This window comes from Snodgrassella communis, assembly GCF_914768045.1.
Taxonomy (GTDB): domain Bacteria; phylum Pseudomonadota; class Gammaproteobacteria; order Burkholderiales; family Neisseriaceae; genus Snodgrassella; species Snodgrassella communis.
The window spans coordinates 1-57671 of the sequence record NZ_CAJZCD010000001.1 but is presented as its reverse complement, the minus strand read 5'-3'; the positions used below and the strand labels follow the sequence as shown (position 1 = coordinate 57671).

The 57671-nt window shown below is 44.9% G+C and carries 41 protein-coding genes and 1 pseudogene; 26 read left to right on the top strand and 16 right to left on the bottom strand.

Annotated features, from left to right (window positions below; translation table 11 throughout):
• Window positions 1-491: 491 nt before the first annotated feature.
• The 9 genes from panB to MJ761_RS00170 all read left to right on the top strand — a co-directional run bounded on the left by panB (window position 492) and on the right by MJ761_RS00170 (window position 10558).
• The gene (panB, locus tag MJ761_RS00210; RefSeq protein WP_093091306.1) at window positions 492-1283 is read left to right on the top strand and encodes a 3-methyl-2-oxobutanoate hydroxymethyltransferase; all 792 of its coding nucleotides are present in this window, start codon (window positions 492-494) and stop codon (window positions 1281-1283) included.
• A gap of 172 nt (window positions 1284-1455) precedes the next feature.
• Entirely contained in the window at window positions 1456-2280 is an 825-nt protein-coding gene (thiD, locus tag MJ761_RS00205; RefSeq protein WP_093090925.1) for a bifunctional hydroxymethylpyrimidine kinase/phosphomethylpyrimidine kinase, read from the top strand.
• A gap of 87 nt (window positions 2281-2367) precedes the next feature.
• Window positions 2368-3027 (top strand): uracil-DNA glycosylase, encoded by a 660-nt coding sequence (gene ung, locus MJ761_RS00200; RefSeq protein ID WP_093090923.1) that lies wholly within the window; start codon window positions 2368-2370, stop codon window positions 3025-3027.
• An 88-nt stretch (window positions 3028-3115) separates the two neighbouring features.
• Window positions 3116-5116, top strand: coding sequence for a DNA helicase Rep (gene rep, locus MJ761_RS00195; RefSeq protein WP_093090921.1), 2001 nt, complete (start codon window positions 3116-3118; stop codon window positions 5114-5116).
• Between the two features lie 96 nt (window positions 5117-5212).
• Window positions 5213-5692, top strand: a complete 480-nt coding sequence (locus MJ761_RS00190; protein WP_037490558.1) for an FKBP-type peptidyl-prolyl cis-trans isomerase — start codon at window positions 5213-5215, stop codon at window positions 5690-5692.
• 208 nt (window positions 5693-5900) lie between these two features.
• Window positions 5901-8594 (top strand): bifunctional [glutamate--ammonia ligase]-adenylyl-L-tyrosine phosphorylase/[glutamate--ammonia-ligase] adenylyltransferase, encoded by a 2694-nt coding sequence (glnE, locus tag MJ761_RS00185; protein ID WP_093090919.1) that lies wholly within the window; start codon window positions 5901-5903, stop codon window positions 8592-8594.
• Window positions 8595-8740: 146 nt separating this feature from the next.
• The gene (hda, locus tag MJ761_RS00180) at window positions 8741-9409 is read left to right on the top strand and encodes a DnaA regulatory inactivator Hda (RefSeq protein ID WP_093090917.1); all 669 of its coding nucleotides are present in this window, start codon (window positions 8741-8743) and stop codon (window positions 9407-9409) included.
• Window positions 9406-10071, top strand: coding sequence for a histidinol-phosphatase (locus MJ761_RS00175; protein WP_093090915.1), 666 nt, complete (start codon window positions 9406-9408; stop codon window positions 10069-10071). The genes hda and MJ761_RS00175 overlap by 4 nt, the downstream gene beginning before the upstream one ends.
• A gap of 10 nt (window positions 10072-10081) precedes the next feature.
• Window positions 10082-10558: a GNAT family N-acetyltransferase gene (locus MJ761_RS00170; RefSeq protein ID WP_176715034.1), complete on the top strand. Its 477-nt coding sequence runs from the start codon at window positions 10082-10084 to the stop codon at window positions 10556-10558.
• A gap of 1096 nt (window positions 10559-11654) precedes the next feature.
• Here the strand turns inward: MJ761_RS00170 and MJ761_RS00165 are convergent.
• Window positions 11655-12923, bottom strand: a complete 1269-nt coding sequence (locus MJ761_RS00165) for a glycerate kinase type-2 family protein (RefSeq protein ID WP_093090911.1) — start codon at window positions 12921-12923, stop codon at window positions 11655-11657.
• Between the two features lie 32 nt (window positions 12924-12955).
• The gene (locus MJ761_RS00160) at window positions 12956-13813 is read right to left on the bottom strand and encodes a LysR family transcriptional regulator (RefSeq protein ID WP_093090909.1); all 858 of its coding nucleotides are present in this window, start codon (window positions 13811-13813) and stop codon (window positions 12956-12958) included.
• A 112-nt stretch (window positions 13814-13925) separates the two neighbouring features.
• On the opposite strand from MJ761_RS00160, the gene MJ761_RS00155 reads away from it, so the two are divergent.
• On the top strand, window positions 13926-14345 hold the full coding sequence (locus MJ761_RS00155) for a DoxX family protein (RefSeq protein ID WP_093090907.1): 420 nt from the start codon (window positions 13926-13928) through the stop codon (window positions 14343-14345).
• A gap of 833 nt (window positions 14346-15178) precedes the next feature.
• Here the strand turns inward: MJ761_RS00155 and MJ761_RS00150 are convergent.
• Entirely contained in the window at window positions 15179-19075 is a 3897-nt protein-coding gene (locus MJ761_RS00150) for a translocation/assembly module TamB domain-containing protein (RefSeq protein ID WP_176715033.1), read from the bottom strand.
• Window positions 19075-20913, bottom strand: coding sequence for an autotransporter assembly complex protein TamA (locus MJ761_RS00145; RefSeq protein ID WP_093091304.1), 1839 nt, complete (start codon window positions 20911-20913; stop codon window positions 19075-19077). Before MJ761_RS00145 ends, MJ761_RS00150 begins: the two co-directional genes overlap by 1 nt.
• Window positions 20914-21268: 355 nt before the next feature.
• Between MJ761_RS00145 and kdsA the strand changes: the two genes are divergently transcribed.
• Window positions 21269-22108, top strand: coding sequence for a 3-deoxy-8-phosphooctulonate synthase (gene kdsA, locus MJ761_RS00140; protein ID WP_239363545.1), 840 nt, complete (start codon window positions 21269-21271; stop codon window positions 22106-22108).
• Window positions 22109-22183: 75 nt separating this feature from the next.
• Here kdsA and MJ761_RS00135 read toward each other — a convergent pair whose 3' ends face one another.
• Window positions 22184-22750, bottom strand: a complete 567-nt coding sequence (locus tag MJ761_RS00135) for an adenine phosphoribosyltransferase (RefSeq protein ID WP_037406508.1) — start codon at window positions 22748-22750, stop codon at window positions 22184-22186.
• 204 nt (window positions 22751-22954) lie between these two features.
• Between MJ761_RS00135 and MJ761_RS00130 the strand changes: the two genes are divergently transcribed.
• Window positions 22955-25156: a RelA/SpoT family protein gene (locus MJ761_RS00130; RefSeq protein ID WP_239362492.1), complete on the top strand. Its 2202-nt coding sequence runs from the start codon at window positions 22955-22957 to the stop codon at window positions 25154-25156.
• Window positions 25157-25746: 590 nt separating this feature from the next.
• Here MJ761_RS00130 and MJ761_RS00125 read toward each other — a convergent pair.
• From MJ761_RS00125 to MJ761_RS00115, 3 genes are all read right to left on the bottom strand, one after another.
• The gene (locus MJ761_RS00125; RefSeq protein WP_093090901.1) at window positions 25747-26241 is read right to left on the bottom strand and encodes a hypothetical protein; all 495 of its coding nucleotides are present in this window, start codon (window positions 26239-26241) and stop codon (window positions 25747-25749) included.
• A 51-nt stretch (window positions 26242-26292) separates the two neighbouring features.
• Window positions 26293-28155, bottom strand: a complete 1863-nt coding sequence (gene uvrC, locus MJ761_RS00120; RefSeq protein ID WP_093090899.1) for an excinuclease ABC subunit UvrC — start codon at window positions 28153-28155, stop codon at window positions 26293-26295.
• Window positions 28156-28257: 102 nt separating this feature from the next.
• The gene (locus tag MJ761_RS00115; RefSeq protein ID WP_093090897.1) at window positions 28258-28704 is read right to left on the bottom strand and encodes a DUF4124 domain-containing protein; all 447 of its coding nucleotides are present in this window, start codon (window positions 28702-28704) and stop codon (window positions 28258-28260) included.
• Between the two features lie 181 nt (window positions 28705-28885).
• Between MJ761_RS00115 and guaB the strand changes: the two genes are divergently transcribed.
• The 8 genes from guaB (at window position 28886) to rfbD (ending at window position 40179) form a co-directional block, all read left to right on the top strand.
• Complete coding sequence (gene guaB, locus MJ761_RS00110; protein ID WP_093090895.1) at window positions 28886-30346, top strand: IMP dehydrogenase; 1461 nt, start codon at window positions 28886-28888, stop codon at window positions 30344-30346.
• A 305-nt stretch (window positions 30347-30651) separates the two neighbouring features.
• Window positions 30652-31785 (top strand): glutamine-hydrolyzing carbamoyl-phosphate synthase small subunit, encoded by a 1134-nt coding sequence (gene carA / locus MJ761_RS00105; protein WP_093090893.1) that lies wholly within the window; start codon window positions 30652-30654, stop codon window positions 31783-31785.
• A gap of 56 nt (window positions 31786-31841) precedes the next feature.
• Window positions 31842-32522, top strand: coding sequence for a leucine efflux protein LeuE (gene leuE, locus MJ761_RS00100; RefSeq protein WP_093090891.1), 681 nt, complete (start codon window positions 31842-31844; stop codon window positions 32520-32522).
• A gap of 74 nt (window positions 32523-32596) precedes the next feature.
• Window positions 32597-35821 carry a carbamoyl-phosphate synthase large subunit gene (carB, locus tag MJ761_RS00095; RefSeq protein WP_093090889.1) on the top strand — a complete coding sequence of 1075 codons (3225 nt, stop codon included), beginning with the start codon at window positions 32597-32599 and terminating at the stop codon, window positions 35819-35821.
• 1040 nt (window positions 35822-36861) lie between these two features.
• Window positions 36862-37317 carry a transcriptional regulator NrdR gene (nrdR, locus tag MJ761_RS00090; RefSeq protein ID WP_093090887.1) on the top strand — a complete coding sequence of 152 codons (456 nt, stop codon included), beginning with the start codon at window positions 36862-36864 and terminating at the stop codon, window positions 37315-37317.
• 107 nt (window positions 37318-37424) lie between these two features.
• Window positions 37425-38006, top strand: a complete 582-nt coding sequence (locus MJ761_RS00085; protein WP_141683398.1) for a cytochrome C — start codon at window positions 37425-37427, stop codon at window positions 38004-38006.
• Between the two features lies 1 nt (window position 38007).
• Window positions 38008-39141, top strand: a complete 1134-nt coding sequence (ribD, locus tag MJ761_RS00080) for a bifunctional diaminohydroxyphosphoribosylaminopyrimidine deaminase/5-amino-6-(5-phosphoribosylamino)uracil reductase RibD (RefSeq protein WP_093090883.1) — start codon at window positions 38008-38010, stop codon at window positions 39139-39141.
• A 177-nt stretch (window positions 39142-39318) separates the two neighbouring features.
• Window positions 39319-40179 carry a dTDP-4-dehydrorhamnose reductase gene (rfbD, locus tag MJ761_RS00075; protein WP_093090881.1) on the top strand — a complete coding sequence of 287 codons (861 nt, stop codon included), beginning with the start codon at window positions 39319-39321 and terminating at the stop codon, window positions 40177-40179.
• Between the two features lie 57 nt (window positions 40180-40236).
• Here rfbD and MJ761_RS00070 read toward each other — a convergent pair whose 3' ends face one another.
• Both MJ761_RS00070 and MJ761_RS00065 read right to left on the bottom strand, forming a co-directional pair.
• A complete protein-coding gene (locus MJ761_RS00070) occupies window positions 40237-40680 on the bottom strand; it encodes a DNA polymerase III subunit chi (protein ID WP_093090879.1) in 444 nt (147 codons plus the stop codon).
• A gap of 12 nt (window positions 40681-40692) precedes the next feature.
• Window positions 40693-42102, bottom strand: a complete 1410-nt coding sequence (locus MJ761_RS00065) for a leucyl aminopeptidase (RefSeq protein ID WP_093090877.1) — start codon at window positions 42100-42102, stop codon at window positions 40693-40695.
• A gap of 130 nt (window positions 42103-42232) precedes the next feature.
• On the opposite strand from MJ761_RS00065, the gene lptF reads away from it, so the two are divergent.
• Both lptF and lptG read left to right on the top strand, forming a co-directional pair.
• Window positions 42233-43342 carry an LPS export ABC transporter permease LptF gene (gene lptF, locus MJ761_RS00060; RefSeq protein ID WP_093090875.1) on the top strand — a complete coding sequence of 370 codons (1110 nt, stop codon included), beginning with the start codon at window positions 42233-42235 and terminating at the stop codon, window positions 43340-43342.
• Window positions 43342-44430: an LPS export ABC transporter permease LptG gene (gene lptG / locus MJ761_RS00055; RefSeq protein WP_093090873.1), complete on the top strand. Its 1089-nt coding sequence runs from the start codon at window positions 43342-43344 to the stop codon at window positions 44428-44430. Before lptF ends, lptG begins: the two co-directional genes overlap by 1 nt.
• Before the next feature lie 681 nt (window positions 44431-45111).
• Here the strand turns inward: lptG and MJ761_RS00050 are convergent.
• The 4 genes from MJ761_RS00050 to MJ761_RS00035 form a co-directional block, all read right to left on the bottom strand.
• On the bottom strand, window positions 45112-46632 hold the full coding sequence (locus tag MJ761_RS00050; protein ID WP_093090871.1) for a catalase: 1521 nt from the start codon (window positions 46630-46632) through the stop codon (window positions 45112-45114).
• 272 nt (window positions 46633-46904) lie between these two features.
• Window positions 46905-47252 (bottom strand): iron-sulfur cluster insertion protein ErpA, encoded by a 348-nt coding sequence (gene erpA / locus MJ761_RS00045; protein ID WP_037406564.1) that lies wholly within the window; start codon window positions 47250-47252, stop codon window positions 46905-46907.
• A gap of 56 nt (window positions 47253-47308) precedes the next feature.
• Window positions 47309-48349 carry an N-acetyl-gamma-glutamyl-phosphate reductase gene (gene argC / locus MJ761_RS00040; RefSeq protein WP_093090869.1) on the bottom strand — a complete coding sequence of 347 codons (1041 nt, stop codon included), beginning with the start codon at window positions 48347-48349 and terminating at the stop codon, window positions 47309-47311.
• 38 nt (window positions 48350-48387) lie between these two features.
• A complete protein-coding gene (locus MJ761_RS00035; protein ID WP_093090867.1) occupies window positions 48388-50259 on the bottom strand; it encodes a potassium transporter Kup in 1872 nt (623 codons plus the stop codon).
• Window positions 50260-50707: 448 nt separating this feature from the next.
• Here MJ761_RS00035 and rimP point away from each other — a divergent pair, with 448 nt between their 5' ends.
• The 4 genes from rimP to rbfA all read left to right on the top strand — a co-directional run bounded on the left by rimP (window position 50708) and on the right by rbfA (window position 56221).
• Window positions 50708-51190 carry a ribosome maturation factor RimP gene (rimP, locus tag MJ761_RS00030; RefSeq protein WP_093090865.1) on the top strand — a complete coding sequence of 161 codons (483 nt, stop codon included), beginning with the start codon at window positions 50708-50710 and terminating at the stop codon, window positions 51188-51190.
• A gap of 47 nt (window positions 51191-51237) precedes the next feature.
• Entirely contained in the window at window positions 51238-52725 is a 1488-nt protein-coding gene (gene nusA / locus MJ761_RS00025; RefSeq protein WP_093090863.1) for a transcription termination factor NusA, read from the top strand.
• Window positions 52726-52735: 10 nt separating this feature from the next.
• Window positions 52736-55768, top strand: a complete 3033-nt coding sequence (gene infB / locus MJ761_RS00020; protein ID WP_093090861.1) for a translation initiation factor IF-2 — start codon at window positions 52736-52738, stop codon at window positions 55766-55768.
• 81 nt (window positions 55769-55849) lie between these two features.
• Window positions 55850-56221: a 30S ribosome-binding factor RbfA gene (gene rbfA / locus MJ761_RS00015; protein WP_037406574.1), complete on the top strand. Its 372-nt coding sequence runs from the start codon at window positions 55850-55852 to the stop codon at window positions 56219-56221.
• 83 nt (window positions 56222-56304) lie between these two features.
• Here rbfA and MJ761_RS00010 read toward each other — a convergent pair whose 3' ends face one another.
• Entirely contained in the window at window positions 56305-56790 is a 486-nt protein-coding gene (locus tag MJ761_RS00010) for a YbhB/YbcL family Raf kinase inhibitor-like protein (protein ID WP_093090859.1), read from the bottom strand.
• 586 nt (window positions 56791-57376) lie between these two features.
• Window positions 57377-57671: pseudogene (locus MJ761_RS00005) on the bottom strand (integrase core domain-containing protein); the annotation flags it as partial.

Genomic DNA, 57671 nt, shown 5'->3' with positions numbered 1-57671 from the left:
TATGCTTTTTTTAATATAAGTAAATAAATATCAATGATTCTATTCTGCTTATTTAGAAATTAGCGGAAATATTTTTCAGCTGATAGCGCTGTTAACTGTACTTTTCTCCCGGAAAGTACAGTTTTTATATGTTGGCTTGCACTATAGTGGGCTTTTAGCTGCAAATTCAGCAGTTAATAATACGGAGGAGGGATTCGGGAGGTCATACAGTGCTGTCGGTATCAGTTGTCAAATCTGATATTTGTGCGCAAATTAAATTAATTGTTAGCAATGATCTCTTGAGCTAAGGGATGGATAGTCGCGAGCAAAATATTTGTTAATCTGCTCTGGTAGAGCGGGCGTCTGTGGTATTTTGCAGGTCATTAATACAGGCTGGATGCTATTTGCTTTAACTGATACCGATGTCTTTTGTTGATATTTTGACGATAGACAAATAAGCAGTAGCTGCCAGCAGTATCTTTCCAATGAACATAATTAACGGATTTAGCTGTATGCATACTATTCATACTTTAAGAAAAATGAAAGCGGCTGGCGAAAAAATTGCTATGCTTACCTGTTATGATGCCAGTTTTGCCCGCCTGATGAGTGATGCAGGTGTTGATGTGCTGCTGATTGGTGACTCGCTTGGCATGGCGGTACAAGGGCAAACTTCTACCATTCCGGTTAGTGTAGAGGATATTTGTTACCACACGGCTGCGGTGGCGCGTGGCAATCAGCAGGCGCTGATTGTGGCCGATTTGCCATTTGGTGCCTACCAGCAAAGTAAGGAACAGGCTTTTGCAGCAGCGGTGCGCCTGATGGTGGCTGGTGCACACATGGTTAAACTTGAAGGTGGCGCTTGGATAGCAGAAACCACGCAGTTTTTGCAGCAGCGCGGTATTCCGGTTTGTGCGCATATTGGGCTTACTCCGCAATCTGTGCATACGCTGGGCGGCTATAAGGTACAGGGTCGTGGTGAGGCCGCGGCACAATTGCTGGCAGATGCTCAGGCACATGCTCAGGCAGGGGCGGATATGGTGCTGATGGAATGTGTACCAGTACAGCTGGCCGCGCAGGTTACTGCTACAGTAAGCTGTCCTACTATCGGTATTGGTGCTGGTGTGGATTGTGATGGGCAGGTACTGGTAATGCACGATATGCTGGGTATTTATCCGGGTAAAACAGCCAAATTTGTTAAAAACTTTATGCAGGGAAATGACACTATTCAGGCTGCAATCAGCACTTATGTAAATCAAGTAAAGGCAAAAGTGTTTCCGGGTATGGAGCACAGTTTTACTGACTGATTATTTTAGTTAAGATTGTGTTTCTGTTTGAAATAATTATCTGTTTGCCCGTCTTTGTCTTTACAAACGGGCAGATTAGATAGTATGCGGATATTTGCATAAACTTGTTTTTTTTGCAGAAAGTATATATAAGTTAATCCGTTGACTAATAGAAATATTTAGAGAGATACCTATGGCACTGGCCAAGCCTTACCCCCGTGCAATGACTATTGCCGGTTCTGATTCCAGTGGTGGTGCTGGTATTCAGGCGGATTTAAAAACTTTTGCTGCGCTTGGTGCATATGGTACCAGTGTCATTACGGCCATTACTGCGCAAAATACTTTTGGTGTACAGCAGGTGATGGTTGTCCCTCCGAATATGATTGAGGCACAATGTGCCGCGGTGATGTCGGATATTCGGATTGATGCGGTTAAAATCGGTATGCTCGCCGATGTTGAGAGTATCCATACTGTGGCGGAAGTCTTACAGCAGTATCATCTGCCTTTTACTGTATTGGATCCGGTGATGGTGGCCACATCTGGTTCTGCGTTGTCAATAGAGAATACTGTACAGGCGCTGAAGCAACGGCTAATGCCACTGGCGGATGTTCTTACCCCCAATCTGTTTGAACTGTCTACATTAACGCATAGGCCGATTGCCACCAGTGATCAGGAAATGCTGGAACAAGGGCAGATATTGCTGGATGAAGGGTGTCAGGCCGTACTGGTAAAGGGAGGACACCGTAATGATTCTGAAGAGGCAACTGACTGGCTGCTGGAAGTAGGCTGCGAACCGGTATGTTTCAAAAGTTTACGAATTAAAACTTCTCATACACATGGTACTGGCTGCACTCTTTCCGCTGCAATAGCTGCTTTACGTCCCAAGCATGAGAATCTGGTTAATGCGGTGGCAGCAGCCAAAAGCTATGTGCATGGTGCGATTGATGCAGGCCAGCACTGGCATCTTGGTCATGGTTATGGTCCGTTAGCCCATTTCTGGCGCATAAAACGTGATTAATGGTTTCATCTGTATGTTAAAATTGGCTACTTGACAACTAATCGGGGTAAGGCAGGAATTGTCCTTATTCAGACAGGGGGAGTGCTAATGCAGACATGGCATCAGGCAATTGGTGCAGAGAAACAGCAACCGTATTTTCAGCGTATTCTTGAGGTAGTACGAGCGGAAAGGTTAGCCGGTAAGATAATCTATCCGCCTGCTCAGGATGTGTTCAACGCATTTAAGGCAACTGAATTTGCTCAGGTTAAGGTGGTGATTCTTGGGCAGGATCCTTATCATGGTCCGCAGCAGGCACATGGTTTATCTTTTTCTGTACGGCAGGGTATTGCCATTCCACCTTCATTAGTGAATATCTATAAAGAGCTGGCGGATGATATCCCCGGTTTTCAGATTCCACAGCATGGCTATTTGCAGTATTGGGCAGAACAGGGTGTATTGTTACTCAATACTGTTTTAACTGTACGTGCGGGACAGGCTCATTCACATGCTGAGCTAGGCTGGGAAACTTTTACCGACCAAGTAATTGCAGTACTGAATGCTCAACGTGAGCATATTGTATTTATGCTGTGGGGCAGTCATGCTCAGAAAAAGGGTGCCATGATTGATCGGCACAAGCATCTGGTGTTATCGGCGCCACATCCATCGCCTTTATCGGCTTATCGGGGCTTTTTTGGCTGCAAACACTTTTCCAAAGCCAATGCATACTTGCAAGAGCACGGTATGAGCCCGATTGACTGGCAGCTATAAAGCATGCTGTTTACCGGCCAGCATATGGCAGCTACGCTTTTCAGGTAAATAACCTTGTTCTGCCTTGCTGGAAAGCATCATTAAAACCATGTTAAATCTAAACCCGCAACAACACGAAGCGATTCATTATCTTGCCGGGCCGCTATTAGTGCTGGCTGGTGCGGGTAGTGGCAAAACGCGCGTCATAACTGAAAAAATTGCCTACCTGATTACTCAGGCAAATTATCCGCCACAGCAGATTGCAGCCATCACTTTCACCAATAAAGCAGCACGGGAAATGCAGGAACGGGTGGGGCATTTACTGCGCAAACCGCAAACTCGAGGTTTGACTATATGTACCTTTCATTCACTGGGTATGCGCTTTCTGCGCGAAGAGGCAGCTGCGGCCGGATATAAGAAACAGTTTTCCATTCTGGATAGTGCCGACGCCGGCAAAATTATCAGCGAGTTACTGGGCAGTAGTGGCCGGGAAATGGTATTCAAAGCGCAACACCAGATTTCACTGTGGAAAAACAGTCTGCTCACACCTGAAGCAGTTATTCGACAGGCAGAAGACCCTTGGACGCATCAGATCGGGCAGTTATACGCTTCCTATCAGGATACTCTAACCAGTTATCAGGCTGTGGATTTTGATGATTTAATTCGTATACCGGTAGAGCTGCTACAAACAGACGCAGATATTCGCTATAAATGGCAATTACGTTTGCGTTATTTACTGGTCGATGAATGTCAGGATACCAATACCTGCCAGTATGCCTTAATGCGTCTGCTTACCGGTGCAGAGGGTAAGTTCACGGCAGTAGGTGATGATGATCAGAGTATCTATGCGTGGCGTGGCGCCAATATGGAAAACCTGCGGCTGTTACAGCAGGATTATCCGGATTTGAAAATTATTAAGCTGGAGCAGAACTACCGTTCTACAGCACGCATATTGCGTGTTGCCAATCAGGTTATTGCGCATAATCCCAAGCTGTTTGCTAAAACCTTGTGGAGTGAATATGGTCTTGGTGACATGATTGATGTGATTGCCTGTAAAAATGAAACCCATGAAGCTGATTTGGTAGTCAGCCGGATTGCCCATCAGAAGCTGGTTGGTGGCGATGCGGTGCGTTACCGGGATTTTGCCATTCTGTACCGTGGTAATCATCAGGCAAGGGTATTTGAAGAGGCCTTGCGCAGCCGGCGCATCCCATACCGGCTTTCCGGCGGACAGAGTTTTTTTGATAAGGCCGAAATCAAGGATGTGCTTGCCTATGTGCGTTTGCTGGCCAATCCCGATGATGATCCGGCATTTTTACGCGCGGTGACAACACCGCGGCGAGGGGTGGGCGAGACCACGCTGGCCAAACTGAATAATTATGCCAAGGTGGCACAATGCAGTCTGTTTGAAGCGGCACGCAGTATGGAGGCAATGGTAGAACTGTCGCCAAAAAGCCGCGAACCTTTACTGCAGTTTATGGCCATGCTGTCTGATTATCAGGCACGAGCCAGCACAGAAGCTGCCGGTAGTCTGCTGCATAATCTGCTGGCTGATATCGCTTATGAGGCGCATCTGCTCAATACCGAAGAAGGGCGCGCAGGAGAAATCAAGTGGTGCAATGTTCGGGATTTACTTGGCTGGATAGGCAAAAAAGGTGAAGAAGACGGCAAAAATATCCTTGAAATAGCCCAGACGATTGCTCTGATGACATTGCTGGAGGGCAAAGAAGATGAAGATGCGGATATGGTAAGCATGTCAACACTGCATGCTTCTAAAGGACTGGAATACCCTCATGTATTTCTGGTGGGTTGTGAAGAAGGTGTTTTTCCTCATGCCGATAGTGTAGAAGAAGGCAATATTGATGAGGAACGCCGACTGATGTATGTGGGTATTACCCGGGCACGGCAAACCCTCACCCTGACCCATTGCCATAAACGCAAACGTGCCGGCTCATGGGAGTTTCATGAACCCAGCCGTTTTATTGATGAGATGCCGGCTGAAGACATTCGTTTACTTGGACGCAAGGGCAGTGAACCTATTGTCAGTCAGTCAGAAGGAAAAAGTATTCTGGCCAGTATGATGGCACGGCTGGATAGTCTGCAATCCTGACGGTGCTTAGCTTACTGCTGTGGCATGTGGTGTTGTCAATTCCATGTTAAACTAGTCACTGTTTGCTGCCTGTGCAGTTTATTATGGAAAAATGTTATGAAAATCGCCAAAAACTCTGTTGTGATGCTGGATTATGAAATGTTTAATGCTGATAACCAGCTGATAGACAAAACTGAAGAACCGATTAGCTATTTGCATGGCGGTTATGACGGTATTTTTCCACTGGTGGAAGAGCAATTACATGACAAAGAAGTAGGCGATGTAGTCGATGTTACACTGGCACCGGATGATGCATTTGGTGAACAGGAAGAAGACCTGATTCGCATTGAGCCGCTGGATGTTTTTCCGGTTGAAGTGGAAGTGGGCATGATGTTTGAAGCTGATGACCCGGAAACTGGTGAGGTAATGGTATACCGCATTACTGATGTGGCTGATGGTAAAGCAGTGGTGGACGGTAATCATCCATTGGCTGGCCAGCGTATTCGCTTTATCGCCACAGTGAAAGATATTCGTCCGGCTACGGCTGAAGAGCTGGAACATGGTCATGCACATGGTGCGCACGACCATCATCACTGATTACTGATATAGCCGTTTTGTGGCTATAACGCAGACATAAAGGGAATATTTGCTCAGAGCTGAATATTCCCTTTATTGTTATCTGTTAACTGGCATTGGCTGTGTTGTGCAGACAGACAGAAAATGATTGTATTTTGGCTGCCAGTTCACAGTACCAGAGACAGACGGTATGATATAACCATGCATTAATTTTCTTATTGATGGCATCATGACTCCCGCACAAATTCTCGCCACTGCCCGCCCATATTCACTGTTTCTAAGTCGTTTACTGGATAATCATCTGCTTGATACAGACAGACTTTATTCATGGCTGCAACGACCTCTAAAGTCAGAAGATTTTTATAGTTTTGCTGATTGGGCGCAATTACAGGTCAGTGAAAATGAAGCCGAACTGGCACGGCAGTTACGTCTGCTGCGCCGTTATGTGATGGCACATATCATGGCGCGTGATTTGGCGCGCGTGAGTGATTTGGCTGAGGTCACCACCACCATTACCCATCTGGCTGATTTTGCCATCAATGTCGCCGAACAGTATGCGCATGCATACTATGCAGACCTGTATGGCGAACCAATTGGCTACCATAGTGCTACACCTCAGCGACTCAGTGTCGTGGGTATGGGCAAAATGGGTGGTTATGAGCTGAATGTTTCTTCTGATATTGATTTGATTTTCGTTTTTCCCGAAGCCGGCGACACCAATGGCAAACGGCAAAAGAGTAATCAGGAGTTTTTTACCAAAGTTGGTCAGAAAATCATCGCTCTGTTAAATGATATTACTGGCGATGGGCAGGTTTTCCGCGTTGATATGCGTTTGCGTCCAGATGGTGATGCCGGCGCACTGGTGATTAATGAAACGGCACTGGAACAGTATCTGATCCAGCACGGGCGGGAATGGGAGCGTTATGCATGGACAAAAGCGCGCCTGATTACGGATCACCCGAATAATATAGCGGCACTGGTACGACCGTTTGTGTATCGTAAATATCTGGATTTTAATGCCTACGATGCCATGCGCAGCCTGCATCAGCAGATTCAGCGAGAAGTTACCCGTAAGGGCATGGCCGATAACATCAAACTTGGCGCTGGGGGCATCCGTGAAGTGGAATTTGTCGCACAGATTTTCCAGTTGATACGTGGCGGGCAAGTACGCAGTCTGCAACTGAAAGGTACACAGGAAACGCTGCATACACTGCTACAGCAGGGTATGCTGCAACGGGATAATGTAGATACATTGTTGCAGGCATACCATTTTCTGCGTGATACCGAGCACCGGTTGCAATACTGGGATGACCAGCAAACTCAGATGCTGCCCACTGGTGCTGAACAACAGCAAATGCTGGCACAGAGTATGGATTATGCCAATTATGCTGATTATCTGGCTGCACTGAATCTGCATAGAGAGGCCGTAAACCAGATTTTTAATGCCATATTTATTGATCCAGACGATAAAGCCAAGCCACAAAATCCGGATATGGTACGCGTATGGCAGGATGAAGGTGACTGCGAAGAAAAAACAGCCCTGCTGGCAACGTATGGATTTGATGCTAAAAATGTATTGCCACGTCTGCGACAGTTACATCATAGTAGCCAGTACCGACAGCTATCACCCGCAGCGCAACAGCGTTTTGATGAAATGATACCAGCCGTGCTTAGTGTGGCAGCCAAATATCCCCAGCCCGACACCACTTTAACCCGCTTACTGGATTTTCTCGAAGCCATAGGACGGCGCAGCTCCTATCTGGCTTTTATGCATGAGCGCCCGGAAGCACTGGAAAAGCTGGCCGGGCTGATGAGCCAGAGTAGCTGGGTGGCTACCTATTTACAACAGCATCCGGTATTGCTGGATGAACTGCTCAGCAATGAATTAATGCGTATAGATACCGACTGGACAGCACATGCACAGGAGCTGGTACGTTTACTTGATGACTGTCATGGGGATGTTGAAACACAAATGGATGTGCTGCGCCGGTTTCAGCATGCGTGGACTTTTCGTCTGGCCGTGCAGGATTTGGCCGGTTTGTGGACTGTGGAAGCATTATCTGACCAGCTTTCTGCTCTGGCCGATTTAATCATTCAAACCGCATTGGCAAGAGTGTGGGCGCAATTGCCGCGCCGGCACACCGATACTCCTCATTTTGCCGTGATTGGCTATGGTAAACTGGGTGGCAAAGAACTGGGCTATACTTCTGATCTGGATCTGGTTTATATTTTTGCCGATGACCATCCGGATGCTATCGATATCTATACCCGTCTGGCACGTCGGTTGACTAGCTGGCTTACCGTCCCCACTGGTGCCGGCATGCTCTACGATATTGATTTACGCCTGCGCCCGAACGGCGATTCAGGTTTTACTGTTACCCATATACAGGCATTTGAACGCTATCAACGTGAAAATGCATGGATATGGGAGCATCAGGCCTTAACCCGTGCACGTTTTATCGGTGGAGACAGCAGTGTGGGTACACGCTTTGATGCTGTGCGGAATGAAATTTTGTGCCGCCAGCGTAATATAGATGAGTTACGCGCCGAAATCATTGCCATGCGTGAAAAAATGTTTCCTACTCATCCTCCCGTAAACAGCAATGTGAAATATGCTCGCGGCGGTGTCGTGGATGTTGAGTTCATCGTGCAGTATCTGATACTGGCCTACGCACATCAGTATCCGCAATTATTACAGAATTACGGCAATATCGCTCTGCTCAGTATTGCAGCCGAACTAGGGCTGGTAGACAGCAGGCTGGCAGAAAGCAGTCGCATTGCCTACCGCTATTATCGTCAGCAGCAACATAATACCCGCCTGCGCGATGCTGTCACGCCCCCTGTAGACGCTACTTTACTGGCACATTATCAGGTAGTGAAGCAGCTATGGACGCAAGTGTTTGCAGCCGCACCGGCCGAATGATTACGTCCAGAAAGCTGCTCAAACCATACCAGCAGAAATAAAATCCTTATTCCTCAGCACAATTACTCCATTGTACTGCTTGAAATAAACAAAGTAGACAGCGTACAATCAAAGACCACACTACCTTTTCAAACTGGTCTATCGTAGTGAACCAACTGATATTTGACTTTGATGATCGCAGCTATCCCGGATTTGATAAATTTCTTGGCCATACCAATGCAGAACTGATTTATGTGCTACAACAACAGGCCGACCCGTTTATCTTTGTCTGGGGCGAGGCCGGCAGCGGTAAAAGCCACTTACTCAAAGCATGGGTGGCACAGGCACAATCGCGCGGGCTGAAAGCTGAATATGTTGATGCCACCAGAGAGGGGCTTGGCTACTGGTTGTTTGACCTTGACTGCGTGGCCGTAGACCAGATTGAATTGCTCAGTGCCACCGAGCAGCAGCAACTGTTTTCTCTCTTCAACCATTTTCGTAACAGCCGCCACGGTAATTTACTTCTGAGCTCAGCTATTCCGCCTCAGCAGCTTATGATTCGTGAAGATTTACGTACGCGCATGGCCTTTTGTCTGGTGTACGAAATCAAGCCATTAAGCGATGAAGAAAAATTCAATGCACTGGTAGGCATGGCACATGCACGGCAGATACCTGTAGATGCCGAAGTTATCCGCTACCTGCTTGCTCACTGGCGACGCGATCTGGATAGCCTGCTGCTGATGCTCAATACCTTAAATGATTATTCACTGGCGCAGGGAAGGCGCATCACCCTCACATTATTGCGCCAGCTACTCAAACAACAGGAGCATGCATGAATCTGGCTATTTTTGACCTTGACCATACTCTGATTAACTGTGATTCGGATAATGAATGGCCGAAATATCTGCTGCAAAAAGGGTTGGTAGACAAAGCCTTTGTTGATATGAAAAACCACAAATTCTATCAGGATTACCTCAATGGCTGTCTGGATATAGATGAATTTCTACAATTTCAGCTCGCTCCTCTGGCACGTTTCAGCCGGGATGAGCTGGATGAGATGCATGCTGAATACATGCGTGATTTTATTGTGCCGCATATTTCTACTATGGCAAAATTGCTGATACGGGGACATCGTGAAGCCGGCGATGAAATGTTACTGTTATCTGCCACCAATGAATTTATTATCGCTCCGATTGCGAAAACATTTGGTATTCAGAATATTATCGGTGTACAGTTGGAAACGGATGCGGCAGGTAATTACACTGGCCGCTATATCGGTACGCCTAGTTTTAAAGAGGGCAAAGTTACCCGTCTGCATCAATGGCTGGCACAGCGCGGGCAGCAACTAAGCGATTTTGCTAAAGTTTATTTCTATAGTGATTCACACAACGATCTGCCTCTGCTGGAAGTGGTAACTGATCCGGTAGCCGTTAATCCTGATGAGAAACTGGCGCAATATGCGCATCTCCACGGCTGGCCGATACTCAATTTCATGTAAAGGATACAGCATGAGCGCAACAGAAAAAATGCAGATTGTCGATTATAGCGACCGCTATCATGCAGCTTTTCGGGATTTAAATGCAGCATGGATAGCCAAATACTTTGAAATGGAAGACAGCGATTATCAGCTACTGGATAATCCCAGACAGGCCATTATTGAAAAGGGTGGTTACATACGGGTTGCACTGGATAATGGAAAGCCCGTAGGTGTATGTGCGCTGGTAAAACTGGATGGTAACCCCTACGATTTTGAACTGGCCAAACTGGCTGTAGCACCAGAAACTCAAGGCAAACACATTGGTACACAATTAATAGAGGATATGATAGCTAAAGCGCGAGAATTGGGAGCAAAAAAGCTGTATATAGAAAGCCATACCAGCCTGAAACCGGCCATTCATCTGTATCAGAAAGCTGGCTTTAAAGAAATCACTGGCCATTCCCCCACATTTAGCAGAGTGAATATCCAGATGGAGCTTATTCTGTAAAATTCGGAATATAACGGCGTATACAGTTGCGTATCATGCCTGTATGTGGCAAAAAAAGCCAGTGTATCTGTCAGCGGATACGCTGGCTGCTTTTTAGACTCAAAGCATTATTATTTTATGTTTTTTGCATGATGTGGGTTGATAGCATGTGCCTGTTGGCTGATTTCGGCTATACAGTAGCACCATATTCCTGTCAGTGTATTTAAACTGCCAGAGAAATTCAGCATTTCTGATCAATTTATTATATTTATATCAATGGGATTATAATTTGTAATTAATAGTTTGTTCACTATCTGTATCTGTACATTGAGCAAAGGATTAGCCATGCCGTCTGTAAATTTTGGCGACTGCGCCAGATTAAAAAATTTTGAAATCCCCACAACCAAAAATATCAACCAACATGGAATAAATATAATTGCGATTCTAATTTTAAAAATAAAAGACAAAATAAGATTATAAAAAGCCACTACTAGAATTTAATAGTAGGTGGTTATGACAAAAAATTGATCTGTAGTACAAACAGACTATGTAAATTTCTATCAGGTTATCAATTATATTTTAATATAGCTGGTTGTGTTAATAAATTTAATTTCTAATTAGGGATATTGCGTATTGGTGTTGATTATTCTTTACTAGCTAATCAGATAAACAGGAGTACCCAGATTTATATTTTTTTCTTCTGCTTTTTTACTTTGAAAGTATAAGTTTTTAGCAACTGGATCTGTATTAAATGTTGTTGGTGTTATTTGACTTTTTTTGAGTGTTTCCCATATACATATATGGGGCTTAACTGCATTATCTAGCCAGTTTATCTCATTTTTCTAACAAATATTTCAAGCTCACATTATAAGGCTATTCTAACAATAACATGGCAAACTATGATGATGAAAAGTAACTTTGGTACATATGCAGTTAGAAGAAATGATATAAATAGGGAAATTATTTTTTCAATAATTATTACGGCATTTCGTCAGTGAATTTCATTTAATTAATATTAATTCTGTATCAGAAAAAATTCAACAAATGCTAAATTGTTTATTTGTAATATTCATACACTAGCCTGAACAGGGTTAATTTTAGGGTAATTTAATTGTTGTTATAGCACCAGTATGGCACGAAAATCGTTGATATTGGTGCGGGTGGGCGTGGTTAGCAGTAGCTGTTCTGTCGTGGCAAAAAAGTCGTAAGCACGGTGTTGCTGGAGCATGGTGGCGGCGCATAATCCGTTTTGTTGTGCTTTGAGCAGGCTGTCTGGGGTAAGCCATGCGCCGGCGTTGTCTTCACTGCCATCAATGCCGTCGGTATCAGCAGCAAGAGCATAGATGTTATCAGCACCATTTAAGGCAATAGCCAGTGCCAGCAGAAATTCGCTGTTACGGCCGCCGCGTCCCTGTTGCTGATTCAAGGTAACGGTGGTTTCACCGCCACTAAGAATTAGCAGTGGCTTGCCGGTCTGGCGCTGATGACGCTGAAACAGGGCAATTCCGGCCATGACCTGAGCAACTTCCCGTGCTTCACCACCAATACGGTCGCCCAGATAAAGTACATCGATGTTTTGATTTTGTGCCCAATTTTGCGCGGCGCTGAAGGCCTGATGCGGGGTAATGATGATATGTGCGCTGCTATTGGGGAGTTTTTTAGGTGTTTCTGCTGCGGCTGTGTGCAGATAGGTGGCGACACTGGCGGGCAGGTTGAGCTGATACTGGTTTACGATACTTTCTATGTCGGCCAGTGTGGTTGGATCAGCTACTGCGGCACCGGAACCGATGGTGCTGATATCGTCGCCGACTACATCGGATATGGCCAGTGTGGTGATGTGTGCTGGCGCAGCTGCTTCTGCCAGCCGGCCGCCCTTAATGCGCGACAGATGTTTGCGCAGGGTATTCATGGCTTCTATGGGAACACCGTGGCTGAGCAGCTGACGGTTGATGTTTTGTTTGTCGGTCAGTGTAATGCCCGCTACCGGCAGGGTGGTCAGGGCTGATGCTCCGCCTGATACCAGATAATATACCTGATCATCTGCATTTAACCCGCTTACAGCATTGAGTAAGGCCTGAGCGGCTGCCTGTCCGGCAGAATCCGGCAGGGGATGGCTGGCTTCCAGTACTTGGATTTGCTTTGTTGGGACACTATGGCCGTAACGGGTAACAACCACGCCGGATAGGGGTGGATAATCCTGTGGCCAGATTCTTTCCCATTCGGCAGCCATGGCTGCTGCTGCTTTGCCTGCGCCCACGACAATTACCCGTCCATGTGGTTTTTGTGCTGGCAGCCATGCGTTCATTTTATTAATCGGGCTGGCTTCTTGGATGGTGTAGTGAAACAGTTGCTGTAAAAAGCTGATGGCATTGGCGTGGTTAAGCATGTGGTTTTCTCCTTTGGCTGTTTAACTGAGTTTTAGCCGGTTCGGTCTGTTGCAAATTTCATGGCCAGAAAGTCGATAAAGCTGCGTACTTTGGCACTGAGAAATTCACGGTTCATATAGGCGGCATACAGAGTAGGGCTTTCCCGATGGGCAATATGACTGATAGTCTGTAAGCGCTGTTGTTCGATATCTTCTTTTATCATCCACTCAGGCAGGTAGGCCAGTCCCATATGGTTGAGTGCCATCTGGTGTAATAGCAGGGCGCTGTTGCTGGTACAAGCAGGGATAAGAGGTAAGTCAAGATGGACATACTGTGGTAACAGGCCATAGTGCTGTTTCAAATCGGCCAAGGTATGCGGTATACCGTGCTGGTGCAGATATTGCGGGCTGGCTACCCATAAAAAATTAATTTTGGTAATGGGTTTGACAATCAGGTTTGGTTCAGGATTATTGGTAACACGCAAAGCCAGATCGATTCCTTCGGCCACTAAATCCGTACGCTGGCTGTCGAGATAGACGGACAGGGTCACATTTGGATATTGTTGCCGGTATTCAGCAATCAGTTCGCCGAAATGGCGTGAGGCACACCAGTTGGGAGCGGTAATTTTAAGCAAACCCTGTGGCTTAACTGTACCAGCCTGAGCCATGTGTTTGGCTTCGGAAAGTGTATCAAGCGCTTCTACACAACGATGATAGTATTCTTGTCCGGCTTCGGTAAGGCTGATGCGGCGGCTGGAGCGGTTGAGCAGTTTCGCCTGTATGCTTTTTTCCAGATGATGCAGGTGCTTGCTGGCCATTGCTGTGGAAATATCCATGAATTCAGCCGCTCTGGTAAAGCTGCCTAATTCTACTATATTACGGAAAACCCACATACTTTGTAAGGTGTCCATTCAGTTTCTTTACAGGAAATAATTATTCTATAAAAATGATATCGTTTCTCAGTGGTAAATTCAATACACTTGCGTTCGTTTTCTTTTTTATGGACAAAGAGAAGGAATTACCATGATTCATACGCAAAAAATTCATACTGAGGGTGCTGGCTATGCTTTAGGTGTATTACGGCTGGTTACGGCATTTTTGTATATCCAGCATGCCACGGCGAAATTCTGGCAATGGCCGCTATCGATGACTGACGGACATGGCGCAGTGCCGTTATTCTCGATGATGGGCGCGGCAGGTGTGTTGGAGTTAATGGGTGGTGTTTTATTGCTACTTGGTCTGTTTGTGCGGCCTACAGCTTTTATTTTATGCGGACAGATGGCTGTGGCATACCTGTTTATTCATATGCCGTCTGCCGGTATGCATACTTTGCTTATGCCACAATTGAATAAGGGTGAGATGGCGGTATTGTACTGCTTTATTTTCCTGTATCTGTCTGTGGCAGGTGGTGGTCGTTTGGCGGTGGATAACTGGCGAAAATAATTTTTTGATTAGTGTCAGTAATTGATTTTCTGGTGTATATAGGAGCAGGTATGTCGATGACATTCCTGCTGGAACTGGGCTTTGGGACGGCAATATCAGCCAGATATGCGCAATGCTGATGAAGTTGTGCCAGCTTGGAAAACTGTCTGGTATTAATGATGGGTAATTACGCTGTGTTTACCAGTATTGTGATTTGATATTGATAAAATTAAAATAATTTTAAATTTATGCTGATTCTATTATCTATTGTACATGAGAATGCTTTGGTTGGATGTAATTCTTTAGGTTATATTGATGTTTTTTAGATAATAAATTAATTTTGGTTTTAATCTTAGATTAAAAAGTTGATAGGGATAAAAAACGAATGCATATGCGATTAGATTATTTTTGTGTATTTAGTGCTCTTTGTTATCCGCTATTTTGGTGAAAATTAATATGGATGATGTTGGTTTGTTGTCAATTATTGGTGCTGTTTTTGGTATCGATTGTGTTGATGATTATAAGTTTTATTATTTTTATCAATAAATGTGGCTGTAAATCTGTAACATTGTTGATATCTGTATTGGTTGTTATAACAATTAAAATATGTCTGATGCTGGGTAAAATAATAGAATCAGATGTGCAGTATATGCAAAAAAGATTCTAAAGTTTTTAATTTATTCAGATGTTATAGGGAGTTAGGCGGCCAATATGGATACTGATTATTTATTTATCTTTATTTAATGAATCAGCCCCGAGCAGATTAAACTAGATATAAAGTTTTCAGAGTGCTTGTGACCATGTTAGAAAATATTCTGGTTTTACACTCTGAAAACTCTGATGTGTGAAGTGAATTAATCAAAACGGCGGGTATAGCGGATTTCACCACCAGCTGATTCGGTACCCACATGTATGATGCTTTGCAGGGCGCGGCTGATCTGGTAGGTAATGCTAACTGTCTGGGTGGCACTTTCAATACCATACAGATAGCTGATATACAGGTTGTTGGTCAGATGTTTGCCGATGGTAATGGCCTGTTCTGCCGGGTTCATTTCACCGGTTTGGTTGTTGCGGGTCTGCTGGCTGGTAAAACCGATTTCGTCAAGCAGTCCAAGTTTGTCGTTCAGGCCTCCGGCCAGCCAGGCGCTGGCTGCGGCCGCAATGGCTGCTTCGTCGCCGGCACTGCCACTGCTGGGGCGATTCAGTATCAGCCATGACAGTTTGTCTTTTTCGCTCATGGCTTCGTTGGCTATGAGATTGATGCGCGGGCTGTCGAGACGTCCCAGTGCTTCAACGCCAGCACCTACTTGTGAATAGCGGCGTTTAGCGCGGATTTTCAGATTCGGATTATCCATCGGCCCCACAAAGGAGATGGTGCTGCCGTGCTGAATCACCAGATACTGTCCGTAAGCTTTATACTGGCCGCGAACTACGTTTACGGTGCCGACAATCTGGATGGTGCCGCCGGGGTTGGCGGTGGCAGTTAGCTGGCCGCCAAGCAGGACGTCGATACCTTCGCCGCTGAAACGGAAAGCGTCATTCAAGTCTAAATCAAGGTTGAGACGGATTGGGGTAGCACGCTGTTGTTTGGTTGTTTTTTCGCGACCGAGTACGACAACGTCGTCGTCAAGTTGGGGCATACCGGATTTTTGCATACCAAAGAGGCCGTTATCTACTTTGAGTTTGCCACTTAAAACGATGCCATGAGCAATGGTATAGAGTAGTTGGGTATCTCCGCTGAGGGTAAGGCGGCGGTTTATCTGATCAAAGATATTGTAGTGGTCAAGGTGGGCGGTAACGTTGATATCAGGTGTGAGTTTGGTCATATCAACAACGCCGTTGAGTTTGATGGTGCCATCGCGGCGAGCAAAGTTGAGACTATCTATCAGCCAGCGCCGTCCCTGAAAATGGCTTCTGAGGGTGCCATTCTCAAGGATGGTGCCGTTGGCCTGATCGCGGTAATAAAGGTCGTTACCGGTGAGGCTGCCATTGAGCAATGGTTCATTCAGATGCCCGCTGATGGTGGCATCAGCATGCATACTACCTTTGAGCTGCATGCCGATGGGCAGCAGGTTGCGGGTGGAGCTGAGATCGGGGCTGTCAATTTTGATGTGCCCGCTGATGGGTGCGCTGCTGATTTTGCCATTGCTGTTTGGGGTAATAATCAGTACGGCATCGGTAGTGCCATAGCGAGTAAGGCCGTTCAGGTGGTTATTGATACGGCCATTCTGGAACTGGGTATCCAGCCGTGCGTTTTGTAAGCCAAGTTTTTGCTGGTGTTGGGGCAGGGTGATGTCGCCACCTTGCTGAAAGAGTTTCAAATAGCCCTGCATATTACGGCTATAGCTGAAATTCCAGTCGCCTCCAATGACCAGATTTTGCTCAACGGGCAATTCGATGATGTTGTGCAGTTCACGCAAAGCCAGATTGCTAGCAGATCCTCGGGTAGTCAGACCTTTGTCTTTATCCCAGTTGAGGTTGTTCAGGTTGAGGCTACCACCCAGTGCTGCCCAGCGTGCATTCTGCATGCTGATACGTTCGGTTCCGGCTTCAAGCTGGATGGGACTCAGCAGTTTCAGGTTGAGGGCACCGCTGATATCCAGTGCGTTAACCCGTCCACGCCATTGGTGGTTTTTATCCAGACCACCGTAAGAGTTGATGTTCAGTTGATAGGGTTTACCCTCAAGAGACAGGCTGCTGTTGCCCTGTAACTGGTGCTGGTTGCCACGACCGTTGATTTTGATGTTGGTATTATTGATGACGGTGGGTTTGCTGCCATCGCTACTGGCAATGTTGATATGGTCGGCAGTCATATTAACCAGCAAAGGCTGATTGATGTCTGGGGAAGCGATAATTTTAAAATCTAGCTGATTGATGTTAAGTAGCTGGCCGATTTGCAGATTGCGCGCAGCACCACTTAGATTGGCTGTGATTTTTTTCGGTTCGCCGGCGATAAAGCCTTTGGTGTTAAGCAGGCCTTTCATGCCAAATCCGAATAGCCCCAGATTAGGTGCGTTAATGTCGAGATTAAGTTTATCGTTGGCTTTGCCGAAGCTGCCACGGGTGATAATCCGGTTCTGGCCGGCGTTGAGGTTGATGTTGGCCTGTTCCAGATGTTGGTTGCGATAACTGATGGTAGCTTTGCCTGAAAGTGCTGCACCGGAGAGTATGCTGTTATGCCATAGCATGTCTGCCTGAATCATGGGTTGTTGTGCCAGCTGGCCGTTGATGTTGATGTGGCCGTTAATGCTGCCAGTAGGAAAGCTGGCATTGATTTTGGCAGGATTGAAGTTGTTGCTGTTGATGCTAAGTTGTAATGCTTTGTTCTGATACAGTGCCAGACTGCCTTTGGCATTGAAGCTGCCACCACCGTTTGCTATTAGATTTAGCTTGTCAAGCATCAGGGTTTGCTGATGCTTTTGTTCATCGGTAATAATCTGAATGGAGCCGTTGCTATTGCCTTTTTCGCTGGCCAGCTGCCATTGAGTGGTCAGACCATTAAAATTGCCGGAAACGCGTATATGCCCATTGAGTGAACCGGGCAGTGGTGTGGTCAGAACATCGTTGGCGTAGATGCGTAACAGTTCGCTGTCGATGTCGAGTTGTTTGGTTGTGCTGTCTACGCTGCCACGGGTAATGATTTGTCCTTGTTGCAGCAGACGCGTAGTCAAGGCTGGTAATATCAGTTTGCCATTATCGTCGATACTAATGTCACCATCGATGCTGCGAATGGGTAAACCAGTAGTTTTAGGGTCATTATAAGCACGGGATTGTTCGTTACCGAATTTGATGTGGCCGGCTAGCTGTTTTTTGTTGGTATTAACTGGCGCCAGATCAAGATTGAGATTGAGGTCGGCAAAGGGCAGGCTCTTACTGAATGCAGCCGGATTAATGTGACGGCTTTGTAGGTTGAGGCTGACAATTTTGTGGTTTAGTTGCAAAGAATAAGGCTTGAGGACGGCATGGGTGCGAAAGTGGATATCGCCACCATCCAGACGGGCAAGGAGATCGGGCTGTTGCAGGCTGCCTTTGAAAAGGGCAGCGCTTTCAACTGCAGTTTTATCTAGGGTGCCATTACCATTAAGTTGTCCGCTCAGGGCAAACGGTGTCTGAGTAGCAATGGCTACTGAACCCTGAATATTTTGCCACGGGGTATTCAGTTCATTGAGGACAAGCTGGTGTTTATGATGATCATAGAGATAGCTGGCCTGACTGGCGAGTATTATGGGTGATTGATTTTTACCTAGGGTAAGGCCGTCAAGCTGTAGTTTATCAATATTAATCTGTAACGGCAGGCTGATGCTGCTGGGCAGGGTAGAAACAGGTTTGTGATTGGGTTGGGGGGCGCTGTGATTGATATAGTTAATTTTACCTATGTCCAATAGCTGTACATGGAAGCGTCGTTGCCATAGTTCGCGGTGATTCCAGTTGAGCTGAATTTTAGTGATGGATAAGTCAAAATCGCGGTGGCTGACGCGAATGTCGGTACCGGAAAAACCACGCCAGATGGTGCCCGTCAGCTTTTCTGTACTGATATGCACGCCAAACCATTTAGGTATGCTATGGACACTGAAACGCAGACCGGATTCGGTACCAGCCAGCCAGCATAATATGGCGATGATTATGATGAGTAAACCAAGCAGCGAATACAGGCTGGTTTTCAGCCAGTGTTTCCAGCGTGGCTTGCGTGGTGGTATTGGTGCAATAGTAGTGGCTGATGATTCGCCAGAATTAAGTGTGGTTTCAGTCATTAGAATTTGGTTCCTAAGCTGATAGACCAGCGCCATTTTTTATCATGATGGCCATAGGCAATGTCAAATGCAAATGGAGCGACAGGGCTGAACCAGCGTACACCAAGACCGCTGCCGTGACGCCACTGCATGTCACTGAAATTTTTTGAAACAGAACCGGCATCATGAAACAGTGCCAGTGCAAAATCTTTATATACGGGGATCTGGTATTCAGCACTGGCTACAGCCAATGTTCGATTGGGTAAAACCGAGTTATGTGAACTGTTGATACCGATGCTGTCCATTTCATAGCCGCGTACGCTGTTGGCACCACCGGCACGAAACATCAGGATGGAGGGCACATTGACTGTATCGCCGGTATGTACATAGCCAATTTGACTGCGTAATACCCAAGTACCGTATTTTTTGTTTTCCGGCGTGAAATAGTAGCCCCCACTGGCTGTCACCCGCTGCATGGATGCCGAAGCCAGCAGTTTGCCGATAGTGGTACCAATTTTTCCTTCCAGATAATAGCCATTTGCCGGACGTAGCTGGGTTTGAATATTCTGTCGTTTCCACGAGGCGGTAAGCATAGTAGCGTAGCTGTGTCCAAGCTCGGCGCCGTCTTCAATTTTGCTGCTTTCGGTGACGTATTCAATACCAATACGAGAGTCTATTCCGTTACGGTCGCGTACTTTCCAAATACCGCTGGACAAGGCGCGGCTTTGAAGATGTTGCACGGTAGAATAGGTATAGTTGAGATTGCTGGTCCAGTAGTGGCCACGATTGTTACGCGGCTGGCTCAGGCCGATGCCGAAAGTGGTCTCGTAGCGGTCGGTATCGAGCAGGGTAGAACCTACATAACCCTTATGAAAAATATTATAGTGATCATAGCCACCACGGAAACCAGGGCCGTTTTTGGTATCGTAGCGTAAACCAAAGGTAAGTTTCTGGCGCTTCATTTCGCTTACTTTTACTAACACCGGTACATGATCGTTTTCCATATGGTCAAAATCTGCGCTGACCACAGCGTTACCATAATGGCTATCCTGTTCCAGTGCCTGCTGATAGTCAAGCAATTTGTCCAAATCATAGGGTGAACCCGGGCTGAAGCTGGCCATGCCGGTAACAATGGAAGCAGGATAACGTTCAGTACCGCTAACCTGAATATCACCAAAATAAATCGGCTGTTTGCTGTCTACTGTTAGCGACAATTCGGCCTGATTTCTTTGCGGGTCGATGGTAGCACGGCTGGCACTGATGGTTGCCAGCGGGTACTTTTTACGTACTATGGCAGTCAGTACAGATGATTTACTTGCCGACCAGTTGCTCTGAGTAAATGGGTCGCCTACAGGCAGTACCCAGTTGTCAATGGCATTTTTGTAGTAATTGGTCAAATCGTCATCAGCTGTAACGTTACCGGTAAGGGAAACATCCACATTTTCGATATGACTGCGCGGGCCAGTAGTGATATGGATAATATAACCATTAGGCTGTTTTTCTACATTAACTATGGCATTAAAATAACCCTCAGTTTCAAGCATGGTTTGTGTCTGTCCGGGCGCTTCTTCGGCCAGAAAACTAAGCTGCTCGTCATCCAGATCTTCGATTAGCTGCTGTGTAATCAGCGGCAGATGGTTATTAATCAGTTTTTGCAGGGTTGAGTTGTCTACATCAATGGTGATGGGAACTCGTGGTGTTTTTGGTGGCTGCGGTTTATTCTCTTCACGAGATTCGTCGCCATGCAGCAATCTGTGCAGCAATCCGGTTTTTGGTGGAGGAATATCGTCATCTGCATCATCACCATCTGCTGGCAGACTGGCTGCCCATACCAAAGAGGTTAGGGAAGACAGTAACATGCTCAATAGCAGCCAGTGCAGGCGTTTCTGCGTGAAGTATACCAAGATTGACCCTGTATAGTTGTAAGGATGTTGCTTTTAAAAGGATAAAACGTATGTTTAGGTAGGTGTTACAAAAGTATTTTATTATTGTAGCGCGAAAATAGTTGCTAAACCTATACCTGAAACAGGGCTATTTACACAGTAGAGTAAAATATTTCTGCAAATTTGTATTAAAAAGTTTGATACGTTAAAGATTGAGGCTGTCAGGCTGGTTTGGACGCTGAGCTAGCAATTTTGTAGAATAGTGGTTTTATGGTGGTCTGGGCACTGATGTCCATGAGCCGAAAATTACTGAGGATTGATTGTGACCAAGATTATTCGTGTCGGCAATATTGAAGTAGCCAATCATTTGCCACTGGTGTTGTTTGGTGGCCTGAACGTACTGGAAAATCTGGATTTGACTTTGCGTACCTGCGCGCATTACGTTGATGTAACACGAAAACTGGGTATCCCGCTGGTGTTTAAGGCATCATTTGATAAGGCCAACCGTTCTTCAATTCACTCGTATCGTGGCGTGGGGCTGGAAGAGGGCATGAAGATTTTCGCTGCGGTAAAGCAGGAATTTGGTGTGCCGGTGATTACTGATGTCCATGAACCTTTTCAGGCCGCACCAGTGGCTGAAGTGGTTGATGTATTGCAGCTACCTGCATTTTTAGCCCGCCAGACTGATCTGGTAGTGGCACTGGCACAAACCGGTAAAGTGGTTAATATCAAGAAACCGCAATTTTTAAGCCCGCATCAGATGAAAAATATTGTTGAAAAGTTCTATGAAGCTGGTAATAAACAACTTATTTTGTGCGAACGCGGTAGTAACTTCGGTTACGATAATCTGGTGGTTGATATGCTGGGCTTTGGGGTAATGAAAAAAGTTTGTGCCGATTTGCCGATTATTTTCGACGTAACCCATGCGTTGCAGCAACGTCAGGCAGATGCTGCCGCTTCAGGCGGACGTCGCAGTCAGGTACTGGATTTGGCACTGGCCGGTATGTCCACCCGACTGGCCGGTTTGTTTCTTGAGGCACATCCAGATCCAGATAAAGCTCGCTGTGATGGCCCCAGTGCGTTGCCATTAGCGATGCTCGAACCATTTCTGGCACAGGTTAAAGCAGTGGATGATTTAGTAAAAACCATGCCGGTACTGGATATTAACTAAAATATCTTTTTAATAAAAAAGCAGAGTTTGCAAACTCTGCTTTTTTATTTGTCTGGTGGAGAACTGGCCAAATGGTTACTGCTCAACTGAACCGGAATTCTGATACAGAGTAAAAAGAGGTACATTCTCATCACGGATTTTTTTGCCACCGGGTAAATCCGTAAATTCGATAATAGCAGCGGCTTCCACGACTTCTGCACCTAGCTTGCGAATCAGTTTTACGCCTGCGGTCATGGTACCGCCCGTAGCTACTAAGTCATCGACCAGCAGGACACGGGTGCCGTGTTTTACAGCATCAGTATGCATTTCAATGGTAGCGTGCCCGTACTCCAGCTGATAACTTTCCGCAATGGTTGTAAAAGGCAGCTTACCTTTTTTACGGATAGGCACAAAACCAACATTCAGCTGATACGCTAGAGCAGCACCGATAATAAAACCACGTGCGTCTAGCCCGGCTACAACATCGATTTTCTGCCCCATATAACGGTAGACCATTAAATCCACCAGCAGACGAAAGTACTGCGGGCTTTGTAATACCGGCGTAATGTCGTGAAATAAAATTCCTTCCTGTGGCCAGTTGGGAATTTTGCGAATTTTTGCAGCCATCGCGTCAATACCTATGACTTCTGGGTGAGTCTGCATTATAAATCCTTTAAAAATAAAGACTATATGCGAAAGTTATAAACGCAGGACGAGCGAAGTTATTTGCATATAGTGTATGCGAAAGGTGCGCATAATAGCACCTTTCCTGCTTTTCTACAGCCCATTATGAGGCAGAAAATGGTGGCTTTTGGTACAATTGCCATCATAATTTACACAAATCAACAGGTTGATAGCATGGTTAGCATGCCTGATCAAGTTCTTGTCACCAATCCCGCCTCACCGTATGTCTGGTTAGACCAATATATAGCAGGCTTACCACCAGCCATAGCGACCATGTTGCGACAGGCACAGGTTTTAATGGATAGTAGCTATCCACAGGATGCGGTTACATTATGTGGCGAAAACCTCTATACGAATCTGATGATTGCCGCCAAAACAGTGGCGGATATGGATTTAATGGCGGATGCAGTAGCCGCCACCATGCTGTGCTGTCTGCCCAATTATGTGTCTGATTGGGAAGCCATTGTAAAAGAACAGTGTGGTGAAAGTGTAATGCAGCTGGTAGCTGGATTATATCAGGTACAGAAACTGACATACTTTGTCAGCATCAGCCCGCTGGCAACTCAGGAGGAACGTCAGCAGCAGGCTGAGGTAATGCGCCAGATGCTGCTGGCAATGGTTTCAGATATCAGGGTCGTATTGATTAAGCTGGCAAGGCGTACGCAGACCATGAATTATCTGAGCAAGGTCAACGATAAAGCATTGATAAAAGCAGTTGTCAAAGAAACCATGAGTGTGTTTGCACCTCTGGCTAATCGTCTGGGAGTATGGCAGCTGAAATGGCAACTTGAAGATTTAAGCTTTCGCTACCAGAATCCGGATGAATATAAAAGAATAGCACTCCTGCTAGATGAAAAACGCACAGAGCGACTGGATTATATCGAACATTTTGTTGAGACCATCAGGCAGCAGCTGAGCCGGCTGAATATGCACTTTGAAGTTGCGGGGCGGCCAAAGCATATTTATTCCATTTATCGCAAAATGGTAAAAAAGAAACTGAATTTTGATGGCCTGTACGATATCCGGGCTGTACGCATTCTCGTGGATACTGTAGCAGACTGTTATACCACGCTTGGGATTGTGCACAGTTTGTGGCAGCCTATTCCGGGCGAATTTGATGATTATATTGCCCATCCCAAACCCAATGATTACCAAAGTCTGCATACAGTAGTGGTGGGGCCGGAAGATAAAGGAGTGGAAATTCAGATTCGTACCTTTGATATGCACCGGTATGCTGAATTCGGTGTAGCAGCTCATTGGCGCTATAAAGAGGGCGGCAAAGGCAATGAAGCCTACGAGCATAAAATCGCTTGGTTACGTCAGTTACTCGATTGGCGCGAAAATATTGCCGAAAACGGCAGTGACAGTGAAGATTTATCACGTGCTTTCCAGACAGAACTTTTTAACGATACCATTTACGTTCTGTCCCCGCATGGCAAAGTATTTTCTTTACCGGCTGGAGCCACGCCGATTGATTTTGCCTATGCTTTACACACCGATATCGGTAATCGCTGTCGTGGTGCCAAAGTAGATGGGCAGATTGTGCCTCTGTCCACGCCACTGGAAAATGGCCAGCGTGTAGAAATCATAACTGCACGCGAGGGTAAACCTTCAGTTAACTGGTTGCATGATGGCTGGGTGAAAAGCAATAAAGCCATCAGTAAAATTCGCGCTTATATACGTCAGCAGAACGGAGAATCGATACGCGAATCTGGTCGTACCGCATTGGAAAAACAACTGGTGAAGATGCAGGTACGGCCGAATACACATAAACTGGCTGAAGCGCTTGGTTTCAGTAATGTAGACGACTTGTATCTGGCCATGGGGCATGGAGAAATTTCCGGTCGCATGATTCAGAAAGCGGTCGATAACTTACTGGAAAAACCGGAAATACCGGTAACGGAAAATCATTTAGTCAAACGCAGTAAAATTACAAATAACTTTGGCGGTGTGCTGGTAGATGGTGAAGCAGGCTTACTCACTACACTGGCCAAATGCTGTAAACCAGCGTTTGGAGATAATATTACCGGATTTGTAACGCGTGGACGGGGTATTTCCATCCACCGCAGTAACTGTTCCTCTTTTCAGTATCTGGCGCATATTTCACCGGACAAAGTATTGCCAGCTTCTTGGGCCGATGAATCCGCCAATCAGGTTTTTGCTATTGATATCGAAATCCGTGCTCAGGATCGTAGTGGTCTGTTACGCGATATTTCTGAAGCACTGGCGCGCAATCGTCTTAACGTTACCGCCGTGCAAACCTTATCGCGAGACCTTGAGGCGCAACTGCGTTTTACTGTTGAAGTACATCAGGTAAATGATTTACCGCGCGTACTCAGTCAGCTAAGTGATGTAAAAGGTGTATTGGCTGTGACGCGATTATAGGATATGTTTTTTTATGTCAGGTAAAGTGTCAATTTGTCTGAGAGAAAAACCATAAAAAAGCCACGCACGAAAAACGATACGTTCGTGGCAGCATACCTGAGTGTGCACTGAAACACGTTTACCTGTTTACTCAGTGTTTATGTGGCTGGAAAATATTTGTCCGCCAGAGCCTACAGACTAGCTATGGTTTTACAATCCAGAGTGCCAGCATAATTTTTTTGGATAAAAGTGGCGCTGAAAAGCACGGATTAAATTTGAGCTAGTACATAGACACTGGCTACAACTATACTGTGCAAATTGTAAAACTGGTTAATAGCACTTGCTGATATTTACTATAACCACTAAGTATATTATACACGGATAAAATCACACCGGCCTTTGCATGACTATAACGCAGACTAGTTAATTAAAAAGCGGAGTGATTTATAATATATGTATATAACATGAAAAAGAAAATAGCGTAATTCTGACAGATACTATATTGCAGATGCAAAATTATCCATTTTACTAGTAACAAAATTTATTTTTTGTTACTTAGCTATCATCTGACTTTCACTCATTATAAATAAGTAGCAATCCCTATGCGTTGTTCAATAAGCGGTATTATTGTTAGTGGAGCGCAGGAAAAGGCATTTTATGGTTTTGGCAACAAAAAGAATAAATAAGCTTATACAGCAACAAAGCAAAAAGAAGAGTATCCATATATAAATAGCTGTAAGCATTGATTCTGGATTGAAACCAATATCGAATGAAACTAATAAATATCCACATCCATAAAAAAATGAGAGAAATACAAGTACAAATAATGTTAATTGAATAAGTAATGCTTTGAAAGAAGGTGAATTATTATCGTTTGAGCGTGAAAAAATGGATTTAATGGTTTTATAGTTGACGATAGTTAAATATACAAAAAAGTTAATTAGCCCGCATATACCCAAAAAAGCACACGAACCACCCTGTTCACAGTTATCAAAGTAATACCAGCCAACGGTACCAAGTATAAATACAGCATAACTTACCAGTAAAATCACTAATTCTTTAATTAGTTTTCTAGTGCGTAAGTAATTTGCAATTTTTTCAAACATTTATTATTCTCTGTAAAATTAAGTATAGCGTATTATATTTATGTATGTATCTTAATGTAAAGCCGCATAGATTTTTTCAGCCAGAGCCAGACTAATGCCTTCAGTCTGGCTTAAATCATGCACGCTGGCGGCAACTACACCGCGTAAACCGCCAAAACGGGTCAATAATGCCTGCCGGCGTTTGCTGCCAATGCCCGGTATATCGTTTAGAGACGAAGTCACTCTGGCTTTGGCTCGTTTCTGGCGATGGCCGGTAATCGCAAAGCGGTGCGATTCATCACGTACGGTTTGCAGTAGATGTAAAGCCGGATTATGTGGTTCTATCCGGATATGGCGCTGTTGATGTGGAATAATTAGCTCTTCCAAACCGGCTTTACGTTCCGGACCTTTGGCAATGCCCACTATTGGAATATGAATGCCCAGCTCCTGCCATACATCCAGTGCCATATGTACTTGTCCTTTACCGCCATCAATCAGTACCAAATCCGGCCATGTGCCAATACTTTCATCATTATCAGCCAGACGACCATAGCGGCGGGTTAATACTTCACGCATAGCAGCATAATCATCGCCAGCTTTGGCTGTTGTAATATTGTAGCGGCGGTATTTGGCTGGCTGCATAGCCTCGTCTTCATATACCACGCACGAAGCAATGGTGGCTTCGCCCTGAGTATGGCTGATATCGAAACACTCAATGCGGTTCAGACTTTCAGCATCCATATCCAGCAATTGTGCCAGTGCTTCAATACGGTGTTGCTGACTATGCTGTTGCAGTCGGTGTTGTTCAATGGCCAGTTGTGCGTTGCGTTCTGCCATCTGCAACCAGATTCGCCGTTCCCCAACGGTATTATGCACAAACTGTATTTGTCTGCTGTTTTCTGCATTCAGCGCATCGCACAGGCTTTTAGGCAGCTGGAAGTTGCTGATAATAATATCCGGTTTGCTTTTACCCAGATAATGCTGGGCAACAAAAGCTTCTCCATAATGATTAAGTTTTTCAGTAACGCGATAGCGCGTATCCGGAAAAAAGTTCTTATCTCCAACGTGGCGGCCGCCACGAATACTTACCCAGTGAATACACACAATATCGTTTTCTTCTGTTAGAGCAAGAATATCGATATCGCTGTGGCGCGCATATTTGCTGTCAATAAATTGCTGCGATTGCATCAGTCCCAGAGCCTGTATCTGGTCGCGAATCTGTGCAGCGGTTTCAAAATTCAGTTGTTCAGCTGCTTGCTGCATCTTGGCATGTAATGAGGCCGTTAATTCGCTGGTTTTGCCCTGTAAAAAGCTTACTGCAGCTTTGACATCACTCTGATAATCTTCAACACTGATATGGCCGACACAGGGTCCGGAACAGCGTTTAATCTGGTACAGTAGACAAGCGCGGTTGCGGTGTTCAAATACACTGTCTTCACAGGTGCGCAGCCTGAATACTTTCTGGAGCGTCTGAATACTGTTGCGTACTGCATAGCCATTGGGATAAGGACCGAAATACTGATTGGGTTTTTTCAAGGTACCGCGATAATAGGCCATCTGCGCAAAGCGGTGGCCGCTGAGCATTAAATAGGGATAGCTTTTATCGTCTCGAAACAGGATATTGTATTTCGGTGACAGAGCCTTGATAAAATTGTTTTCCAGTATCAGTGCTTCTGTTTCTGAATGTGTTGCCGTGATTTCAATTCGTGCCACCTGTTTGACCATCAGCTGAATTCTGGGTGATAAATCAGTTTTTTGAAAATAACTGCTGACCCGGCGTTTCAGATTCACTGCTTTGCCAACATATAATACTTTGTCATTGGCATCCAGCATGCGATATACCCCTGGCACTAAAGGCAGATTTTTGAGAAACAGGGTTAAATTAAATTTGTTCTTGTCTGTAGGGCTAGATGGTGTGGCAACAGTATCGTTCATGATGGATGGTTGATCAGGTTAACAATTTTGCAGCCATAAAAAAAGTCCATAAGCTGCATACACAACTTATGGATGATGAGTGAAATAGTCAAGAGTAAAAAATTAATTACAATTAATGCGTACGTCTTCTTCATAACGTTGAATCAGGGCATCGCGATTATTGGTACGCAGACTGTCAGCCATTTTGCGGTTCATCTGTGCTGTTTTACAGGCGGCCTCACGGGTTTTCTTGTTTTGTGCCTCAATTTTTTTATTTTGCTCATCTCTCAGCTTATTCTGTTCTTCAATTTTGCGGTTAAGCTGTGCTTGTTGTTCGGCTAGGGAGTCAGAGCTGGCCTCAGCATTAGGCTTAGGTTTAGCCAGTGGAGTAGAGCTGTGGGTACGTACGTTGAAGCGCTGGGTTTTGGCTGGAGTGAGTTGAGTAGGTACATCTGAATATTCATTCACACCTTTGTGGTCACGCCAGGTGTATACCCCCGCCGCAGTTGCCATGATTGTGCTACCCGCCAGTGCTGCTGTCAGTGAAATTTTCAGTATTTTGTGACGCATATTTACTTTCCTTCGCGTTTGAAAATATATGTTTTGGCTATTATACGATAAAAAAAACGTCTGATTGTTAATTGGCAAGATTGTGTAAAGGTATATTTTGCCAGTGTGTCGTAATTTTGTTAAAATTGATCGCCAATTCTTCCATCTAATTCTCCTCACCCTTTAAAAAAGAAGTCCTAAAATGCGTATAGTCGAAAAAGCTTACACTTTTGACGACGTGCTACTTGTACCTGCTCACTCTGAAGTACTACCGCGCGACGTTATTCTGAAAACCCCGCTTACCCGTCATATTCATCTGAATTTACCGCTGGTTTCAGCTGCGATGGATACAGTTACTGAAGCCAGACTGGCGATATCGATGGCACAGGAGGGTGGTATTGGTATTATTCACAAAAATATGAATATCGAACAGCAGGCACGTGCTGTTGCAAAAGTTAAACGGTATGAGAGTGGAGTAGTTAAGGATCCGGTAACCATTACTCCGGATACACTGATTGGTGATTTGATTGGACCGGGGCGTAAATATAAAGTATCCAGTCTGCCGGTGTTGGAAAATGGCAAGGTAGTTGGTCTGGTTACCAATCGCGATTTACGCTTTGAACGTAATCTGCAACAAAAAGTAGCCAGTATCATGACACCGCGAGAACGTCTGGTAACCGTTAATGAATCAACCAGCATCAATGATGCCCGTGAGTTGATGCATACGCATAAAATCGAACGGGTACTGGTGGTGAATGCTGAGTGGGAATTAAAAGGTTTGATTACCGTCAAGGATATTTTGAAAAATACCGCATTCCCGAATGCCAATAAAGACAGCGAAAGTCGTTTGCGCGTTGGTGCCGCCGTAGGTGTGGGACAGGATACTGATGAGCGCGTGGCAGCACTGGTACAGGCCGGTGTGGATGTATTGGTAGTGGATACCGCGCATGGACACAGTCAGGGCGTGATGGAGCGTGTTCGCTGGGTAAAACAGCATTACCCTGATGTGGACGTAATCGGTGGCAATATTGCCACTGCCGCAGCTGCTCGTGATCTGGTGGCTGCGGGAGCTGATGCAGTTAAAGTGGGTATTGGTCCAGGCTCTATCTGTACTACACGCATTATAGCAGGAGTGGGTGTACCGCAATTAACAGCGATTCATAATGTTGCTACTGAGCTCGCAGGTACTGGCGTGCCACTTATTGCTGATGGTGGTATCCGCTTTTCCGGTGATTTGGCCAAAGCATTAGCAGCAGGTGCTTCAGCAGTGATGCTGGGAGGTATGTTCGCCGGTACGGAAGAAGCACCTGGTGAAATTGAGCTGTATCAGGGGCGATCCTATAAGTCCTATCGCGGTATGGGGTCAATGGGCGCTATGAGTCAGGGCTCATCCGACCGCTATTTTCAGGATAATGTAGCCAGTGCCGATAAATATGTACCTGAAGGGATTGAGGGGCGTGTACCTTACAAAGGACCGATTAACCAGATTATTCATCAGCTGGTAGGCGGATTGCGTTCCAGCATGGGTTATCTTGGCTGCAAAACCATTCAGGATATGCACAGTAAGGCTGAATTTGTGGAAATTACTTCTGCGGGAATGAGTGAATCGCATGTACACGATGTGCAGATTACCAAAGAAGCACCCAATTACCACGTTCGCTAAATATTGTTGCAGATTCTGATATTAATATAAAAGGGCAGTCTGGGGGCTGCCCGGTAAGGAAAAAAATTCTTTTTGTTATTCAAATCTGTATTGCCAAAACAGAAAGGATTAGCTAAAATATATTGCTTTCATGGTAGCGTCAGATATCCCTATCCCTGCCATCATCAAGCACGTAGCTCACGCCATTTTGCGTGAAGTGGCGTGTTTTTTTTTGCCTGCAATTGGTAACAGGAAGCACAATTATTTACCGATAAAAACAGACTGTCGCCACGGCAATAGTCTACTTAAATCCATAGGAATCAATCATGACTACAAACGCAATTTTAGTGTTGGCTGACGGTTCCGTATTTCATGGTGTCAGCATTGGTGCGACTGGGCAGGCAGTTGGAGAAGTAGTGTTCAACACCAGCATGACTGGCTATCAGGAAATTCTTACCGACCCATCTTATACACAGCAGATGGTTACTCTTACTTATCCGCATATAGGCAATACAGGCGTAAACAGCGAAGACACTGAGAGTAATCAAGTTTATGCTGCTGGTTTGATAATTCGGGATTTGCCTTTATTACATAGTAATTTCCGCGCCAATGAAAGTCTGGTTCAATATTTGCAGCGCCATAAAACCGTGGCAATTGCCGATATTGACACACGCCGTCTTACCCGCCTGCTACGGGATAAAGGTGCACAGGCTGGCTGTATTCTGACAGGCGATAATGCCAGTGCAGAGCAGGCACTGGCATTGGCGCAAGCCTTTGGCAGTATGGCCGGTAAGGACTTGGCGCGAGAAGTAAGCTGTACAGAAAAGTATGAGTTTGCACAAGGTGAATGGAAGCTGGGGCAGGGCTATGTTCAGCCACCAGCAGCTCAATACCATGTTGTTGCCTATGATTTCGGGGTAAAAACCAATATCCTGCGTATGCTTAGTGAGCGTGGCTGTCGCTTGACTGTTGTTCCAGCTGCTACGCCGGCGGCAGAAGTACTGGCAATGAATCCCGACGGCGTATTCTTGTCCAATGGTCCCGGCGACCCGCAACCTTGTTATTATGCTATTGCGGCTGTACAGGAAATTCTGGCACATAAACTGCCATTGTTTGGTATCTGTCTGGGGCATCAACTACTCGGTCTGGCCTTAGGAGCACAAACTCGCAAAATGCCTTTTGGTCATCATGGTGCCAATCATCCGGTACAAGATCTCGAAACTGGTCGAGTAGTGATTACCAGCCAGAATCATGGTTTTGAAGTAGATGCGGACACCTTGCCACAAAATGTGTGCATTACCCATAAATCACTGTTTGACGGCTCATTACAAGGCATCAGCATGACTACACAGCCGGCCTTTTCATTTCAAGGGCATCCTGAAGCCAATCCTGGGCCACACGATGTGTCCTATCTGTTTGACCGTTTTATCGAACATATGCGGGTTGCGCGTCAGGAATAATAGTCATTTTTTACCAACCAACCTCTAGAGAATAACAAAAATGTACAGGATTTCTTATGTTTGGTATTACTGATCTGGGAACATATATTATCGGTGCCATCGCCATCGTTTTATTGCCCGGACCCAATTCCATGTACTGTTTGGCCATAGCCGGCAAATATGGTGCTAGAGCAGCTTATTGTGCTGTGGCGGGTATAGTTCTGGGTGACAGCGTATTGATGCTACTTTCATCTTCTGGTGCAACATCAATTATAAAAACCATTCCTGTATTATTTTTATTGCTGAAATTGGTGGGAGGATTATATCTGTTTTATCTGGGCTGGCAGCTACTGCGTTCAGCGGCCAGACAATGGAGCAGAAGGCATCAGCAGGCAGCAGAAGCTTTCAGGCAATCGTTGAGTGAACCGAATAGTGCAGATAAACCACTTTCAGCGCATTATTTATTTCAGCGTGCGTTACTGTTAAGCCTGTTAAATCCAAAAGCCATACTGTTTTTCCTAGCTTTTTTTGTACAATTTGTTGATCCGCATTATCCACAGCCAGCATTTAGCTTCCTATTGCTGGCTATTATTTTGCAAATTTGCAGTTTAACCTATCTGAGTGTACTGATATTCAGTGGTATATCGCTGGTAAAGTGGTTTCGTCATTATCAGCGACTGGCTGCTGGTGCGGTAGCCACAGTCGGGTTAATGTTCATAGCTTTTGCAATGAAATTATGGACGGCAAGTATTGACTGAGTATTCCAGTCACTGGTCAAAAACTTCTGCCGAGCCACTAAATTAAACAGATAACAATTAATAGAGGTTTCAATATGCCCAAGCGCACAGACTTAAAATCCATTCTTATTATTGGTGCCGGCCCCATCGTGATTGGTCAGGCGTGTGAGTTTGACTATTCCGGTGCTCAGGCATGCAAAGCATTACGTGAGGAAGGCTACAAAGTCATTCTAGTTAATTCCAATCCGGCTACCATCATGACTGATCCTGATATGGCCGACGTTACCTACATTGAGCCGATTATGTGGCAAACGGTAGCGAAAATCATTGAAAAAGAACGCCCTGATGCGATTTTACCAACCATGGGCGGGCAGACAGCACTCAACTGTGCTTTGGATCTGGCGCATAACGGTATCCTGAAAAAATATCAAGTAGAGCTGATTGGTGCATCACAAGACGCCATAGATAAAGCAGAAGATCGTGGCCGCTTTAAAGAAGCCATGAATAGAATCGGACTGCACACCCCAAAATCATTTATCTGTCACAGTATGGATCAGGCCTTGGAAGCACAGGCGCAGGTGGGCTTTCCGGCACTGATCCGCCCATCTTTTACCATGGGTGGCAGTGGTGGCGGGATTGCCTATAATAAAGATGAATTCATTACTATCTGTGAACGTGGCTTTGACGCCTCGCCCACACATGAACTACTTATTGAGCAATCCGTACTGGGCTGGAAAGAATATGAAATGGAAGTGGTGCGAGACCGTGCCGACAACTGTATCATCATCTGCTCCATTGAAAACTTCGATCCCTGTGGCGTGCATACCGGTGATTCCATTACCGTAGCACCCGCACAAACACTCACCGATAAAGAGTACCAGCTGATGCGCAATGCTTCATTGGCTGTATTGCGTGAAATAGGTGTCGATACCGGTGGTTCCAATGTTCAATTTGCCATTAATCCGCAAAACGGCGAAATGATCGTCATTGAAATGAATCCGCGTGTCAGCCGTTCTTCTGCTCTGGCTTCTAAAGCCACCGGTTTCCCGATAGCCAAAATTGCCGCCAAACTGGCAGTAGGCTATACCCTGAATGAATTGCAGAACGACATTACCGGCGGCCGGACACCAGCTTCATTCGAACCATCAATTGACTATGTCGTTACCAAAGTACCACGTTTTGCCTTTGAAAAGTTTCCCACAGCCGATGATCGTCTGACCACACAGATGAAATCCGTTGGTGAAGTCATGGCTATCGGGCGAACATTTCAGGAATCCATCCATAAAGCCTTGCGCGGTCTGGAAATAGGCTTAAGTGGTTTTGATAGCCGCAGCGATGACCGCGCAGTTATTCAACGAGAACTGGCCAACCCGGGGCCTGAACGCATTCTGTATGTAGCCGATGCCTTCCGTGCCGGATTCTCACTTACCGAAATTCAGCAGATTTGCGCAATTGACCCGTGGTTTCTGGCACAGATTGCCGATTTAGTGACAGAAGAACAGCAGCTGGTCGGTTGCAACCTGAATGAAATAGACTACAGCTGTATGCGTAGACTGAAACGCAAGGGCTTTGCAGATAAACGGCTGGCGCAACTACTGTGCACTGATGAAGCCAGCGTGCGCCAGCATCGCCATACCCTTAAGCTGCATCCGGTATACAAACGCGTAGATACCTGTGCGGCTGAATTTGCTACCGATACTGCCTATCTTTACTCCACTTACGAAGAAGAGTGCGAGGCAGAACCAAGCCAGCGCAGAAAAATCATGATTCTTGGCGGGGGGCCGAATCGTATCGGGCAGGGTATTGAGTTTGATTATTGCTGCGTACATGCTGCTCTAGCATTACGAGAATCTGGTTTTGAAACCATTATGGTTAACTGTAATCCAGAAACCGTATCCACAGACTATGATACTTCCGACCGGCTTTATTTCGAACCGCTTACATTGGAAGATGTACTTGAAATCTGTCATACCGAACAACCAGATGGTCTGATTGTACACTATGGTGGACAGACTCCTTTAAAACTGGCGAATGAACTGGTCGCCAATGGAATAAATATTATTGGAACATCTGCGGATGCCATCGATGCTGCAGAAGACCGCGAACGCTTTCAGCAGATTCTGCATACACTAGACCTGCGCCAGCCGGAAAACCGCACAGCACGCACCGAGGCTGAAGCACTGCAACTGGCTGAAGAAGTTGGCTACCCGCTTGTGGTACGCCCATCTTACGTATTGGGTGGTCGCGCCATGCAGGTAGTGCATTCTGCTGCCGAATTACAAACCTATATGCGTGAAGCCGTGCAGGTATCCAACGACAGTCCAGTATTGCTGGATTACTTCCTCAGCCACGCCATTGAAATAGACGTAGACTGCGTTTGTGATGGTCAGCAGGTGGTGATTGGCGGCATCATGCAGCATGTAGAACAGGCCGGCGTACATAGCGGTGATTCAGCCTGCTCCATTCCGCCATATTCACTTAGTACCGCTGTTCAGAACGAAATCCGCCGCCAGACAGTGGCTATGGCCAGAGAATTGCAGGTTATCGGTCTGATGAATGTACAGTTTGCCGTACAGGATGACATAGTCTATGTACTTGAAGTCAATCCACGCGCTTCACGTACCGTGCCATTTGTTTCCAAGGCTACCAGCGTACCACTGGCTAAAATCGGCGCACGAGTAATGGCGGGTATATCACTGCAACAGCAGGGTTATAGCCACGAAGTGATTCCTGAATTTTTTGCTGTCAAAGAGGCCGTTTTCCCGTTTATCAAATTTCCCGGCGTAGATACCATACTCGGGCCAGAAATGCGTTCTACCGGCGAAGTAATGGGCGTAGGTGAAACATTTGCCGAAGCTTATTTAAAAGCACAGCTTGGTGCGGGAGAGCGCATTCCGGCGATTGGCAAAGTTTTTCTGGCCGTACGTGATGAAGATAAACCGCATGTAGTTCAAGTTGCCGCCAATTTCCAGTCACATGGTTATGGCCTGTGTTCCACACGCGGTACAGCAGCATATCTGGCACAGCACGGCATTAACGTGCAAGTAGTCAATAAAGTTACCGAAGGCCGCCCGCATATCGTAGACGCAATCAAAAATGGCGAAATTGCCTTAGTAGTGAACACCGTGAGCAGCGATGTGCAGTCAATAAAAGACAGCCACTCCATCCGCCGCAGTGCCTTGAATATGCGTATTCCATTATATACGACTATCGCCGGTGGTTTAGCCATGAGCGAAAGTGTAGGGCAGTTGTCTCATACTGAGGTATACAGCATTCAAAGTCTGCATCAGCGTATTGAACGAATAACAGTCCAAGACTAAATTGCCTTTATATTGTACGGCTACTAGCAGCGTTAATCGCAGTTAGTAGCCTTTTACCAATTAAAAAACGACATGCACAATCAACCATATTCAAGATTATTTACACTAAAATAATGCTATTTTCATGGTTGGTTTTGTCGATATCAGTAGGTATAGAGCTTTTTTCATTACCGCTGTTGGTGCAATAATATTATTCGTCACACTAGCCCAAAGCCTTTAAATGGCAATTTGACAGGCAGATTTAGTAAATTTATGATTTATTAGATAGTTCCCACATATCTTACTAAACTGATATTCACTACTGATATCCTAATAAATATACTTAATAGTAGCAGGTTAAAACATCGTTCCGCAGAATCCATGCTGAGCAAAATTGACATTGAGCCGAATCAATATCAGCTTATTGCTCCCACGAAAAAATCATCAATTCTGCCAAATAACCATTCTCTGCCCATTGCTTTGTTTTACCTTCAAGCAAACAAGCAAAGGCAGATGTTTTGTACTACATATAATATTTTGTCTGAATAGTTTTTTGTTATGGTGCTTTATTTGCTTGCTGCCTTTATTTATCTACAATGGACTTTTCAACTTCAACCGAATGTTTAAGTCCTTAGCTAATGGTTTCATCGCGTACAGTATAAATGGCGGACTGGCTGAGCATAAAAGGGTTAACTAATAAGTGGCACGTTTTGCTTTATCGTGAATCGACAAATCTCTTGTCAATCACAGAGCTTCAAATTAGTTTTTATGTATATTCAAAACATTATTGCCTCAAATTACCGTCAACAATGCGCCAATTCCAGCATAACAATTATAACCTGCTTATTTTTTAAGCAATGAAAAATATATTATAAAAATCAGCAATATATTGTAGTTATCCCCAAATTTTACCTAAAGTTTTGCGCTGGATTTTGTGTACAGGTGGATAAGTCAGCAATAATTGCTTATATTATTTTGATATGAAAAATAAATGAGCTTGCCAGCCTTAGTTGTGCCTGCCACAATAGCTATTCAATTTTATCAAAATAAATTTACATTGTATGAAATGTCCCTTTTGCCAGCATCATAATACACAAGTGATTGATACGCGTCTGAGCGAAGGTAATAACAGTATTCGCCGTCGCCGTCGCTGTATGGGTTGTGACAGCCGTTTTAGTACACTGGAAGTAGTGGAAATGCGAATGCCACTAATAATCAAGCGTACAGGAGAAAAGGTATTGTTTGATCCGGCCAAGCTGTATACCAGCATTAGCAGGGCATTACATAAACGGCCTATGGATCGGGAAAGTATTGAAAATGCGGTAGCCGAGATTGAGACCCGCCTGTACCACATGGGGGTCAAAGAAGTACCCAGTCAGATGATTGGGGACATGGTTCTCAATTTACTGGCTAAACTGGATGAAGTTGCTTATGTGCGTTTTGCCTCAGTGTATAAAAGTTTTCATGATGTCTCAGAATTTACCCAACTGATTGCATCATTACAAAGGCCAGATTAAAGCTATTTATATTGTTAAGTTATTTGGGAACAGTACGCTGCATTAGTCGCTAATTCTTGTTATACTTTGTAACTATTATGCCTTGTCATCGAAAGCTTGAATACATCATGTTGAAATCTCGTTTATGGTCGTTTGTAATACTCGCTTTGTTAGGTTTATCTGCATGTACACAAAAGGAAACTTCTGTGACGATGGATGCTAGTGATACTCAGACTGCAAGTGGCACAGCGTCCGCAGTGGCTACATCTACCCAGACGCTAACCAGTAAGGATGATCAGCTGAGTATTGTGGTAGATGGAGATTTTACGGATGTAATGGGTAGCGCATCAGAATGGGTAGATCAGGCTCAGATTAATAATCTCACTTTATTGCAGCATGATAACGGCAGTAATATTACTCTGGCAGTTAATAATTTAGGTGCGATAAAAATTAAGGCAGATGAGTATTTCAAAAATTTGGCTGATAGCCTGAAAAACAACAAAGATATCAGCAATGTCAAAGTAGGCATTGCAACCGAAAACCGCATGAACTATCGTTTCAGTCATCAGCAAAACGGCACTTTATTACATGAAAGCTGTGTTGCTCTGGTTGGTAGTAATAATCTTTATTCAGTTTGTGCCAGCAGTGATAGTGCCGGCGATGATGCACTTGGGGCTACATTGAAAACCATTAATGTACAGAACAGTTAAAATGAGCTTTTCTGAGCTTGATAAAAAATTCATGCAAACCGCTCTTGAGCTAGCTTGGCAAGGGCGGTTTTCTACCAGCCCAAATCCGCGGGTAGGCTGTGTGATTACGCGTGGCGAGCAAATTGTCGGTGAAGGATTTCATGTACAGGCAGGGCAAGCACATGCCGAAATACATGCATTACAGCAGGCTGGGCAGCTGGCACAGGATGCTACCGCATATGTCACTTTAGAACCTTGCAGCCATACCGGGCGGACAGGCCCGTGTGCACAGGCTCTGATTGATGCTCATATCAAGCGCGTAGTTGTAGGCATGAGAGATCCCAATCCCTTAGTAAAAGGTAATGGATTAAATATATTGCGACAAGCAGGTATACAGGTTGACTGTGGTTTGTATACACAGCAGGCACGTGAACTGAATCCGGGCTTCTTATCCAGAGTAGAAAGACACAGACCTTATATCAGGTTGAAAATCGCTGCCAGTCTCGACAGCAAAACAGCATTGAGTAATGGTGAAAGCCAGTGGATAACCGGTGAGGCTGCGCGTAATGATGTGCAGACATTACGGGCTGAAAGCTGTGCCGTATTAACCGGTATCAATACCATACAGGCAGATAATCCACGGTTGAATGTACGGCGGTTTTCCGCATTGCGGCAACCACTGCGTATCATCCTGGATAGCAAGCTGCGCATCACCCCAGCTTATCAAGTGATTCAGGATGTGAATAGTCCTACTTTAATTATTACCACAGTTAGCGACAAAGTTAAAAAAACTGTTTTCGATCCTTACCCGCATGTTTCCGTTTTAACTGTGCCGGCCAATCAGCATGGCCAGATTGATTTGCAAAAATTATGGCCGGTTTTGGCTCAACGCGATATTGGACTGATACTAGTTGAAGCAGGTTCCATCCTGAATTCTGCGTTACTTGCTGCCAATGCCGTAGATGAAATAATTTATTATCAGGCGCCAAAAATTCTTGGTGCAGCAGCACGCAATGCCATTGAGTTAGCAGAAAATCCACAAGCATTATCAGATTCTGAATGGCAGACAGTAGCTGTAGAGGTTTTAGGTCAGGATTGTCGCTGGTCATTACGTCATCAACAAAGCACGGTCTGGTTAACAGGAATGTTGGAATAACGTTTGTAACAGAGCTATTTATTCAAACAACCTCAATTTTATATACAAAACAGTGCTGAAAATAAACTATCCTTGTGTAACAATAAGCTTATTGTTTGAGCACTGTATTTATGTAACATCATAAATGTTAGTCTCATTGTGATTATTCTATTGGTATTTTAAAACAAAGGCTTTACCATGCGTATTTTATTAACGGGTTCAAAAGGTCAGGTAGGTAGTTGCTTAAGAGACAGATTGCCTGAAAATTGGGAATTGATTGCCAGTGACTCGCAGACACTGAATATTACTGATGCACATAATGTGCACAACATGGTAAAAACTTTTGAACCGGATGTAATTATAAACGCAGCAGGTTACACCAAAGTTGATGCCGCAGAAACCGATAAAGCCAAAGCTTTCGCAGTGAATGCAACAGGAACTTTGAATCTGGCTCAAGCGGCTCGGGCAATTGGTGCACGCCTGATTCATCTGTCTACCGAGCAAGTATTTGATGGTCATCATCATGTCATACTGACAGAAAATATGGCTCCTAACCCATTGAATGTATACGGACACAGTAAGCTGGCAGGGGAGTTACTGGCTTTAAACGCGCACGTAGATACCGCTGTTATTCGTACCTCATGGGTATACAGTGAACATGGACACAATTTTGTCAAAATCATGTTACAAAAAGGATTGGAAACATCCACTATTCGCGTAGTTGACGATCAGATAGGCTGCCCCACCTATGCAGGAGATTTGGCTGAAGCCATTATTCGTCTTGCTGCATTAACTAATCCAGCACGCGGAATAATGCATTTTGCCGGTAGCCAGCAAATGAGTTGGGCAGATTTTGCCCAGCGTATTTTTGCTGAGGCTGCTGAAATTGATGAGCGTTACAAACAGGTTAAAGTAGAGCGGATTGCTACTGCTGATTACCAGTCAGCAGCCACACGACCAGAATTTGGTATTCTGGATAGTCGTACCATACAAAATATACTTCCCGAACCCGTAGCCGATACACCTTTAGCGCACATAATTGCTAAACTACTGGCTTAAGACAATGCACAAAAAAAGCGGGTTACAAAGTAACCCGCTTTTTCATACCTGATAGCATTACTTTTGTGTACGCATATCATGATGCTCAATAACAAAACCAGCGTTCCGATAGGTACGAAAACGCTGCCGTGCAGCTGCTATATCATCCAGATCAGTACTCACAAGCTCCAATACCCGTTCTGGTATGTGCGGAGCATCACACCAATAAACATTTGCCAGATTAATCACCACATAATCCTTCAGCATGGTAGGTAAATCTGAGCCATAAGCCAGTAACACTAATGGCTCGGTAACAGGCTGCGGTTGCTGAGGTGACCAGATTTCATGCGGAATAAAACTGGTGGCCTGAAACGACCATAGAGCATGATCAAACTGATTTACACGGCTTTCGTCTTCTAACCAGATCAGAACACTTGCCCCACTTTTATATACCTTTTGAGTCAGCCGGCAAGTAAAAGAGACTGGATCAGTAATATGAGTATAAAAAGTAATAGTGGCCATAATGCCTCAAGCTTAGGCTTGCCGGATCAGATATTCAAGCAGCAACGGCACAGGGCGACCTGTAGCACCTTTATTATTGCCTGAATGCCATGCCGTACCAGCAATATCCAGATGAGCCCAAGGATAGGCCTCGGTAAAACAGGATAAAAATGCCGCAGCAGTAATTGTTCCGGCAGGACGTCCGCCTATATTCTGCAAATCTGCAAAATTGGATTTTAGCTGCTCCTTGTACTCATCAAATAAAGGCAATTGCCATGCTTTATCATTAATATTGGCTGCTGCCTGCAATATCTGATCAATGACTGACTGATTATTGCCCAGTACAGCTTGCGCAACATGACCCAGCGCAATAATACAGGCTCCAGTTAACGTGGCCACATCAATTACCGCCTTGGGCTGGAAGCGTTCAGCATAGGTAAGAGCATCGCATAAAATTAGCCTGCCTTCTGCATCGGTATTCAGAACCTCAATATTTAAGCCATTCATAGCTTTAACAATATCTCCCGGTTTGACTGCATGACCAGAAGGCATATTCTCACAGGTAGGAACGATAGCAACCAGATTCAGCGGTAGCTTAAGCTTGGCAGCTGCTGCAAAAGTACCAATAACAGCAGCAGCACCACACATATCAAATTTCATTTCATCCATCGCAGCACCCGGCTTAAGGGAGATGCCGCCAGAATCAAAAGTAATACCTTTGCCTACAAGAACCACCGGCTTATCTTCAGCATTAGAAGCACCACGATATTGCAGTTCAACAAGATAAGCACCAGCAGAACTGCCTTGTGCAACAGCCAGCAAAGCATTCATACCCATTTCCTGAATATCGGCTGTAGACATAATTCGTGCGCTTGCACCCACATCAGCGGCAATCTGAGCTGCAGAAGAAGCCAGATAATCCGGGGTGCACAGATTACCGGGTGCATTGCTCAGATCTTTGCAGATATTCATACCATAAACTATGGCCTCGCCTTTGTTCAGGGATGCATTCACAGCATGAACAGTGTAGTAATTAATCTGTTCAAGTAGTGTAGGTTTAGGATCACTTTTAAACGTATCAAAACAATAACCAGCTTCACCTACTGCAATCGTAAATGCCAGTACCCATTGCTGTGCCAATACTTCAGGCAATAAACTCAAATCCACATTCACCCGAGTTTGTTCTTTGGCCCAGCTGGCTGCCGTTGCTGCCAATTTCTGTATACTGGCATAGTCTTCTTTTTCAATACACACTACAGCCATAGCCTGTACCTGATCCTGCTCAACTGTATTAGCAGCAATAAAATCTTTTTGTTGCTGTTGTAACTGAGACAGTAAAGTACCTGCTACAGAATTGTCGTGTTTACTGTTTGCAGTACAGACAAAAAGTAAAGAACTGTTTCTTTGCGGCTGCAATTGTTCGGCTTTTATGCTAAATTCCATCTTTTCCTCTCCCATTATAAGGGCGTTGTATATATTCTGGACTAATCATGCGTTAAGCTGATCCGGATGCCCCTATTGTAACGCAGGCTGTCACCAAAATACGGATAGTCGCATATGTGTTTATTATTTTATGATTTATCAACGCCAATTTATTAAAGAATTATCATGGGCTGCCGTGGGCATTTTCATGATTTTGCTGGTAGTGCTAGTGGCCACGCAAGCAATCAATCTGCTGGGCAGGGCAGCCAGCGGCCGCGTAGCTATTGATGCAGTAACCGCATTAGTTGGGTTCTGGACAATTGGTCTTACACCTGTGTTATTGATTTTAACTGCCTATATTAGCATTATTACCGTACTTACCCGATACTGGCGTGATAGCGAAATGGTTATCTGGCTGTCCAGTGGCTTATCACTAAGAAACTGGATATTCCCCTTAATGAAATTCGCACTTCCATTTGCTATTCTGGTGGCCGTGGTATCCATGTTAGTTCAGCCGTGGGCAGAGTTGCGTAGCCGTGAATTTGCAGAACTGCTGAAACAGAAACAGGAATTGTCATTGCTGGAACCGGGTGTATTTCGAGAAATAGGCAAAAGCCATCCACGGGTTTATTTTATCGAATCATTTGACCCTGATAGTGGCCATGCCAGCAACCTGTTTGTACGAGAAAAAGAAAAAAATGGTAAAGACAGTACGATTTTCGCCAAACGTGGCGAGTTCAAACAGGACGGAGAAAAGCGTATTCTGACTCTGGAAGATGGATTTCGCTATTACGGAAAGCCCGGACAGGCAGACTATCAACGAGCTTCATTTCACAAAATGACTTTAGTCATCAGCGTTAATACAATGATAGTCGACCCAAAACAAAATCGGCATACCATTCCTACCGCTGCACTGTTTGCCAGCGATGACGCCATTTACAAAGCAGAGTTGATGTGGCGTTTATCATTACCAATAAGCGTAATTATACTGGCTTTGCTGGCGTTACCACTATCTTATTATAATCCACGCACTGGCCATACCTATAATATTCTGATTGCGATAGCCGTGTTTTTAATTTACCAGAATGGACTGACCTTTTTACGGGATATGGTTGAAAATAGTCGTATTCCACTTTGGCTTGGTATATTGCCGATGCATCTGATGATGTTTATGGTGTTTTTATTTCTATTGCGTTGGCGCGATCTTCCATCGGCTTCTTTTAAAGCAGCATTTACATCATTATTGAGAGGTCGTTCCTGATGCGTTTGCTTAATCGTTATGTAATTAGCCAACTGTCGATTTGCACTTTGTATGCATTACTGGTACTGATAAGCCTATACAGCTTCTTTGACATCATGGGCGAAATCAGCCATGTGGGTGACGGGCGTTACACAGCAAGTAAAATGCTGTATTACGTCTTATTGCTGATTCCTACTCATGCCTATGAGCTTATGCCACTGGCTGTATTGGTAGGTGCGTTAGTATGCCTAAACCAGATGGCCAGCCACAGTGAATTTACCGTAATCAGAACATCTGGTATTCGCCTGTCAAGTATCATTAGCATGATGTTACAGTTTGGCTTACTGTTTGCCATTATTGCTGCGTTACTGGGTGAATATGTTGTACCTAAAATTGGCCCTTATGCAGAACAGTATCAATTGCATGCCCGTCAAAATAGCATTAGTGCCGGAGATAGCGGTATATGGTTAAAGCAGGGGCAGGATATCGTGAATGTAGCTGAAATGTTACCCGACGGCAGCTTAAAAAACATCAGCATATATCGCCATGATGAACAGTTCCGCTTAATGGAAACTTTACATGCTTCCAGTGCCAATGTTGATACACATACTCAGCAAGGTAAGAAATCAAAATGGCATCTGCATCAGGTAGAGCAGACACTTCTTCAGGAGCATCAGATGACAGTAACGCATCTGGAAAATCTGGATTGGCGCATGTCCATCAATCATCAGCTTCTGAATATATTATTGGTAGCGCCAGAACAAATGTCCATTATGGCACTATCGACTTATATTAAGCATTTGAAAAATAATCACCAGCAAACGACCCGTTACGAGCTGGCGTGGTGGCGTAAAATTGCCTATCCCTTGGCCTGTATCGTTATGGCACTGGTAGCCTTGGCTTTTACACCGCAGCAAAACCGGCATGGCAATATGGGCTTGAAACTTTTTTATGGAATTTGTTTAGGACTACTATTCCATTTTTCAGGACGCTTGTTTGGATTTACCAGCCAGCTATATAAGATACCAACACCGATTGCCGCATTTCTGCCTACAATATTATTTTTATGTCTGGCTATATACCTGATTAGACGGCAAGAAAAGCGATGATATACAGTTAGTTGAAATCAATATTTTCTAAATTAATCAGACACGATTAGAATAGTCACTCATGTGCAAAATAATTTAATGACTACAACTTCTCAATAGAATATCAATAAACGATAGCTAGTAAGAAGCTCTGTTTCAGAAAATTTGCATCACATATAGACCTGTTGCGTAGATTTAAAAACAAATTGATATCACCACTGGAGCGGACTCAGAATCAGCTAATCAGATTTATACCCACCATATTGTGCAAATAGCGAAAATGGATAACAGCGTTGGCGAATTTGAAATTTTTGTTTTATTTATAAATGAATATAAAAATTACTGCCAACATTAAAACAAATTATATTCTATCAAATATTATTTTTTAATTATTTCATACAAATAAATAAAGCAAGTTAAAAATTTTTATACACATATAATAAAGTAAATATAATTTAAATAAACAGCTAGGTATTTCTTGCGAATTACTATGCTAATGAACATATTTTACTAACTTTTAGAGAAAATTCTCATCATATTTATCCATTTGACATTATTTATTAATTCCGATATCAGCCGGTAACACAATAGATATTTTTATGAGAAAATAGAATAAATTACTATTGAGCTAGTATGGTTGAGTTATATTTCGTTAAAAAAATCCTTAAACTTGGTTGTTTAAGGATTTTTTTGTTCCGTTTTTTATATTAGAACTGCGCAGCCCTGTGCCGGATCACTGCTGCGCGCCGCTATGGCATCTTCTACGGTCATGCCTAATGCTTTGGCAACACCAGCGCCATAATCCGGATGGCAGGCATTGCTATTGCGGATATGGCGGTATTTGATGAAATCCGGTGCATCGCCCATTGCCCGTGCTGTGTTTTCATATAAAACTTGCTTTTGTGCATCACTCATGAGGTTGAAAAGGGCGCGTGGCTGGCTGAAGTAGTCATTGTCGTCTTCATGGAAATTCCAGAAGTCGGCATCTCCGTGAATTTTGAGAGGTGGTTCTCTGAATTCGGGCTGTTCCTGCCACTGATGAAAGCTATTGGGTTCGTAATGGGGCAGGCTGCCGTAGTTGTCGTCTACGCGGGTGGTGCCATCGCGATGGTTGCTGAATACTGGGCAGCGCGCTTTGTTTACTGGTATCTGATGATGGTTAACGCCGACGCGATAGCGGGCTGCGTCTGCATAGTTATATAAACGTGCCTGTAATACTTTGTCTGGTGATACGCTGATGCCGGGGACGAGGTTGCTTGGGGCAAAGGCAGCCTGTTCTACATCGAGATAGTAGTTGTCTGGGTTGCGGTTTAGTTCGAATTCTCCGACTTCGATTAGGGGGTAATCGCCATGTGGCCAGACTTTTGTAAGGTCAAATGGATGGTAGGGGACTTTTTCTGCATCAGCTTCGGGCATGATCTGGATATACATGGTCCATTTGGGGAAATCGCCGCTTTCTATGGCGTTGTAAAGGTCGCGCTGATGGCTGTCGCGGTCTTGTCCCATGATGTTGGCCGCTTCTTCGTCAGTCAGGTTTTTGATGCCCTGTTGGGTGCGGAAATGGAATTTTACCCAAAAGCGTTCTTTGTTGGCGTTGATAAAGCTGAAAGTATGGGAACCGAATCCATGCATGTGACGATAGCTGGCGGGGATGCCGCGATCAGACATGGTGATGGTTACTTGATGGAATGCTTCGGGGAGTAGTGTCCAGTAGTCCCAGTTGTAGGTAGGACTACGCAGGTTGGTGCGGGGATCACGTTTAACGGCTTTGTTTAGGTCTGGAAATTTACGTGGGTCGCGCAGGAAAAATACTGGTGTGTTGTTGCCAACTAAATCCCAGTTGCCTTGTTCGGTGTAAAAACGCATGGCAAAGCCGCGAATATCTCGCTCTGCATCGCCACCACCGCGCTCGGCTGCCACTTCGGAAAAGCGGACAAACATTTCGGTTTTTTTGCCAATCTGGCTAAACAGTTTGGCACAGGTGTATTGGGTAATGTCGTGGGTTACGGTGAATGTGCCAAATGCACCTGAGCCTTTGGCATGCATACGGCGTTCAGGTATGACTTCGCGCACGAAATTAGCCAATCTTTCGTTAAGCCATAAATCTTGAGCTAGTAGGGGACCACGTGGGCCGGCGGTCAGGCTGTTCTGGTTATCCGATACGGGAGCACCCTGATTGGTAGTGAGATGGGTAACGGGACATTTTTTTATGTCATCGGTCATGGTAAAGCTCCTTGTTAATTTGTTATTAAAAAAGGCCTTTACTGCTTTTGGCTGTCTGAATGATTATAGACTTGATAAAAAAATTTTAATGTTAATAAGTTGTTATTTTACATTTTCTTGAAAATAGCAATTATGTTTAAAGTTTGTGAAATTTTTTATATTTGAATGTTTGTTTTGGCAGGCAAAAAAAATAACCAGCCTGTTGCGGCTGGCTGGGAGAATTTGGTTTGGATTGTTGGGTGACAGTAGTCTGAGGTTTGGGACTGGTCTGATTAGACTGAGAAAGATGAACCACAGCCACAGGTTGTGGTGGCATTAGGGTTGCGGATAACGAATTGCGAACCGTGCAGGCTTTCTGAATAGTCAATTTCTGCACCCACCAGATACTGGTAACTCATGGGATCAATCAGGAAGGTTAAGCCATCTTTTTGAATCTCAAAATCATCATCGTTAACGATTTCATCAAAGGTGAAGCCATACTGAAAACCTGAGCAACCACCTCCTGTTACAAATACTCGTAGTTTTAGGTCAGGGTTGTTTTCTTCTGCAATGAGGTCTTTAACTTTGGTGCAGCAGCTTTCGGTAAAGGTAATTGGTGTTTCTATAGCGGTATCTGACATGGCTTGATCCTTTTCAAGAAATATGGGCAGGCTGAATTGTCCACCTTGCCGGTAGTTTATGGCAAGAGGGGCGTGAGTTTCAGCCCGCTGGTTTCTTCCAGTCCGAACATGATATTCATGTTTTGTACGGCTTGTCCGGCAGCGCCTTTAACCAGATTGTCAATCACAGACAGGATAATCCATGTGTTGTTTTGGGGAGCTGGCTGTACGCTGATGCGACAGAGGTTAGCTCCGCGAACTGAGCGGGTTTCTGGGGTGCTACCGGCAGGCAGTACGTCTATAAACGGGCTGTTACGATAATAGTCAGCAATCAGTTGATAAGGATTGTGACCATCTTTGGTTTGTACATACATGGTGGCATGCATACCGCGAATCAAGGGGGTAAGGTGGGGAACGAATATGAGATTGTTGCCTATCTGAGGTTGTAAGAGGTTTAGTGTTTGTCTGATTTCGGGTAAGTGTCGATGGCCACTAATACCATAGGCTTTGAAGTTGTCACTGCATTCGGCAAACAGGTTGCCGGTATTGGCTTTGCGGCCGGCACCGGATACGCCGGATTTGCAATCGGCGATTAATAGCTGATTATCTGCTAGGCAGTGATGTTGTAATAAGGGTAGTAAAGGTAAGCTGATGCAGGTGGGATAACAGCCGGGATTGGCTATAAGCTGAGCCTGAGCGATTGCGGTACGGTTGAGTTCGCTCAGGCCATATACGGCTTTTGCAATCCATTCAGGGCTGGTATGGGTAAACGGATACCATTGCTGCCAGAGGGCTACGTCTTTGATGCGGTAGTCTGCTGACAGGTCAATGATTTTTATACCCTGAGCCAGCAGAGGTGGTGCTTCTTGCATGGCTATGCCGTTTGGTGTGGCAAAGAATACGACATCACACTGATTCAGGCTGGCTTGTTCTGGGTGCTGGAAAATGAGATGGTTGTAGATACCACGCAAGCTGGGAAAGTAGTCGCTTAATGCTGTTTTTGCGGCACTACGACTTGTCACTGCGATTACTTCTGCATCTGGATGCTGTGCCAGTAAGCGTAATAATTCTACTCCGGTGTAACCTGTGGCACCGACAATGCCGATTTTGATACTCATTTGTTTTCTTTCATGGTTTTTATGGCTATTTTGGCTGGTTAAATGACTACTTGGGCACCCAGTTCGACTACTCGATTAGCTGGAATATGATAGTAGTTGCTGGCGGTGGCGCTGTTTTTATATAACCATTTGAAGATTCGGGCGCGTAAGCGACCCATTTTGCCATGGCTGCTTTGGGCTGCAACAACGATGCTGTCATGGGAAAGGAAGAATGATGTTTCCATTGTATCCAGTGTGATGCCCTGTTCAGCCATTAAGCCCAGTATATGACTGATGTCGGCTGTTTCTTGAAAGCCGTAGTTGGCAATAACGCGGGTAAAGCGCGCGCCTATCTGTTTCATGGCGATGCGTTCGTTATCGGCAATATGAGGGACTTCTTTGGTTTTGATGCTAAGTAAGACGTTGTAGTTATGCAATACTTTGTTATGCTTGAGGTTATGTAGTAGTGCCCGTGGGGTGCTGAATGGATCTGATACCATGAATACGGCATTGCCAGAGACAATCTGTGGCGGGTAGTCGTGTAGATTTTCGATGAAATCATCAAGTGGGAAGTCTTTGTTTTGTTGCGCTTCGTGCAGTTGTTGCTGACCGCGGCGCCATGTTGAAAACAATGTGACTACAATCATGGCTACCAGTACTGGGAACCAGCCTCCGTGAATCAGTTTGAGTAGGTTGCTGCCAAAGAAAACTAGATCGAAGCATAAGAATATTGAGGTGAGTAGGAGTGCCAGTGGAATTGGCCAGCGCCAGTTTTTAATCATTACGACGCAAAACAGGCATGAGGTGATGACCATGGTGCCGGTTACGGCAATCCCATAGGCTGAAGCCAGATGTTCGGAGTCGTGAAAGGCTAAGACTACTAAGGCTACTGCTATGAGTAGCAGCCAGTTAACCAGTGGCAGGTAAATCTGGCCAACTTCTTCGTTATTGGTATGGATGATGTTCATGCGCGGTGCAAAGCCAAGCTGAATTGCCTGACGTGTAAGGGAGAAAGCACCTGCAATTACGGCCTGACTGGCAATGATGGTTGCAAAGGTAGCCAGTATGATGAGGGGAATCAGCAGCCAGTGCGGGGCACTCAGGAAAAACGGGTTGTTGATTGCTGCCGGATTGTGCAGAATAAGTGCACCTTGTCCCAGATAGTTGATGATGAGGCTGGGTAAAACTACTTTTACCCAAGCTGTCTGGATAGGCTGGCGCCCAAAATGTCCCATATCTGCATATAAGGCTTCGGCTCCTGTTACGGCCAATACGACACAGCCCAGTCCGATAAAGCCATCCCAGCCGTGGTTAACGGCAAATTTAATACCGTAGTAAGGATTGAAAGCCAGTATGATGGTGGGGGACTGCACTATCTGATACAGGCCTATCAGTGCTATGGCACTGAACCATAGCAGCATGATGGGGCCAAATAGTGTGCCAATTTTATGTGTCCCTTTTTTCTGAATCAGAAATAGTGCAAACAGGATCACTAGTGCTATGGGCATGACATACTGGCGAAAGCTTTCGTTGATCACGGTTAAGCCTTCTGCGGCAGACAGTACGGATACTGCCGGTGTAATCATGGCGTCACCGTAGAATAGTGCGGTACCGGTAAGTCCCATCATCATGATAATCCATGCAGGTTTGCCTTTAAGGTGTCGCATTGCCTGCTGCATTAATACTACAACTCCACCTTCGCCGTTGTTATCTGCCCGCAAGATAAACAGAACATATTTAAGGGTAACAATCAGTAACAATGACCACAGAATCAGTGAGACAAAACCTAATACATTTGTTTCTGTGGGGGCTATTGTTGAAGCGCGAAAGCTTTCTTTTAAGGCGTATAGTGGACTTGTGCCAATGTCGCCGTAAACAATACCTAATGCAGCAAGTGTCATTGCAGTATTGGCAGAAAACTGTATACGCATTTATGTACCTCGTTATAGGGTTATCAGGATGTGAGTTTAGTCTTAACGTTAAGTTTAGCCAATCCCTTAAATGTGGGTTTTTATAGATTTTTTTGTTTATTAGTCATGGCTGGTTGTGTCTAGTGCAGGCTATTTGGGGCTTGTGTGCTGAGGATGAGGTGGTCTTTTCATTTTTCGGGTGGTTAAAACAAGGACGGGTTTATCTTTGTTGCAAAATATGTTGTTTGGTATTTTATGGATTAACAAATGGTTATGGCTCGGTTTGGTGTAATGGTTATCTATGGGCGCTAATGCAATTGGTTGATAAGTTTATGCTAATCTGGATGAATGTTTGATATAGATAATGGCAGGAGGTTTCTTTTTTTTCAACAATGGGTTAAAATAAAGAAATTTTTCGAATTATTGAGAAATGGCCCTGAGGCCATTTTTTTGTTTTTACGGAGCACAGATGGATATTCAGGGCATTTTGGAAAAAACTTTGCCGGGTCTGGGCTATGAGCTGGTGAATTATGAGCTAACTGCACAGGGGGATTTGCGTGTCTTTATTGATAAGGCAGAAAGCGGTATCTCTCTGGATGATTGTGTTGCAGTCAGTAATCACTTGAGCCGAGTATTAATGGTGGAAGATGTTGATTATCAGCGTCTGGAAATTTCTAGCCCCGGCTTGGATCGACCATTGACCAAACCGGCTGATTTTAGGCGCTTTGCGGGACAACTGGCTAAGATTAAAACGCGTTTGCCTATTGATGGGCAGAAAAATTTTACCGGTCGGATTAATGGTATTGATGAGAATGATTTGATCAGTATCACGCTGGAAGAGGCTAATGAGGTACGCCGAGCCAAGCGTGCTGCTGTGGCGGCTGGTAAAACTGTTTTAATTGAATGGCAAAATGTTGATAAAGCACGTTTGAAGCCAGAATTTGATTTTTAAATTGAATTTTCATATTGTTGTAAGCACGGGCTTGCAAGGAGAATTAAATGAGTCGTGAAATTTTGCTACTGGCTGAGGCTTTGGCGAGTGAGAAAAACGTAGATACAGAGGTGGTATTTAGCGCACTGGAGTTTGCTCTGGCCAGTGCGGCCAAGAAAAAAACTGAGCGTGAAAATATGGATGTACGGGTAATTATCGACCGTAATACGGGTGATTACAGTAGTTTTCGCCGTTGGCTGATTGTGGCCGATGAGGACTATACCTACCCTGATATTCAGAAGACCATTGAAGAGATTCAGGAAGAAATTCCGGGAACAACATTGCAGGTTGGTGAGTATCATGAAGAACCAATTGAGAATGTGGAATTTGGCCGGATTGGTGCGCAAACAGCCAAGCAGGTTATTTTGCAACGTATTCGTGACGCCGAGCGTGAGCAGATTTTAAATGAATTTTTGCAACGCAAGGATAGTCTGGTGCTGGGTACGGTTAAACGTGTTGAGCGGCATGGCGCAATTGTGGAAATTGGCCGTCTGGAAGCTTTGCTGCCACGCGATCAGATGATTCCGCGGGAAAATTTCCGTAATGGTGACCGGGTACGGGCTTTGTTTTTGCGAGTAGACCAGATTGGTAACCGCAGTCAGGTAATTTTGACCCGTATTTCGCGTGAATTTCTGCTGAAATTGTTTGAAATGGAAGTGCCGGAAATTGAAGACGGCCTGCTGGAAATTAAGGAAGTAACCCGTGATCCGGGTTTGCGCGCTAAAGTCGCGGTGAAGTCGAATGATGCTCGTATTGACCCGCAGGGTACCTGTATCGGTGTACGTGGATCACGTGTAAATGCGGTAACGGAAGAGCTGGCGGGCGAACGGATTGATGTGGTGCTGTGGTCGCCGGAAACTGCTCAGTTTGTGATTAATGCACTGAGTCCGGCTGAGGTAACGCGTATTCTGATTGATGAAGACAATCATTCGGTTGATGTGATTGTGGCAGAGGATCAGTTGGCGCTGGCTATCGGGCGTGGTGGACAGAATGTCCGTCTGGCAGCAGAACTGACAGGCTGGCAGCTGAATATTATGACTGTGGAAGAAGCACAGGAGCGCCACGAAGCAGAAGATAAAGCGGTGCGTGAGCTCTTTATAAATAATCTCGGTGTGGATGAAAGTGTGGCCGAGGTACTGGTACAGGAAGGGTTTACCAGTTTGGAAGAAGTGGCTTATGTGCCTGTTCAGGAAATGCTGGAAATTGAGGGTTTTGACGAAAATACGGTGGAAGAGTTGCGCAACCGTGCCCGTGATGCCATTTTGACCTTAGCCATTGCTTCTGAGGAACAGCTGGAACGGATGGACGAAGAGCTGAAAAATTTGGACGGGGTGGATCAGGAAATGCTGCATGATTTGGCCAATGAGGGGATTAAAACCCGAGATGATCTGGCTGAGTTGTCAGTAGATGAGCTGATTGAGATTACCGGCATTGATGAGGAAACCGCCAAGAAAGTGGTGATGGCTGCACGCGCCCACTGGTTTGACGAAGTATGAGGGTACGCGAATGAGTAATCAAATAACTGTAGAACAATTTGCCTTGGAGCTGCATTTATCAACTGCAAGGTTGCTGGAGCAGTTGGCCGAAGCAGGAGTACATAAACAGGCTGCATCAGATAAGCTGACTGCTGCGGACAAAAAACAGTTGCTGGTTTATTTAAAGCAGTCTAATGGTAGTCAGTCTGCCGGTACCATCACGCTGAATCGTAAAAAACCAGCTGAGAAAAGCACTGTTGGCGGTGTTGAAGTTGAAACCCGGCGTCGCCGGCGAATTGCCGTACCGTCTGAAGAACTGGAAGCCAAGCCGGCAGAAGAAAAGCACGCACCGGTGCAACCAGAACCAGAGTCAGTAAAGGCAGATACTGAGGCTGAGGAACAGGCGAAAAAAATAGCAGCGGAGCAGGCTGAAGCACGACGCAGAGAAGAATCTGCTGCTGCCGCAGCTGCTGAAGCTGCACGATTAAAGGCAGCAGCTGCAGCTAGTAAAACCGAACAGAAAACTAAAGTGGAGTCTGTGCAGACAGAAGTGGTAAAACAGCAAGTGAAACAGCAACAAACTGAAAAACAGCAACAGACTGAAAAACAGCAACAGACTGAAAAACAGCAACAGACTGAAAAGCAGCAACAGGCTGAAAAGCAGCAACAGGCTGAAAAGTCACAACAGACTGAAGCAGCTGCGCAAACTGTAGAAGTACCGGCTGATAAAAAAACAGCTGACAAAAATGAGCAGCATAAATCCAGACGCAACCGTAACCGCAATGCAAAGAAGATTGATTTGGCTGCATTGGTGGCTGAGGCGTCTAAACCTATTATCAGTCCTGAAGAGCAGGCTCAGCGCGATGAAGAAGCACGACGTGCAGAAGCTATGCGCGCACATCAAGAAATGCTGATGAAACAGAAGCTGGAGCGTCAGGCACGTCAGGCACGACGTGAAGCAGCCAAGCAACAGGCTAAGGAAGAAAGTAAAGCAGCCAGTGAGCAGAAACCTGCCGAAGTGCGTTCGGCCAAGCCGAGCGAGAAAAAACCGGTAACCAGTACTAGTACACCTAAGGCAGCTGAAACCGGAGCTGAATCAGCCGGACGGCGTAAGAAAGATGAACAGCGTCGTCAGCGTGAAGATGAAATGCCGAAAGGAAAATCTGCCCGTGGTGGTAAAAATCGCCGTTCAGCCGATGTGGGTAATGCAGAAGATAGTCGCAGACGTGGTGGTAAGAAAGGTGGCAAGAAGCAGCTCAAGCTGGAACCGAATCAGCATGCTTTCCAAGCGCCTACTGAGCCGGTAGTACATGAAGTTCTGGTACCGGAGACAATTACTGCTGCTGAACTGGCACACAAAATGGCAGTTAAGGCCGCGGAAGTTATCAAAACTCTGATGAAAATGGGTATGATGGTGACCATTAACCAGTCACTCGATCAGGAAACCGCGCTGATTGTTGTGGAGGAGATGGGACATATTGGTAAAGCGGCAGCGGCTGATGATCCTGAAGCATTTTTGGATGAAGACACCGCGGTTGTTACTGAAGCGGAAACCTTGCCACGCCCGCCAGTGGTGACAGTCATGGGGCATGTGGATCATGGTAAAACTTCTCTGCTGGATTACATTCGCCGAGCCCGTGTTGTTCAAGGTGAAGCAGGTGGCATTACTCAGCATATTGGTGCCTACCATGTTGAGACCCAGCGCGGTGTAATTACTTTCTTGGATACGCCGGGACACGAAGCATTTACTGCTATGCGTGCACGTGGTGCTCAGGCTACTGATATCGTTATTCTGGTGGTTGCTGCTGATGATGGGGTAATGCCTCAGACGATTGAAGCAATTGCTCATGCCAAAGCAGCCAAGGTGCCACTGGTGGTTGCAGTCAATAAGATTGATAAAGAAGGTGCCAATCCGGAACGCATTCGTCAGGAATTAACTGCACATGAGGTAGTACCGGATTCATGGGGTGGTGATGTGCAGTTTATTGATGTTTCCGCCAAACAGGGTACTAATATTGATGCCTTGCTGGAAGCAGTACTACTGGAAGCCGATGTGCTGGAGCTGAAAGCATCTGTTGATACGGCTGCTAAAGGTATTGTGGTGGAATCACGTCTGGATAAGGGGCGTGGTGCGGTGGCTACTTTACTGGTACAAAGTGGTACTTTGCGCAAAGGTGATATAGTACTCGCTGGTACGACTTTTGGTCGTGTACGCGCTATGGTAGATGAAAATGGTAAAACCATTACTGCCGCAGGCCCGTCTATTCCGGTAGAGATTCTTGGTCTGTCTGATGTGCCTAATGCTGGTGAAGATTTTATTGTACTGGCAGATGAGAAAAAAGCACGTGAGATTGCTCTTTTCCGTCAGGGTAAATATCGTGATGTGCGGCTGGCGAAACAGCAGGCAGCCAAACTGGAAAACATGTTTAATAACATGGGTGAAAATCAGGCACAAAGTTTGCCGATTATTATTAAGGCTGATGTTCAGGGTTCCTATGAAGCGTTGGCTGGCAGTTTGCGAAAACTGTCTACTGATGAAGTTCGTGTGGATGTGCTGCACAGCGGTGTTGGTGGCGTGAGCGAGTCTGATGTTAATCTGGCGATTGCATCTGGTGCTGTTGTTATTGGCTTTAATGTTCGTGCTGATGCAACTGCGCGTAAGCTGGCTGAGCATGAGGGAATTGAAATTCGTTATTACAATATTATCTATGATGCTATTGATGATGTGAAGGCGGCTTTAAGTGGCATGCTGGCACCGGAACAGAAAGAAAATGTGATTGGTACGGTGGAAATTCGTCAGGTAATTACGGTATCCAAGGTTGGTAATATTGCTGGTTGTATGGTTACGGATGGATTGATTAAACGTGATTCGCATGTTCGGTTAATCCGTAATAATGTGGTTATCCATACTGGTGAGCTCTCTTCATTAAAACGCTTTAAAGATGATGTTAAGGAAGTACGTCAGGGCTTTGAATGTGGCTTGATGCTGAAAAATTTCAATGAAATTATGGAAGGTGATCAGCTGGAAGCTTTTGAAGTGGTTGAAGTTGCCCGTAAGCTTTAAGGTTATTTGAAGTGTTACAAGGCAGTCTGGATATTTTTCGGGCTGCCTGAATTATTGGCCTGATCACAGAAAGGAATGATTATGCGTAAACCTCAACGTGGTTATGCACGTCAGGATCGTGTCAAAGAGCAGATTATGCGAGAACTGGCTGAGCTGGTGCGTGTTGGCCTGAAAGATCCGCGAGCTGGCTTTATTACGATTAATGAAGTTGAAGTTACTCGAGATTACAGCCATGCGACAATTTATTATACTGTTTTGGATGACAGTACTCGTGCTGTTACTGAAGAGGCACTGGAACATGCCAGAGGGTATTTGCGTAGTGAGCTGGCACGGCGAATAAGTTTATTCCGCACACCTGAACTGACATTTATCTATGATGATTCTCTTGAACGGGGTATGAGTATTTCGCACCTGATTGATAAGGTAGCAAAAGAAAAACCGGTTGACGATTGATGTTGCAATAAAAAGAGATTGACTATGATTGGTCAATCTCTTTTTTTGTTATATTTATGATTCGGCTAAATTATAATTCTGTGTTAGCGGCCATAGTGAACTGTAATGGAAGCTTTGGCAATGACATGACTATTGACTACAAATCCTGTGCAGCTGGTGGTGACATCATCAGGTAGCTCGATTTTATCGGTGTTTAAAGCATAAACGGTAAAAATATACCGGTGTGGCGGGGTGCCTTCAGGCGGATAAAAACCGGAATAACCTAAGGTTCCACTGTCATTGCGTAGCTGACGTGTACCGGCAGGCATATTCTGCCCATTTTCAGCACCAGCATTGCGTTTCAGTTCAGTTAAATCTTTGGGCAGGTTAATAGCCATCCAGTGCCACCAGCCGGCGCCACCAGTTGGTGCATCAGGGTCATGGCATTGTATGGCAAAACTTTTGGTCTCTACCGGTGCATTTGTCCACGCCAGAGCCGGGGACTGATTATCATGGTCACTTTGATAGGAGGAATCAACGGTATCGCCATTTTTAAACTCTGGGCTGGTTAAAATAAATTTATCTGTCATTGTTCCCTCAAAATCAATTGATGTTATTGATAACGGTTTAATTCTGCAATATGAAATGTATTAAGTCAATGTTATTGTATTGACGTTTATGAAAACCGAAAACGCCAATACGCTATTCTGGTAGGCTGGTTCGTTATCTGAGGAAAAGGTTGCTGGCGCACACCCGCAGCCTTTGCTACAGTTTGTCCGGCAGATATCTAACTCATACGTGTGATGTTGATGCTCATTAAAGCATCTCATAACAAGGATACTCAAAGCTAGCGTTACTTGAACTCACAGCCTCTATTGACTGGTCAAGATCTTTTATACATAGAAATAGCCATATATTTAGCCTTTTAATTATTTTGTTATGTGTATTTAACATAGGACTGCTATATAAGTTAGTGGTGCAAAAATATTTATTTATGTTAATAAATAATAAGAGAGTTATGAAAGTTATTGGATTTTTAGTTGAGCAGTTATTTCTGATAATTTGAAATATTTATGCATAGGGCTTTATTGGGATTAGGTGAGAGTGAAGATTATTATTTAAGACGAGATAAAAGCTGATAGTCTGGTTGCAATGGGTTTGAATGGCAACACCTATTCAAACAACAAAATTAAGGGGTAGCCGTTTGTTAAATTCTACCGGAGGCAAATAGCCCAACGACGAATGTAACCGTTTATGATTGTACCAATAAGCATAAGCCGCAAAGGCTTGTTCTAATTATTCATTCGTCATGAATTTTTCCCCTTTAACAAATTCAGTTTTAATGCTTTTAAATGTTGCCTCTGCCACTGCATTGTCATACGGACATCCCTTTTTACTTAGTGAACGCTGTATATTAAATGTATTAAAACACTTATCTAGCAATTGATTATCAAATTCCTTTCCTCTATCT

Coding starts and splice junctions, on each gene's coding strand:
- panB (WP_093091306.1), top strand. CDS start 492: ATGCATACTATTCATACTTTAAGAAAAATGAAAGCGGCTGGCGAAAAA.
- thiD (WP_093090925.1), top strand. CDS start 1,456: ATGGCACTGGCCAAGCCTTACCCCCGTGCAATGACTATTGCCGGTTCT.
- ung (WP_093090923.1), top strand. CDS start 2,368: ATGCAGACATGGCATCAGGCAATTGGTGCAGAGAAACAGCAACCGTAT.
- rep (WP_093090921.1), top strand. CDS start 3,116: ATGTTAAATCTAAACCCGCAACAACACGAAGCGATTCATTATCTTGCC.
- MJ761_RS00190 (WP_037490558.1), top strand. CDS start 5,213: ATGAAAATCGCCAAAAACTCTGTTGTGATGCTGGATTATGAAATGTTT.
- glnE (WP_093090919.1), top strand. CDS start 5,901: ATGACTCCCGCACAAATTCTCGCCACTGCCCGCCCATATTCACTGTTT.
- MJ761_RS00175 (WP_093090915.1), top strand. CDS start 9,406: ATGAATCTGGCTATTTTTGACCTTGACCATACTCTGATTAACTGTGAT.
- MJ761_RS00170 (WP_176715034.1), top strand. CDS start 10,082: ATGAGCGCAACAGAAAAAATGCAGATTGTCGATTATAGCGACCGCTAT.
- MJ761_RS00165 (WP_093090911.1), bottom strand. CDS start 12,923: ATGCTTAACCACGCCAATGCCATCAGCTTTTTACAGCAACTGTTTCAC.
- MJ761_RS00160 (WP_093090909.1), bottom strand. CDS start 13,813: ATGGACACCTTACAAAGTATGTGGGTTTTCCGTAATATAGTAGAATTA.
- MJ761_RS00155 (WP_093090907.1), top strand. CDS start 13,926: ATGATTCATACGCAAAAAATTCATACTGAGGGTGCTGGCTATGCTTTA.
- MJ761_RS00150 (WP_176715033.1), bottom strand. CDS start 19,075: ATGACTGAAACCACACTTAATTCTGGCGAATCATCAGCCACTACTATT.
- MJ761_RS00145 (WP_093091304.1), bottom strand. CDS start 20,913: ATGTTACTGTCTTCCCTAACCTCTTTGGTATGGGCAGCCAGTCTGCCA.
- MJ761_RS00135 (WP_037406508.1), bottom strand. CDS start 22,750: ATGCAGACTCACCCAGAAGTCATAGGTATTGACGCGATGGCTGCAAAA.
- MJ761_RS00130 (WP_239362492.1), top strand. CDS start 22,955: ATGCCTGATCAAGTTCTTGTCACCAATCCCGCCTCACCGTATGTCTGG.
- MJ761_RS00125 (WP_093090901.1), bottom strand. CDS start 26,241: ATGTTTGAAAAAATTGCAAATTACTTACGCACTAGAAAACTAATTAAA.
- uvrC (WP_093090899.1), bottom strand. CDS start 28,155: ATGAACGATACTGTTGCCACACCATCTAGCCCTACAGACAAGAACAAA.
- MJ761_RS00115 (WP_093090897.1), bottom strand. CDS start 28,704: ATGCGTCACAAAATACTGAAAATTTCACTGACAGCAGCACTGGCGGGT.
- guaB (WP_093090895.1), top strand. CDS start 28,886: ATGCGTATAGTCGAAAAAGCTTACACTTTTGACGACGTGCTACTTGTA.
- carA (WP_093090893.1), top strand. CDS start 30,652: ATGACTACAAACGCAATTTTAGTGTTGGCTGACGGTTCCGTATTTCAT.
- leuE (WP_093090891.1), top strand. CDS start 31,842: ATGTTTGGTATTACTGATCTGGGAACATATATTATCGGTGCCATCGCC.
- carB (WP_093090889.1), top strand. CDS start 32,597: ATGCCCAAGCGCACAGACTTAAAATCCATTCTTATTATTGGTGCCGGC.
- nrdR (WP_093090887.1), top strand. CDS start 36,862: ATGAAATGTCCCTTTTGCCAGCATCATAATACACAAGTGATTGATACG.
- MJ761_RS00085 (WP_141683398.1), top strand. CDS start 37,425: ATGTTGAAATCTCGTTTATGGTCGTTTGTAATACTCGCTTTGTTAGGT.
- ribD (WP_093090883.1), top strand. CDS start 38,008: ATGAGCTTTTCTGAGCTTGATAAAAAATTCATGCAAACCGCTCTTGAG.
- rfbD (WP_093090881.1), top strand. CDS start 39,319: ATGCGTATTTTATTAACGGGTTCAAAAGGTCAGGTAGGTAGTTGCTTA.
- MJ761_RS00070 (WP_093090879.1), bottom strand. CDS start 40,680: ATGGCCACTATTACTTTTTATACTCATATTACTGATCCAGTCTCTTTT.
- MJ761_RS00065 (WP_093090877.1), bottom strand. CDS start 42,102: ATGGAATTTAGCATAAAAGCCGAACAATTGCAGCCGCAAAGAAACAGT.
- lptF (WP_093090875.1), top strand. CDS start 42,233: ATGATTTATCAACGCCAATTTATTAAAGAATTATCATGGGCTGCCGTG.
- lptG (WP_093090873.1), top strand. CDS start 43,342: ATGCGTTTGCTTAATCGTTATGTAATTAGCCAACTGTCGATTTGCACT.
- MJ761_RS00050 (WP_093090871.1), bottom strand. CDS start 46,632: ATGACCGATGACATAAAAAAATGTCCCGTTACCCATCTCACTACCAAT.
- erpA (WP_037406564.1), bottom strand. CDS start 47,252: ATGTCAGATACCGCTATAGAAACACCAATTACCTTTACCGAAAGCTGC.
- argC (WP_093090869.1), bottom strand. CDS start 48,349: ATGAGTATCAAAATCGGCATTGTCGGTGCCACAGGTTACACCGGAGTA.
- MJ761_RS00035 (WP_093090867.1), bottom strand. CDS start 50,259: ATGCGTATACAGTTTTCTGCCAATACTGCAATGACACTTGCTGCATTA.
- rimP (WP_093090865.1), top strand. CDS start 50,708: ATGGATATTCAGGGCATTTTGGAAAAAACTTTGCCGGGTCTGGGCTAT.
- nusA (WP_093090863.1), top strand. CDS start 51,238: ATGAGTCGTGAAATTTTGCTACTGGCTGAGGCTTTGGCGAGTGAGAAA.
- infB (WP_093090861.1), top strand. CDS start 52,736: ATGAGTAATCAAATAACTGTAGAACAATTTGCCTTGGAGCTGCATTTA.
- rbfA (WP_037406574.1), top strand. CDS start 55,850: ATGCGTAAACCTCAACGTGGTTATGCACGTCAGGATCGTGTCAAAGAG.
- MJ761_RS00010 (WP_093090859.1), bottom strand. CDS start 56,790: ATGACAGATAAATTTATTTTAACCAGCCCAGAGTTTAAAAATGGCGAT.